45 protein-coding genes, 1 other RNA gene, 2 pseudogenes and 1 CRISPR repeat array (1 of these 49 running past the window's edge) are annotated in these 57,671 nt (G+C 54.3%); of the genes and pseudogenes, 9 read left to right on the forward strand and 39 right to left on the reverse strand.

Going from position 1 to position 57,671, the window contains the following annotated elements; genetic code table 11:
• Positions 1-255: 255 nt before the first annotated feature.
• From ssrA to rpoN, 9 genes are all read right to left on the reverse strand, one after another.
• Positions 256-633, reverse strand: a transfer-messenger RNA (tmRNA) gene (ssrA, locus tag M4I36_RS01505).
• Positions 634-798: 165 nt separating this feature from the next.
• Positions 799-1,269: an SsrA-binding protein SmpB gene (gene smpB, locus M4I36_RS01510; protein ID WP_258109879.1), complete on the reverse strand. Its 471-nt coding sequence runs from the start codon at positions 1,267-1,269 to the stop codon at positions 799-801.
• A 125-nt stretch (positions 1,270-1,394) separates the two neighbouring features.
• On the reverse strand, positions 1,395-4,007 hold the full coding sequence (rnr, locus tag M4I36_RS01515; protein ID WP_258109880.1) for a ribonuclease R: 2,613 nt from the start codon (positions 4,005-4,007) through the stop codon (positions 1,395-1,397).
• 193 nt (positions 4,008-4,200) lie between these two features.
• Positions 4,201-4,443: a preprotein translocase subunit SecG gene (secG, locus tag M4I36_RS01520; protein ID WP_258109881.1), complete on the reverse strand. Its 243-nt coding sequence runs from the start codon at positions 4,441-4,443 to the stop codon at positions 4,201-4,203.
• A gap of 64 nt (positions 4,444-4,507) precedes the next feature.
• Positions 4,508-5,791, reverse strand: a complete 1,284-nt coding sequence (eno, locus tag M4I36_RS01525) for a phosphopyruvate hydratase (protein WP_258109882.1) — start codon at positions 5,789-5,791, stop codon at positions 4,508-4,510.
• An 82-nt stretch (positions 5,792-5,873) separates the two neighbouring features.
• On the reverse strand, positions 5,874-7,448 hold the full coding sequence (gpmI, locus tag M4I36_RS01530; RefSeq protein WP_258109883.1) for a 2,3-bisphosphoglycerate-independent phosphoglycerate mutase: 1,575 nt from the start codon (positions 7,446-7,448) through the stop codon (positions 5,874-5,876).
• Complete coding sequence (gene tpiA, locus M4I36_RS01535; protein ID WP_258109885.1) at positions 7,445-8,218, reverse strand: triose-phosphate isomerase; 774 nt, start codon at positions 8,216-8,218, stop codon at positions 7,445-7,447. The genes gpmI and tpiA overlap by 4 nt, the downstream gene beginning before the upstream one ends.
• A gap of 99 nt (positions 8,219-8,317) precedes the next feature.
• Positions 8,318-9,508, reverse strand: a complete 1,191-nt coding sequence (locus M4I36_RS01540; protein ID WP_258109886.1) for a phosphoglycerate kinase — start codon at positions 9,506-9,508, stop codon at positions 8,318-8,320.
• 108 nt (positions 9,509-9,616) lie between these two features.
• On the reverse strand, positions 9,617-11,032 hold the full coding sequence (rpoN, locus tag M4I36_RS01545) for an RNA polymerase factor sigma-54 (RefSeq protein ID WP_258109887.1): 1,416 nt from the start codon (positions 11,030-11,032) through the stop codon (positions 9,617-9,619).
• Positions 11,033-11,212: 180 nt separating this feature from the next.
• Here rpoN and M4I36_RS01550 point away from each other — a divergent pair, with 180 nt between their 5' ends.
• The 3 genes from M4I36_RS01550 to M4I36_RS01560 all read left to right on the forward strand — a co-directional run bounded on the left by M4I36_RS01550 (position 11,213) and on the right by M4I36_RS01560 (position 13,929).
• On the forward strand, positions 11,213-12,022 hold the full coding sequence (locus M4I36_RS01550; protein ID WP_258109889.1) for a pyrroline-5-carboxylate reductase dimerization domain-containing protein: 810 nt from the start codon (positions 11,213-11,215) through the stop codon (positions 12,020-12,022).
• A gap of 130 nt (positions 12,023-12,152) precedes the next feature.
• Positions 12,153-12,407, forward strand: a complete 255-nt coding sequence (locus tag M4I36_RS01555; protein WP_258109890.1) for a hypothetical protein — start codon at positions 12,153-12,155, stop codon at positions 12,405-12,407.
• Positions 12,364-13,929 carry an ATP-binding protein gene (locus tag M4I36_RS01560; protein ID WP_258109891.1) on the forward strand — a complete coding sequence of 522 codons (1,566 nt, stop codon included), beginning with the start codon at positions 12,364-12,366 and terminating at the stop codon, positions 13,927-13,929. The genes M4I36_RS01555 and M4I36_RS01560 overlap by 44 nt, the downstream gene beginning before the upstream one ends.
• Before the next feature lie 136 nt (positions 13,930-14,065).
• Here the strand turns inward: M4I36_RS01560 and pepF are convergent, their stop codons facing one another.
• Together pepF and M4I36_RS01570 are read right to left on the reverse strand one after the other, a co-directional pair.
• Entirely contained in the window at positions 14,066-15,955 is a 1,890-nt protein-coding gene (gene pepF, locus M4I36_RS01565; protein WP_258109893.1) for an oligoendopeptidase F, read from the reverse strand.
• Positions 15,956-15,971: 16 nt separating this feature from the next.
• Positions 15,972-17,732: a pyrimidine-nucleoside phosphorylase gene (locus tag M4I36_RS01570; RefSeq protein WP_258109895.1), complete on the reverse strand. Its 1,761-nt coding sequence runs from the start codon at positions 17,730-17,732 to the stop codon at positions 15,972-15,974.
• A gap of 242 nt (positions 17,733-17,974) precedes the next feature.
• On the opposite strand from M4I36_RS01570, the gene M4I36_RS01575 reads away from it, so the two are divergent.
• Positions 17,975-19,315, forward strand: coding sequence for a lipopolysaccharide biosynthesis protein (locus M4I36_RS01575; RefSeq protein WP_258109897.1), 1,341 nt, complete (start codon positions 17,975-17,977; stop codon positions 19,313-19,315).
• Positions 19,316-19,451: 136 nt separating this feature from the next.
• Here M4I36_RS01575 and M4I36_RS01580 read toward each other — a convergent pair whose 3' ends face one another.
• Complete coding sequence (locus M4I36_RS01580; protein ID WP_258109898.1) at positions 19,452-19,715, reverse strand: hypothetical protein; 264 nt, start codon at positions 19,713-19,715, stop codon at positions 19,452-19,454.
• 341 nt (positions 19,716-20,056) lie between these two features.
• On the opposite strand from M4I36_RS01580, the gene M4I36_RS01585 reads away from it, so the two are divergent.
• Both M4I36_RS01585 and M4I36_RS01590 read left to right on the forward strand, forming a co-directional pair.
• A complete protein-coding gene (locus M4I36_RS01585; RefSeq protein ID WP_258109899.1) occupies positions 20,057-22,561 on the forward strand; it encodes a penicillin acylase family protein in 2,505 nt (834 codons plus the stop codon).
• Between the two features lie 5 nt (positions 22,562-22,566).
• On the forward strand, positions 22,567-22,938 hold the full coding sequence (locus M4I36_RS01590; protein ID WP_258109900.1) for a hypothetical protein: 372 nt from the start codon (positions 22,567-22,569) through the stop codon (positions 22,936-22,938).
• A gap of 126 nt (positions 22,939-23,064) precedes the next feature.
• On the opposite strand, the gene M4I36_RS01595 is transcribed toward M4I36_RS01590, so the two are convergent.
• Positions 23,065-24,585 carry a fumarate hydratase gene (locus tag M4I36_RS01595; protein ID WP_258109901.1) on the reverse strand — a complete coding sequence of 507 codons (1,521 nt, stop codon included), beginning with the start codon at positions 24,583-24,585 and terminating at the stop codon, positions 23,065-23,067.
• A 51-nt stretch (positions 24,586-24,636) separates the two neighbouring features.
• Positions 24,637-25,566: a DMT family transporter gene (locus tag M4I36_RS01600; protein ID WP_258109902.1), complete on the reverse strand. Its 930-nt coding sequence runs from the start codon at positions 25,564-25,566 to the stop codon at positions 24,637-24,639.
• A 245-nt stretch (positions 25,567-25,811) separates the two neighbouring features.
• Here M4I36_RS01600 and M4I36_RS01605 point away from each other — a divergent pair, with 245 nt between their 5' ends.
• Complete coding sequence (locus tag M4I36_RS01605; protein WP_258109903.1) at positions 25,812-25,994, forward strand: hypothetical protein; 183 nt, start codon at positions 25,812-25,814, stop codon at positions 25,992-25,994.
• Between the two features lie 67 nt (positions 25,995-26,061).
• Here the strand turns inward: M4I36_RS01605 and M4I36_RS01610 are convergent, their stop codons facing one another.
• From M4I36_RS01610 to M4I36_RS01685, 16 genes and pseudogenes are all read right to left on the reverse strand, one after another.
• Complete coding sequence (locus M4I36_RS01610) at positions 26,062-26,355, reverse strand: hypothetical protein (RefSeq protein ID WP_258109904.1); 294 nt, start codon at positions 26,353-26,355, stop codon at positions 26,062-26,064.
• A gap of 119 nt (positions 26,356-26,474) precedes the next feature.
• Entirely contained in the window at positions 26,475-27,803 is a 1,329-nt protein-coding gene (gene lysA / locus M4I36_RS01615; protein WP_258109905.1) for a diaminopimelate decarboxylase, read from the reverse strand.
• Between the two features lie 159 nt (positions 27,804-27,962).
• Positions 27,963-28,316: a spore coat protein gene (locus M4I36_RS01620; RefSeq protein WP_258109906.1), complete on the reverse strand. Its 354-nt coding sequence runs from the start codon at positions 28,314-28,316 to the stop codon at positions 27,963-27,965.
• A 14-nt stretch (positions 28,317-28,330) separates the two neighbouring features.
• On the reverse strand, positions 28,331-28,648 hold the full coding sequence (locus tag M4I36_RS01625) for a hypothetical protein (protein ID WP_258109907.1): 318 nt from the start codon (positions 28,646-28,648) through the stop codon (positions 28,331-28,333).
• A gap of 123 nt (positions 28,649-28,771) precedes the next feature.
• The gene (locus tag M4I36_RS01630; RefSeq protein ID WP_258109908.1) at positions 28,772-30,124 is read right to left on the reverse strand and encodes an ABC transporter substrate-binding protein; all 1,353 of its coding nucleotides are present in this window, start codon (positions 30,122-30,124) and stop codon (positions 28,772-28,774) included.
• 72 nt (positions 30,125-30,196) lie between these two features.
• Positions 30,197-31,084: a carbohydrate ABC transporter permease gene (locus M4I36_RS01635; RefSeq protein ID WP_258109909.1), complete on the reverse strand. Its 888-nt coding sequence runs from the start codon at positions 31,082-31,084 to the stop codon at positions 30,197-30,199.
• Positions 31,063-31,992 carry a carbohydrate ABC transporter permease gene (locus M4I36_RS01640; protein WP_258109910.1) on the reverse strand — a complete coding sequence of 310 codons (930 nt, stop codon included), beginning with the start codon at positions 31,990-31,992 and terminating at the stop codon, positions 31,063-31,065. Before M4I36_RS01640 ends, M4I36_RS01635 begins: the two co-directional genes overlap by 22 nt.
• A 120-nt stretch (positions 31,993-32,112) precedes the next feature.
• Complete coding sequence (locus M4I36_RS01645; RefSeq protein WP_258109911.1) at positions 32,113-32,982, reverse strand: HAD family hydrolase; 870 nt, start codon at positions 32,980-32,982, stop codon at positions 32,113-32,115.
• A 387-nt stretch (positions 32,983-33,369) separates the two neighbouring features.
• The gene (locus M4I36_RS01650) at positions 33,370-33,501 is read right to left on the reverse strand and encodes a hypothetical protein (protein ID WP_258109912.1); all 132 of its coding nucleotides are present in this window, start codon (positions 33,499-33,501) and stop codon (positions 33,370-33,372) included.
• Between the two features lie 32 nt (positions 33,502-33,533).
• On the reverse strand, positions 33,534-34,517 hold the full coding sequence (locus M4I36_RS01655) for a LysR family transcriptional regulator (protein WP_258109913.1): 984 nt from the start codon (positions 34,515-34,517) through the stop codon (positions 33,534-33,536).
• Positions 34,518-34,635: 118 nt separating this feature from the next.
• Entirely contained in the window at positions 34,636-34,932 is a 297-nt protein-coding gene (gene cas2 / locus M4I36_RS01660; protein ID WP_258109914.1) for a CRISPR-associated endonuclease Cas2, read from the reverse strand.
• Positions 34,933-34,939: 7 nt separating this feature from the next.
• Positions 34,940-35,977 (reverse strand): type I-C CRISPR-associated endonuclease Cas1c, encoded by a 1,038-nt coding sequence (gene cas1c, locus M4I36_RS01665; RefSeq protein ID WP_258109915.1) that lies wholly within the window; start codon positions 35,975-35,977, stop codon positions 34,940-34,942.
• Positions 35,968-36,621, reverse strand: coding sequence for a CRISPR-associated protein Cas4 (cas4, locus tag M4I36_RS01670; RefSeq protein WP_258109947.1), 654 nt, complete (start codon positions 36,619-36,621; stop codon positions 35,968-35,970). The genes cas1c and cas4 overlap by 10 nt, the downstream gene beginning before the upstream one ends.
• 832 nt (positions 36,622-37,453) lie before the next feature.
• Entirely contained in the window at positions 37,454-38,716 is a 1,263-nt protein-coding gene (locus tag M4I36_RS01675) for an IS110 family RNA-guided transposase (RefSeq protein ID WP_258109948.1), read from the reverse strand.
• Between the two features lie 170 nt (positions 38,717-38,886).
• Entirely contained in the window at positions 38,887-39,825 is a 939-nt protein-coding gene (locus tag M4I36_RS01680; RefSeq protein WP_258109916.1) for a CPBP family intramembrane glutamic endopeptidase, read from the reverse strand.
• 487 nt (positions 39,826-40,312) lie between these two features.
• Positions 40,313-41,419: pseudogene (locus M4I36_RS01685) on the reverse strand (IS3 family transposase); the annotation flags it as partial.
• Between the two features lie 136 nt (positions 41,420-41,555).
• Here M4I36_RS01685 and M4I36_RS01690 point away from each other — a divergent pair.
• Positions 41,556-42,215 (forward strand): hypothetical protein, encoded by a 660-nt coding sequence (locus M4I36_RS01690; protein WP_258109918.1) that lies wholly within the window; start codon positions 41,556-41,558, stop codon positions 42,213-42,215.
• A gap of 396 nt (positions 42,216-42,611) precedes the next feature.
• Positions 42,612-42,761, forward strand: a pseudogene (locus M4I36_RS16760) (IS1380 family transposase); the annotation flags it as partial.
• Between the two features lie 3 nt (positions 42,762-42,764).
• Positions 42,765-45,226: direct repeats of the CRISPR family, unit length 37 nt; unit sequence GCTTCAATGGGGCCGCAGGTCGAACCTGCGGAGTGAC.
• 8 nt (positions 45,227-45,234) lie between these two features.
• Here the strand turns inward: M4I36_RS16760 and M4I36_RS01695 are convergent.
• The 9 genes from M4I36_RS01695 to M4I36_RS01735 all read right to left on the reverse strand — a co-directional run.
• A complete protein-coding gene (locus M4I36_RS01695) occupies positions 45,235-45,408 on the reverse strand; it encodes a hypothetical protein (RefSeq protein WP_258109919.1) in 174 nt (57 codons plus the stop codon).
• A 249-nt stretch (positions 45,409-45,657) separates the two neighbouring features.
• Positions 45,658-47,346 carry a type I-G CRISPR-associated protein Csb2 gene (gene csb2, locus M4I36_RS01700; protein ID WP_258109920.1) on the reverse strand — a complete coding sequence of 563 codons (1,689 nt, stop codon included), beginning with the start codon at positions 47,344-47,346 and terminating at the stop codon, positions 45,658-45,660.
• Positions 47,347-47,357: 11 nt separating this feature from the next.
• Entirely contained in the window at positions 47,358-48,308 is a 951-nt protein-coding gene (cas7g, locus tag M4I36_RS01705; protein ID WP_258109921.1) for a type I-G CRISPR-associated RAMP protein Csb1/Cas7g, read from the reverse strand.
• Between the two features lie 3 nt (positions 48,309-48,311).
• Positions 48,312-50,570, reverse strand: coding sequence for a type I-G CRISPR-associated protein Cas8g1/Csx17 (gene cas8g1, locus M4I36_RS01710; protein WP_258109922.1), 2,259 nt, complete (start codon positions 50,568-50,570; stop codon positions 48,312-48,314).
• Positions 50,567-53,290, reverse strand: a complete 2,724-nt coding sequence (gene cas3g / locus M4I36_RS01715) for a type I-G CRISPR-associated helicase/endonuclease Cas3g (protein ID WP_258109923.1) — start codon at positions 53,288-53,290, stop codon at positions 50,567-50,569. The genes cas8g1 and cas3g overlap by 4 nt, the downstream gene beginning before the upstream one ends.
• 265 nt (positions 53,291-53,555) lie before the next feature.
• Positions 53,556-54,173 carry a DedA family protein gene (locus tag M4I36_RS01720; RefSeq protein ID WP_258109924.1) on the reverse strand — a complete coding sequence of 206 codons (618 nt, stop codon included), beginning with the start codon at positions 54,171-54,173 and terminating at the stop codon, positions 53,556-53,558.
• Between the two features lie 214 nt (positions 54,174-54,387).
• Positions 54,388-55,008 carry an FMN-binding negative transcriptional regulator gene (locus tag M4I36_RS01725; protein ID WP_258109925.1) on the reverse strand — a complete coding sequence of 207 codons (621 nt, stop codon included), beginning with the start codon at positions 55,006-55,008 and terminating at the stop codon, positions 54,388-54,390.
• A 160-nt stretch (positions 55,009-55,168) separates the two neighbouring features.
• Positions 55,169-56,914 carry a malate dehydrogenase (quinone) gene (mqo, locus tag M4I36_RS01730; protein ID WP_258109926.1) on the reverse strand — a complete coding sequence of 582 codons (1,746 nt, stop codon included), beginning with the start codon at positions 56,912-56,914 and terminating at the stop codon, positions 55,169-55,171.
• Between the two features lie 155 nt (positions 56,915-57,069).
• Positions 57,070-57,671, reverse strand: partial view of a hypothetical protein gene (locus M4I36_RS01735; RefSeq protein WP_258109928.1) — the 3' portion only. It continues 379 nt past the right edge of the window; 602 of the gene's 981 nt are visible here — the last part of the coding sequence; its start codon lies off the right edge, out of view; it ends in the stop codon at positions 57,070-57,072.

Here is a 57,671-nt window from a genome sequence, read left to right on the forward strand (position 1 = left end):
ATGGAAGCTTGAAGAGAATCGGGATCGACTAGAGAAAACCATGGACCAAAACAAGATTTCCATGTAGCGTTGTCCATGCGAATGGTTCCTTCTCGTGGATTTGGACAGTGCTACCTGTCCTCCATGATAAGGGACTTTTTAATTGTCGTGGGACACATATCACCGAATCCTATGAACATTATGGAAACATTAATGCAACGCTCGTGATTATATAGGTAAAAACCACGAACCTGTTAATCGGTTCGTGGTTTTGCATGGTGGAGGCGACGGGAGTCGAACCCGCGTCCGAAGACCTCGCTACATGAACTTCTACGGGTGTAGTGAAACCTTTAAATGTCCCCAGGATGCGCGGTTTCACACGCTCATCGAAGGGTGAGTTCGCTCAATTTCGCCAATGAGCCGCGAACGCTGGACACTGGCTAGCTCGCTAAGTTGACATCGCTAAGTCAGCACGAGCGACTCACGAAGCGATGGCCTGGGTGCGATTAGGCAGCCAGGGCGAGATTGCTGTTTGAGGTGAAACGGTTTTTAGCTTTGCCAGTTATTCTTAGGTCCGCGTTTTTAACGTGGCCTCGCGGCCCCACGACCCGCCGTGCATGCTCGAACTGTCCCCGTCGAATCCAAAACGCCCCCATGTGGATCGCGCTCGACGAGCGGCGTAATTACATCTTACGCCAGAAGCATGCGTTCTGCAATCGGAACTCAAAGGAGAAACTGGAACAGCGTGGCCCCATCGGGCCATCTAAGCAGTGTGCCGGTTCCGTGTCCATCTGTCCAACCTGTCGTCGCAAGAGGACGTCAGTTCCTCTGTCGCTCCCGCAACGCGCGAGCAATTTCGCGATTGGCGTCCCGTTGTTTGACGGATTCACGCTTGTCGTGAAGTTTCTTGCCCTTAGCGAGCCCCAGTTCCACCTTGGCAAATCCGTTTCGCAAGTAGAGGCGCGTGGGCACAAGGGTGTAGCCTCGCTCCCGAACCGCGCCCACCAGCTTGCGAATTTCCTCGCGGTGGAGAAGGCATTTGCGGGTCCGTAGCGGATCGTGATTGAACCGATTCGCCTGCTCATACGGCCCAATATGCATGTTGTGAATAAAGACCTCGCCGTTTTCCACGCGGGCGTATGCGTCCCGCAGATGGGCGGAGCCTTTGCGAACCGATTTTATTTCCGATCCGGTAAGGACCAACCCGGCCTCATACGTTTCCTCGATGAAGTAGTCGTGGTAGGCTTTGCGGTTTTGTGCGAGATATTTGTCTTCGGCTCGATGCGCCATACTGATTTCACCTCAACCGTGGCCGCACGTGCATGTGCATGCGGCCCTGCAACGTAAGCTCCACTCTAGCACAGCCACCCCGCTGCCACAAGTCACCCTCTGCTGCAGACTGCGGAGCCTCCGGTTCACCGGGGCCCCCTGGGTGCCCCCTTGCTACCTCCAGCCCCACGTCGCTTCCGTCCACCCCCACCGGCGCTGCTCCGGCCGCCCGCTGGGCCGCCGGATGGCTTGGTGCGGGTTCCCGTCGCTTTTCCTCTCCTCCTCCCGCCAGCGCCCGCTCCGCGCGGCGCGCTGGCGTCCGCCCACGCCGGTCCGGCGTATCCGCCGTACCGGCTACCTCCCTCCTCCTCATCCCCGCGCTCGCGCCGCTCACCTGCCTGCCGGCCGCGCGTGCCACCGACAAATCCTGCACGTTCCCGTTCCCTGCCTCGTGCTTCATACGCAGCCGCCCGCTCAGCGCGCTCCGTTTCAGCACGCGCGCGGTCGCGCCGAGACAAATCTTCGTCATAGACAATTTCCCCATTGGCGCGGCCACCCACGAACGTCGCTTCTCGGTAGTGCGACACCAGTTGAAAGTCAATCGTCAACGTCTCCTTGTTGGCAGAGGCAACTTCGACGCGGACCGGATCGCCCAAACGAAAGACGCGCCGAGTCCGCTCTCCCACAAGGGCCATCTGACGCTCATTCAGCGCGTAGTAGTCATCCGTCAAATAGGAAACGTGTATCAAGCCTTCTACGCCATTTTGCAGTTGGATGAACAAACCAAACTGAGTGACGCCGGAAATCAACCCGTCAAACTCCTCACCCACATGCGCCTGCATGTATTCGACCATCTTGAGTTGATCGCACTCGCGTTCAGCATCCTGTGCCACGCGCTCCCGCTCGCTCGACTGAAGAGCCGCTGCGGCGACCAGCGCGCGCAACTGCTCTTCTCGCGCTCCGGCAAGAGGGCCTTCGAGACTTTCGCGAATAATGCGGTGAATCATCAAGTCCGGGTAGCGGCGAATAGGCGATGTGAAGTGCGTGTAATGCTCCGCGGCTAGACCAAAGTGGCCGAGATTGTCTGGCGAATAGCGCGCTTGACGCATCGAGCGAAGCATCAGCGAGGAGAGCATACGCGCCTCACGCGTGCCTTGGATTTCATTCAACACGTCTTGTAAGGCGCGAGGGTGCACTTTGTTGCCAACACCTTTAAGCGCATATCCAAAGTTGTGAAGGAACAAATTGAGGTCGAGCATTTTTCCCATATCCGGGTCTTCATGAACGCGATACACGAACGGCGCTCCCAGCCAGTAAAAGTGCTCCGCGACGGTCTCATTCGCCACAAGCATAAATTCCTCGATGATTCGCTCCGCAATCGAACGCTGGCGCGTGGTGATGTCTGTCGGCCGTCCAATGTTGTCCACATTCACCTTAATTTCATCAAAATTGAAATCGACCGCTCCCCGACGCATGCGCCGGTCGCGCAAAATCAAAGCGACCCGCTCCATCCTCTGGAAGTCGGGAACCAAAGCGGCATAGCGTTCACGCACGCTCTCGTCTTCGTCGAGGAGAATGTTCCGTACATGCGTATACGTCATGCGCTCGGTTGTGCGGATGACACTGGGGGTAATCTCATGAGAGAGCACCGCGCCGCTTTCGTCGATTTCCATGATGCATGACAGCGTGAGCCTGTCCACCTGTGGATTGAGCGAACAGATGTTGTTCGATAAACGTTGCGGCAACATGGGGATGACCCTGTCTGTCAGGTAGACGCTGGTTCCGCGCCGATATGCCTCTTTGTCAATCACACTGCCTTCCCGCACGTAGTGCCCTACATCGGCAATGTGCACCCCGAGTTCAAAGTGCCCGTTGGCGAGTTCTTTGACATGCACCGCGTCATCCAAATCCTTGGCGTCTTCTCCATCGATGGTGACAATCGTCTCACCTCTCAAATCGCGCCGGCCGACCAAATCGTCGTCTGTGAGGTCGAGCGGTATTTGCTCTGCAGCGTGCAAAACGGCATCTGGAAATTGCTCTGGTAAATTGTACTTCCGCACGACGGTGAGAATGTCAATACCCGGCTCGTCCGGATGGCCGAGCACTTCCACAATATGCCCCTCGGGACCGCGCGTACCCGTCGGATAACTGGTGATTTCGACAACCACGACGTATCCGTCATGCGCATCAGCTGTGTGGCCCGACGGGACGAGAATGTCTTGTACCATGCGCTTATCGGCTGGCGTAACAAAACCGTAGTCGTGATGGCGAGTAAATCGTCCCACGAGCAAGTTGGCGCTGCGTTCGAGCACACGAATGATTTTTCCCTCACGGTGCTTCCCCGCCGATGCGCTCGCCCCCGCTCCTTGACCCGACGCAAACGGCGACCCACGCAAGTTCCCGTTGCCTTCTATGCGCGCCATCACCTTGTCCCCGCTCATCGCGCCGCCCATCTCACCAACCGGGATATAGACATCTGCTTCGCCATCGTCGGTCAGCACAAAACCATAACCGCGCGCTTTCATCTGCAGGCGCCCTACCACTAAGTTCATTTTGTCGGGTAACGCATATCGATCCGTTCTCGTTCGCACCACTTCGCCCGTGCTCTCTAATTCTGCGAGCAGTTTGACAAATGCTCGAAAGTCGTCACTGCCGACAATCTCGAAGGCGTCGGTCAGTTCGCGCACCGTAAGCGGTTTGTCCGCCTGTTTCTCCAAATAATCAAGCAGTTGTGTCCGCAATTCCTCTGATTCCGTCACAAAATCCCTCCAGAGAGTCCTTCCATGTCTCATGCTCAGTATGGCCTACCTGCAAAAAAAGAGCCACCAAAAAGGCAGCTCCAGTTTGCAAATTCGTCGTCATCCTGGCGACCAGACGCTGTTCCCACAATTCGCTCAGCCAACGCACGCATCTCAGTCAGCGAATGCTGGACGGTCAACGCACGCATCTCGGTCAATGCACAGGATGGGCACTTAAGTACGCCATGGCCAGTGTCAACAAAAAGAAGAGCACCGCAAGCACGACCGTCACCCGCGAAAGCAGCGGGTCCATACCTTTCGGCTTGCGCGAGCTCGACTGGTCCGAGCCACCCGTAATAACGCCGGACAACCCAGCGCTTCGCCCGGATTGAAGGAGAATGACGACAACGAGCAACACGCAGAGAACCACCAACACAATTTTTGCGGCTGCCAACATTTCTGTCACCTCCTGTCCGGGACACACCCGTTACATGGTTATTCCGAAAAATAGTCTAGCATACTTAACCTCTGCGGACAAACACGGATTTCCCAGCATAAGACCCTGCTGAACCAAGTTCTTCCTCGATGCGAAGCAGGCGGTTGTACTTCGCGACCCGGTCGGTGCGGCTCGGTGCTCCCGTCTTGATTTGCCCCGCATTCGTCGCAACCGCAATATCAGCGATGGTCGTGTCTTCCGTCTCACCGGATCGATGAGAGATAATCGACGTATAGCTGGCGCGCTTCGCCATGTCAATGCAGGCAAACGTCTCCGTCAAAGTGCCAATTTGATTGACCTTGACGAGAATGCTGTTGCCAACCGCCGTCTCAATGCCGCGTCTGAGGCGCTCGGTGTTCGTGACGAACAGGTCATCTCCGACCAATTGAACCTTGCTGCCAAGCGCCTTTGTCAAGTGCGCCCAGCCATCCCAATCGTCCTCAGCCAGTCCGTCTTCAATCGAAACAATCGGATAGCTCTGCAACAGTTTCTCATAATATCCAATCAGGTCACTGGCATCGCGAGTGACTCCTTCGCCTTTGAACTCGTACTTGCCACCAGCAAACAGCTCCGTCGACGCGACATCGATGGCAATCGACGCATCTTCCCCAGGGCGATAACCAGCCTTTTCGATGGCGCGAACAATCATCTTGATAGCATCTTCGTTGGTTTTCAGATTCGGAGCGAAGCCACCTTCGTCACCAACCGTGGTCGCCAGTCCCTCCGCACTGAGCACGCCTTTCAGGGCATGAAACACCTCGGCACCCATGCGCAGCGCTTCGCGAAACGTGGGCGCACCATGTGGGACGACCATGAACTCCTGAATGTCGACGGTGTTGTCGGCGTGCTTGCCACCATTCAAAATGTTCATCATCGGTGTGGGTAGCAGGTGCGCGTGAAATCCACCAAGATAGCGGTAGAGCGGCAATCCTGCTTCGTGCGCGGACGCCATAGCGATGGCCATGGACACGCCGAGAATGGCATTGGCACCGAGTTTGCCTTTGTTTGGGGTACCATCCAGTTCACAGAGCAGACGGTCGATGTCCACCAGATTGTCGGCATCTTCACCGACGAGCTCGGGGGTGATGATTTCGAGCACGTTGGCGACTGCGTGCATGACGCCTTTGCCACCATAGCGCGCTTTGTCCCCATCCCGCAGTTCGACGGCTTCATGGGCGCCTGTGGACGCCCCGGATGGCACGATAGCCCGCCCCATGGCACCACTCTCCAAAGCCACTTCGACCTCGACGGTGGGATTGCCACGCGAATCCAACACTTCTCGCGCATGAATATCGAATATCTCTGACATACTGTCATCCTCCTCAATGTATGGTTTCTTTAACGTATGGTTCCTTTAACGACTCATCGCCGCCGCAACCCCGTACAGCCATTTAACGAGCGGTTTGTTCGACAATTAGGGACTTCCCTTCCATCTCTGAGGGCTGCGCAATGCCGAGCAAGCTGAGCATCGTGGGCGCCAAATCCGCCAACACCCCGTGCTCCAGTACCAACCCGTGGCGCGTCACAATCAGCGGCACCGGATTGGTTGTATGAGTGGTGCACGGCCCGCCCGTCTGCGGGTCAATCATGATGTCTGCATTCCCGTGGTCGGCCGTGACCAACGCCACACCACCCCGCCGAAAAATGGCGTCTAACACGGTCTGCAGGCACTCATCGACCGCCTCAATGGCCCGGATGGCCGCTTGCAGGTCACCCGTATGGCCGACCATGTCCGGGTTGGCAAAGTTGAGAATCATCACGTCAATGTCGCCCGAATCGATGCGATCCGCTGCCCGTTTCGCCACCTCGTAAGCACTCATCTCGGGCTGGAGGTCGTACGTCGCCACTTTTGGCGACGGTACGAGGACTCGCTCTTCACCGGGAAACGGCGTCTCTTGTCCACCCGAGAAAAAGAACGTCACATGAGGGTACTTTTCCGTCTCCGCAATGCGCAACTGCGTAAGTCCTGCTGCCGATACGACCTCGCCAAACGTCTGGTGCAATTCACGCGGCGGATAGGCAATCTCGGACGCGATGGCGTCACTGTATTTCGTCAGCGACACAAAGAGCGGGAAGGGCGGGGAACTACCGCGATCGAACCCATCAAACTGCTTGTCCGTCAGTGCCGCCGACAATTGGATGGCGCGGTCTGGCCGGAAGTTGAAGAAGATGACGGAGTCCTCGTCTCTGACGGTGGCAAGCGGCTCAGACGACGCATTCACATGGACGAGTTGCGGCATGAATTCGTCCGTCACGCCAGCATCATATTGTGCTTGTACAGCAGACTTCAAGTCTTCTACAGCTGTCCCTTCGCCGTGCACGATGGCTTGGTAAGCGCGGCCCGTGCGGTCCCATCGCTTGTCGCGGTCCATCGCGAAGTACCGGCCTTGGACGGTCGCAACAACGGTGTTTCCAGCGATAGCGGCAGCCTCTTCGATGCGCTTCAAAAAGCCGAGCCCTGTGGTCGGCGGAGTGTCGCGCCCATCCAGGAAGACGTGCACCGCCACGCGCGGCACGTCGAGCAGTGCCGTCATTCGCAACAAGGCTTGCAGATGGTCGATGTGACTGTGTACGCCGCCATCGGACACGAGGCCGAGCAGATGCAGCGTACTTTTGTGACGAGTGGCGTGATTCATAGCCCGCTTGAGAACGGGGTTTTCAAACAGCGTACCGTTCTGAATGTCGAGCGCAATGCGGGTCAAGTCTTGGTAAAGAATTCGCCCGGCGCCAATGTTCGAATGTCCGACCTCAGAATTGCCAAACTGTCCCTCCGGTAAACCGACGGCTGGACCGCTCGCCTGCAAAGTGGTATGTGGGTAGGTGTTGTGAAGAGCATCGAAATTCGGCTTCTTGGCAAGCGCCACGGCGTTGCCGGTCACTTCACTTCGAAGCCCAAAGCCGTCGAGAATGATTAAGGCGACCGGACCACTACCTGAGGGAATGGTCTTGCGCACAAACTCACTCATGCACTGCACCCCCCCGCAGCTTCTGCCATGTCTGCAAAGGAGTTGGCTTCAAGACTAGCGCCGCCGACCAACGCGCCGTCGATATCTGCGTGCTCGAGGAACGACGCAATGTTCCCCGGTTTAACGCTACCACCGTAGAGAATGCGAAGATTCGCGGCAAATTCGGCCGAGCGGATTGTAGCAAGGTGAGTGCGGATGGCGCTCGCCACCTCGCCTGCATCGTTCACCGTTGCGGTCTTGCCAGAACCAATCGCCCACACGGGTTCATAAGCCACGACAAAATCGGCGATGTCGGCATCCGCTAACGCGTCAAAAACGGCATCCAATTGACTGAGGACGACCGCCAAGGTCTCGCCGCGCTCGCGCTCCGCTAAAGACTCTCCGACACAAACGACGGGCACCATGCCGTGGCGGAGTACAGCCGCCGCCTTTTTCGCGACCATCGCATTAGACTCGCCAAACAGCGATCTGCGTTCCGAATGTCCCACTAGGACAAAATGTGTCCCGAAATCCGCAAGCATTGGTGCGGAAATTTCTCCAGTAAATGCCCCTTCCGTTTCGTAATAGACATCTTGGGCACCTATCCGCACCTGGGCAGGTAACATCACGCGCAGTAGATGAAGGCTGGTAAACGGGGCACAGATGCCATAGTCTATCGCCATGCAAAGACGCGTGGACTGCTGACCAAGTTCTTGCGCAAAAGACCGCGCCTCTGCGAGCGTTTTGTACATTTTCCAGTTCCCTATTAACAAGGGACGCCGCTCTGTCAAAGCGTTCACACCCTTTCTGTTTCCATCTGTCTTGACGTCATCCCCACGACAAGCGGGATCTTCTAGTAGTAGCTGGAGAAGGTCTTGTCTGGACCTCTCTCAGTCTCGATTTTCTATGACCGCCACACCAGGCAACTCGTTCCCTTCCAAAAACTCAAGCGATGCTCCACCACCTGTTGACACGTGAGACATTTTTCCGGCAACTCCGGCACGTTCGACCGCTGCTACCGAATCGCCGCCGCCGACAATGGTCATGCCGTCCACCTCGGCCAGCGCCTTGGCTACCGCGACCGTTCCGACCGCAAACGCTGGCATTTCAAAAACACCCATGGGGCCATTCCAAAGTACCGTTTTCGCGTGGGCAATGACTCTGCAATACGCCTCTACCGACTGCGGGCCAATATCGAGCGCCATCTCATCTTCCTGAATGTCGGACACCTCGGCCACGCGATGGCTCGCATTGGCATCAAACTGCTTGGCCACCACGACATCGACCGGAAGGTGAATGGTTTTGCCGAGGTCCTGTGCTTCGCGCATCAACGCTTCTGCCGTGCCGTATGCATCGGTTTCAACGAGCGACTTGCCGAGCGCATGACCTTGAACCGCCAAAAATGTGTTCGCCATCCCACCGCCAATCAGAATGGCATCGACTTTAGGCAGCAAACTGTGCAGAACTTTCACTTTGTCGGAGACCTTGGCCCCGCCAATAATCGCTAAAAATGGCCGTTCAGGGTGTTCCAATGCATCGCCGAGCATGCGCACTTCGCGCTCCATCAACAAGCCTGCGACAGTTGGCAGAAAGCGCGCCACCCCCGCCGTCGATGCGTGAGCGCGATGCGCTGAACCAAACGCGTCGTGCACGAAAACATCCCCCAACAGGGCCATTTTCCGAGCTAGCGTGGCGTCGTTTTTTTCTTCGCCGGCATGAAATCGAACATTTTCCAAGAGCAGTATGTCGCCGTCGTGCATTTCTTGTACCGCTTGCTCCGCCACTTCTCCAACACAGTCCGAGACGAAGCGAACGGGCTTGCCGTCCAATAAGGACTGCAAGTAGTCAGCCACGGGTCTCAGACTGAATTCGTCTTTGTGCTCGCCCTTCGGGCGACCCAAGTGGCTCATCAAGACGACGCGCGCGCCGTGTTCTGTGAGGTACCGAAGGGTCGGGAGCGATGCTTTGACGCGCGTGCCATCGGTTATCGTCTGATGACCATCCATGGGCACGTTGAAATCGACGCGAACCAAGGCCCGCTTACCTTGCCAATTGACATCTTCGATGGACTTTTTGGCCAAATTGTCGCCTCCCAGCGCTGAGGTCATACGTGGATAGCCGCAACGTATTTTGCAGTCTTCTCCATTGTACCAAACAAGCGCACGGAGGCAACGCGCCGAGCCGCAGACTTACGGGCGCCGATTGTGGCTGGCCCCAGAAGTCGTCTGTACAGCCCGCTCCCAGGAACTACCCACGCCCATCTCTTCTCGATATTTGGCTACGGTTCGGCGGGCCACGACGATGCCCATACGCGCTAGTTCGCGGCAGAGCGCAGCATCGGACAGTGGTCGCGTCTTCGACTCCTCAGCAAACATTTCCCGCAAGCGCTCCCGAAGCGCATGAGCAGACACTTTCGCTGAGTCCTCATCGTCTCGAGTCGAGGACTGCTGCAGAACGGGCCAAGACTGCCGCTGCATCGAGGAGTGCGAACTCTGTTGAACATCGCGCGACAACAGCGCCTGAAAGGGCAAGACACCACGCGGCGTCAGCATCCACTTGTTTTGCAACGCCCGACAGACCGTTGATGCGTGCAATGAGAGCCGCTTGGCTAGTTCCTTGCCGGTAAGAGGGGCAAGTGGACTCTCTCCTAGAAGGTACTCACGCTGCACACGTACCACTTCGCTCACCACTCGTAAAATGGTTTGCTGGCGGCTGTCGACCGCTCGCTGGACCATACGCGCCTGGCGATGGTGCAGTCGCCAAAATTGATGCGCATCCGCAGCCTGAGCAAAAGAGTCCGTCACTGGATTCTCCAAAAAACGGATGGTTGGGAACATCTCCTCATTCAAACGGACGTAAAGCCCCTCATCCCTCTCCTCGACGAGCACGTCTGGCACAACCGTGACGGCGCTTGTCGAGTGAAACAAACTTCCTGGCGTGGGATTCAGTTGACGTAGACATTGTATGGCGTTTTCAATACGCCACAGTGGTTCATCAAGTTCGGCGGCAATCCGTTCCTGCTCGTCGTCGGCCACGTGCTGCAAGTGCCGTCGGACAATTCGCTCGACCACCGAACGGATGTCTGTCGGGAGGAACTCGGCTTGAATCAACAGGCACTGTTCGAGCGACGTTGCCCCAATGCCAGGCGGGTCGCACCGCTGCACGAGCGCGATGGCCTCTTCGGCCACATCGGTGCTGACCGTCGCCAACGCCGCTATTCCGGCCACTGTCTCTACCAAATAACCCCGTTCGTCCAAACATCCAATGACCTGTTCGGCAGCCATCACCACGTCTTCTCGACGGCAAGCCATGCGCACTTGTGAAAGCAGGACATCCGCCATGGACGGCTCTGCCCGCAAAGAGTCCCATGGAGGTGTGTAAGCGCCTTCATAACGTCCCCTTAAACCTCTTGGCCCGGTAGCGGCATGAGCGACCATGAGCGGTGGCGGATCGACCAAAACCGTCACATTCTCCGCCAGGCTCTCCATCACGTGCGCGACCAGTTCCGTGGCGGAACACTGGAGAAAATGCAGAGACTGGTCCATTCGCGGAGAGAACGACCAGCGAAGTTCTTGGCGGGGTTCCAGCGTATACCTCGCTTCCATCTCGCACCCCTCCTCGCCGTCCGACCGTATTGAGCACTCTACTGTCTCTATCATACACAGGTACATGCTCGGAAATCCATCCCACATGTTTCCTTCAGCAAGAAGACAAGCTAGCTCGAATAGACTGGTTGTAACCCGTGGTGATGCTGCATGCACGTCACGCCAGTGGAGGTGTGGACAATGAACATCGGAATTGTCGGAACTGGTAACATGGGCGGCATGCTCGCGAAAGCTTTTGCGGAAGTTCCGGACCATCAGGTCTTCGTATACAACCGTCATCCGGAAAAGTCTCTTCATCTGGCACAGTCCTGTCCGTCCATCTCGGTCTTGCCTTCCGCAGAGGCGGTCGCGCAGAGTGCGGAAGTTCTCTTTCTCTGTACCCGCCACGACGACACCGTAGAGGTCATGGCAACACTATTGCCCCATCTGTCCGCGCATCAATGGGTCGGTACCACGTGTAGTTCCATTCCACTGCACGAGTGGAGTGACGAGTCCCCCGCGACATTTTTCAAATGCATTCCCAGCTTGACTCAGACGGTTCGCAGCGGATCGATACTCTTCACGATGGAACCAGACGCCCCCGCGTCTGAATCTTGTCGACTGGCGAACATACTTGGCGGCATTGGCATGCCCGTCCGCATTCGCGAGGACCAACTCCGCATCTACTCAGACCTGACGTCCTGCGGCCCGGCCTTTCTCAGCCAAGTGCTGCTTCGATGGGCGGAGGCGGCCGGCGATACGCGCCACATCACACCGAAAGTGGCGGAAGACATGCTCGTCCGCACGCTCATCGGCACCGCCCGCCTGCTCGAAGCGGGCATGAGTTTGGAAGACATTGTGGGGCACATTGCGGTACCTGGGGGAGTGACGGCGCGCGGACTGGAGAGTATTGGCGACGCGTCTCTCCAGCTCTTCCGACGCCTTCATGAGACAACCATGGCCCATCAACAGAAGGCGGCAACGCTGTCCGTGTCCGAACCTAACGCGTAACCTCTCCTCGGTCAGCGCCGACCATCGGATGCATCCACTGCGATAACAGGAGCTCATGGAAAAAGATTTGTACAAAAAAAGCGAAACGTGAGATTGTTTGTCGAAACCCTCCGGAAGAGGGTTTTTTTCCTTGTCAATACGCTTGAATATACCGATAATAAATCTGCAGCAAGATGAGCGGATGGAGTTTGAGCCAGTAAAAATCCAGCCTATTCCACGACAACAGCATGAAGCGGACAAAGAGGGCGCTTCAGAAGCGGTTCGTGGACACGTTCCGGCCAATACGCTTCACCATTTCGCGCAATCGTCCCAATTCACAACCGCTAAAGGTGGCCAACATCGTGAATACATCACCCATGTACCCGCAGCCCAACCGGTTTCCTGAATTACCGCTGTCGCAAGTCTTCCCGAGCAGAGAAGCCGAACTGGTACTGCGTGTGCCAAAATCGGAGTCAGAAACAAGTCCGTCGCTCTCGCCCAGCAGCATCAAGGTGAACGATTATCTGGTAGAGTCGTTCCGCAAAGTGATACATGCCATTCATCCCGCAACGTTCCCTGCGAACACCACGTTTTGTTGTGTTTCTGAGCAGGGTCTCGTACTCGACCTAGAGTCCGCCGCTCCTGAACAAAACCTTTTGAGTTCCAACGGGATTGAGCGTGGAGATAAGCTGATACGCCGAACGCTGGTGGACATTCTCCACAGCGAATCGAAAACCGCACTGTTCTCGAACACTGCACCTCCTTTCCTGCTTGCCGTTCACGACATCACTGCGAACGAGCCTACTCCGTTTCCACTCGGCTATCTCGTGGCCGTCGCTCCGCCCACGAGCGCCAAAGACCATCTCGCCTTGCTGACCAACTTACTCGCAACCAGCGTCGCACTGGGCATTCGCCGTCACTTGCCCGACTGCATCATGACCTCGTGGATTCCAAGCCTACTGTCGCATTTTCACATCCACGCCGTTCTCACCACGATGGACGGCACCATCCTCTTCGAGCATCATCCGGACCCCATCTCTGGACTCGCTTTGTCAGGGATGCGATCCCGCTCGTCCCGCACCAACATTGCTGAATCGATTTTCTCGGTGGAAGAGGACACCTTCCGGTTTGACCGACTCACGCTACCTGATTTGGAAAATGGAACTTCCATACAACTCAACCTGTTTGCGAAAATTAGCCCGGAAGACGAAGTGAATTTGCGGCTGCGGGATGTGGAGAAGCTGCGCACGTTGAACTCTCTGGCCGCAGGCATTGCCCATGACATCCGCAACCCTTTGACGACCGCGCGCGGCTTTTTGCAACTGTTCATGAAGCAAATTCAGTCGGACCGAGACATGCAATTTCTGCGCCTCATTATCGACGAACTCGACCGTATCCAGGGATTGCTCAGTCACTTCATGAGCATCGCCAAGCCGCCACTGCCGAAATACACGCGCACGAATATGGTGCAAGTGCTTCGCGAGGTTTGCGATTTTCTCGCTCCGGAAGCGACCTTGCGGGATGTAGAACTGAGCCTGGAAGTTCCCAGCGAGCCTCTGCCCGCTTATGCTGACCCAGCACAGATGAAACAAGTACTGCTGAACGTCGTGCAAAATGCGCTCCACGCGTGTCAAAACAAGGGGCGCGTTCACCTGTCCTTACACGCCACTTACTCAACCATCGTTCTGTCTGTCGTCGATAATGGCTGCGGTATTGCCGACATCAGCAAACTCTACCGCGGATTTTATACCACCAAGGAGACGGGAACGGGGCTTGGTGTGTTGGTCAGTCGGCGCATTGTCGAGGAGCATCGGGGCTGCCTCGACATCTCGTCCAAGCCCGGAATTGGCACAACCGTTCGAGTGGTCTTGCCACGCATGGCCGAAGACGCACCCGTGGGTGCAAAGACGAGCAGCGTCGCCGAATAAAAACGACTCCCCGCCCCGGGAAGTCGTTTTTATTCGGCACTCGCCTGTATCTTTCTCTTCCAACGACACCCGTGGGGTCAGATTCTGACCCCACAGTGCTGTGACCGTGAGTTTCTCCACAAATCCCGCGCAGTGCTTAGGCCTCGGCAGACACTCCAAGCAGTTCGGCCAATTCATCGACCAACGCGTCAAACATCTGCAGCGTGGCTTCGACTGGTTTTGGTGTGGACATATCCACTCCAGCCTTCTGTAACAGCGGAATGGGGTGGTCGGACCCGCCGCTCTTCAAGAAGGTCAAGTACGGTTGCAATGCCGCGTCCCCCTCTGCCAAAATGCGCTCGGACAGTGCCGTCGCAGCAGACAGCCCTGTTGCGTACTTGTAGACATAGAAGGCCCGATAAAAATGCGGAATGCGCGACCACTCCCAAGCAATTTTGTCATCCATCACGCAGACTGCACCAAAATACGCGTCAATGAGCTTACGGTAGGTGTCCGCTAGCCACTCGGGCGTCAGTGCTTCCCCCGCCTCAACGTGGGCGTGGGTCAGCTTTTCGAATTCGGCGAACATCGTCTGCCGAATGACCGTACCGCGTATTGTCTCCAAATGGTGATTGATGAGTGACGCGCGCACAGACTTGTCCTCGGTCGTCTGTAACAGATGCCGGAACAAGAGCGACTCATTGCTTGTGGACGCCACTTCAGCCACAAAGATGGTGTAATTGGCATAAACGTGCGGCTGCTCGCGGTGCGAGTAGTAGGAGTGCATCGCATGACCTAATTCGTGGGCCAAAGTGAACATGTGATTGAGGGAGTTGTTGTAATTCAGCAGAATGTATGGGTGAACTCCGTACGCCCCCCACGAATATGCGCCACTCGTTTTGCCGCGCGTCTCTTGAACGTCTACCCAACCTTCTTCCAGCAATCCGCGACGCGCGGCTTGTAGATAATCAGGGCCGAGCGGATGAAGCGCCTCGAGCACAGTGTCGACCGCTTTGCGATACGGAATCTTTTCATCGACTTCCGCAACGAGCGGCGTGTAGAGGTCGTAGAAGTGCAGTTCATCGACCTTCAAGACGCGCTTACGGAGTCGCAGGTATTTGTGCAACGCAGGCAGTGACGAGTGTACCGCGTCAATCAAATGATCATAGACCGAAATCGGCACGTCGTCCGGACTCAGTGCCGCTTCTCGCGCGGACGGATAGTTGCGGATTCTTGCATAGAAGCAGTCTTTTTTGACACTCGCCCCATACGTGGCCGCGAGCATATTCTGATGCTTTCCATAGGTCGAGTAAACCGCGTCAAATGCCTGCTTGCGCACCTCTCGATTGCGGCTTTCCAAAAATGTCATGTAGCGCCCATGCGTCACTTCTACTTTCTTACCCTCTTCATCGGTGATGGAGGGAAAGGTCAAATCGGCATCGTTAAACATGGAAAAAATATTTTGTGGCGCCGACGCAATCTCTTCCGTCTGGGCGAGAATGGACTCGGCGTCCGTCGAAAGCACGTGTGGCTTTTCTCGGAGGACTTCTTCTACCGCAAATTTATACAAACCTAGGGGTTCGAATTCGTGGAAAAATTGACGGATGGTCTCTGTCGGAATGGACAGAATCTCCGGCACCAAAAACGCACTCGCACTCTGCAACTGCACCATCAGCATCATCGCTTTGTCCGCGAGCGCCTGGAACTTGGCATTGCGATTGTCTTCATCCCGACGCATCCGCGCGTACGCAAACAGTCTTGACCCAATTTCATCCAACTCATCTTGAAGTTTTAATGCAGCATAGAACGACTCTGCAGAATTGCCCAAGGTGCCGGACATCGCCGCCAATTCCGCCAAGCGACCCGTCAACTGTGCCGCATCTTTCTGCCAATCTTCGTCGGACGCATAGAGGTCTTCGAGACGCCACTTGTCTTCTGCCGCAACGTCCTTTCGCTCGGGTAACTCATGAGTCGTCTCTGCGCTCGTCTCCGCCGACGTCAAGTGTTCCAACATCTGCTGACTTTTCATGGACATGAAGATACTCATTGTCTTAACTCCCCTTTCAAAAATGGAGAAACGCATGCGGCAATAACGCACCGACCGTCGTCTCTGCAATCTGTCCGCGCACATTCGTCAGGAAGACAGGAACGTCAGCACGGCAGAATTCCATGAGGACTTGACGGCAGGCGCCACACGGCGATACTGGCCCTTCCGTGTCAGCGGCCACAGCAACGGCTACAACATCCATTCCCGCCACACCATATTCCGAGATGGCGCGAAAAATGGCGGATCGCTCCGCACAATTCGTCAGTCCAAACGACGCATTCTCCACATTGCAGCCCGTCACCATCCGACCATCGCGCAACTGCAATGCGGCGCCTACCGGAAAATTTGAATATGGGACGTACGCGTGGTCGCGCGCGGCAAGTGCGGCCGCGATGACACTAGCACCTGGTGCGGCAGATTCGGGAGTGGCTGCGAGGCTTCGCCCCGCTTCTGTTTCTGCCTGCAGTTCTGCTGCATCCACACGGCCAACGACGATGGGAAGCGCCACCGTGGCGCTGTTCGCCCATGTGAACAACTGCTCCGCTTCAGGAACTGCAGCTGCTGCCGCTTCCGAGGTGGCCGCGTGAATTTCCACAAGGACCTCACCACGGCGCACAAAGTCACCCGTTTTCTTGCGGAACACCAAACCGCTCCGCAAGTCGATTCGGTCCTCTTTGGTCGCTCTTCCCGCGCCCAAACGCATCGCCAGCCTGCCTGTAGCTTCGGCGTGAATGCTGGCCACATAACCGTCCAGATGGGCCCTGACCAACTCGACGACTGGAGCGCGAGGCAAAATACTGGTATCTTCGGCGACGAGCGGTGAACCGCCTTGAGCTTTCACAAACTCAGCAAACTTAGCTAACGCGCGGCCACTCTGAACTGCCTCACGCATTTTCTCGCGCGCTTCTTCGAGCGAATCCGCCACCCCGGCCAAGACCGCCGTTTCGGCGCCAAGCGCCAAACACAGTTCTGTAAAGTCAGGTGGGCCGTCGCCGCGGAGTGTGTCAATCGCTTCTTTCACTTCCAAGGCATTTCCCACCGCATAGCCGATAGGCTCTTCCATGTGAGAGAGAATGGCCACGGTTTTGCGTCCTCGCAACTCACCGATGCGCACCATCCGACTCGCCAATTCGCGCGCTTCTGCCGCAGTTTTCATAAAAGCTCCATCGCCGACTTTCACGTCGAGCACAATCGCGTCCGCCCCACTGGCGAGCTTCTTGCTCATAATCGATGCGGCGATGAGCGGAATACTCGAGACCGTGCCCGTCACGTCCCGGAGCGCATAGAGCGACTTGTCTGCTGGAGCGAGTTCGCCCGTCTGACCGGCTACGGCCACGCCAATCTCCTTGACTTGACGCAAAAATTCGCTCGCCGACAAATTCGTTCGAAAGCCTGGAATAGACTCTAATTTATCCACGGTTCCGCCTGTGTGTCCGAGACCACGGCCAGACATCTTGGCCATAGTGACGCCGATGGAAGCCAACCATGGTGCCAAGGCAATCGTCGTCTTGTCCCCCACGCCCCCGGTGCTGTGTTTGTCGACCACAGGGCGCGGCACGCCAGGCAATTCGAGTACATCTCCAGAGTCGGCCATGGCCTGTGTCAAGGCCGACGTCTCTTCGTCATCCATCCCTTGAAAGACCACGGCCATACAGAAAGCGCTCATTTGATAGTCTGGAACTTCACCAGATATGTACCCTTGAATCAGTTGCGTCATTTCTTCATCCGTCAATTTTCCGCCTTGCCGTTTGCGCTCAATCCACTCCACCACGCGCATCTTACCGCCCCCTTTCGCGTGTCAAGCGGTCGTCTCATGTCAAGCGTACCACAGTCCACTTTCTGGTGCGAATTCGAAAATTATGTCGCTGGACACGTCCTAGAAAACCCGCCCATGTGCTACACTGAAACGCGGAATCATCCCCCAAGGATGTTCCCTAGTGTCCGGCCGAGAGGCCCTCACCGTACATCGTCGTCGTCCCCTTGCAAGCATGCACCACGAATTTCTGGAGTGACGGTTCCTTGAACGACCGAAAAACAACGTTTTTCTCCTTCATCTACCGAGGACTGTCTTCTGTCCTTGGATTTCTGAACGCGATTGTCGTTCGCCGCTTCTTGACAGTAGAAGATGTCGGTCAACTTCAATATAGCCAAGTTCTTCTCAACGGAGGCCAAAATTTTCTCGCTGGCTATACCAACTGGTACGGATATGCCATTCCCAAGCGGCCCACCGAGACCACCCGGATTGCACAAATGGGCAACCTCGTCGTCTTTGGGGCGTGTCTTTTGCTGTGGGCCATCGCCTTGCCCGTGACTTTAGTTCTCGTGCATCGCGCGGGACTGCCCGCTGCCTGGGCGTGGACGATGCTCAGCCTGCCGCTCGCCCTTCTTTTCAACTATGGCACCCGCGTGCTTAACGCCCTACACGACATTCGCTGGCTGAATCGGGCCAACATAGCACAGCCCTTGTCTTTTCTCGTATTTTATTTGTCTCTCTTTCTCATCCACTCTCCTAAATTGGAGCAGCGTCTGACCATCAGTTACATCCTTTGGACATCGTCTTGGATTCTCGCCGTGTTGATTGCCCTCGTGGCAGCGTATCGCCGCTTAAACACGCGCGCGCGTAAAGGAGAGAATGTGCTCCGTTGGCGCTTTTCCGCCGTCGACTGGCGCGGCACGTTTGCCTACGGAAGTTGGTCTTCCGTCTCCAACGTCGTCCACTATCTCAACTACCGTGTAGACTACTTTTACGTGGCTGCCGTGCTCGGACCCCGCACTATGTCTATTTATGGAACGGCAGTCGCCGTGGCCGAGGTCTTGAACACGCTGTCGCAATCGATTGTTTCCGTGGTCTTTGCGCGCATGACCGGGGCCAACCGAGAAGATGCCATTGCCGTCACGACCATGGCGTCACGCCAGACTATCATCACATCGACCTTAGCGGCCACGGGCATGGCTATCGTCTTCCCGTTTCTCTTCCCGCTGTTCGGACACCACGACGTCTATTTAGAAGCGGTCGTCCCATTCCTCATTCTCTTGCCAGGTCTCATCTTTAAAGCGGCCAGCAATATTTTGCTCCAGTATGCTACGAATTCACTCGGACAACCAAAGACGGCCATCTGGATGAACGGTCTGGCCGTCCTTCTCAATCTAGCCGTCTGTGTGGTCTTGGTTCAACACTTTGGCATGCGAGGGGCGGCGGCTGCCTCCACCATCGCATATATCCTCGGTTTTGCGATTTACTGTGTTTGGTTCGGCCGCGTCTCAAAATCGCCCGCACGAGCCCTTTGGCTTCTTCGGCGCAGTGATTTCGTGCCTTACTTCGACATCATGCGCCGCATCTTACATCGTAGGCGCCCTTAACGGACGAACGCGCTGATAAGCCGCCTTCATCTGCTCGCGTCACTATCGCACAACGCGAACGCACAAGGGGCTAGCGCGTTCGATCCCAGACTGCCTCAAAACGCCGCCTCAAAAGACAGGTCTCAATTCCAGGACCTCAGTCTCCTTGATGATGTTCTTTGCGCCCTGCTTCGCCAATGAAGGCGACGCCAAACCAAATCCAGACCATCAAGGTAATACAGGTCCAGAGGTTGACCCAAAAATTGAAATCCGTGGAGTCGTGGTCAAACCAAAAGAGCGGAAATACATAGAAGGGATTCGACGGATCCACATTAAATTGAGCTCTCGCCGAAAACAAGTAAACCAAATAGATAAGACAAAACCCCGAGAAAAACAGAGCGGACCGCGCGTGCCGACTCATCTCTACGACTCACCTCGCTCGATGTGTATGTACATCTTGTTTGCTCATGACTATCTTACAATCATTCGAGTCACTAAACAAATAGGTCGCGACTGCCCTCTTCGTTCAAGTTTTGGCAGCCTAAAAGGAGGAATTTTCAGCCCAATGTGGAATTCGTGGAGGAGGCATCCGGACATCATGAGTTGATGACGCGATGTGACCAATTCCCCCAGTCAACGAGATTGCCTCGTGGTTTTATGGCGGCAAATGTGACATTTCGTCATTTATAGAGCAAGAGAACACATCGGCAGTTTTCGTCCGCCTTCACCACCCCATTCTTATGCGCGAGTAGAGGTGACTTCATGCCCCGGCACATGGCTGGAAAAATCGTCAACACTGCCTGCGCTCTTCTCTGCGGCACAGGCATCACGTACGCATCTCTACACGGACTGCCTGGCATTCCACCACTTGGACCGAGTCTCTCCCCAGCCACTGGTGTCTGGACGCTCACCCAGACGCAGTCTCTGCTGCCCCACACCGAGACGCTCAAGATACCTGGACTAGAACGCACCGCCTCTGTTCATTTTGGTCCTCATGGTACCGCTTACATTCACGCTACCGATGACCGCGACTTGTTTTTCGCCATGGGATACACTCAGGCTACCTTTCGCCTGTTTCAGATGGACCTCGAGCGGCGCCAAGGCGAAGGCTTATTGTCCCAGATTGTAGGCAAGGAGGCGCTATCCTCCGACGAGTTTGAAGATGAACTCGGGCTGACGCGCACTGCGACGAAAGAGTGGCTCGCAATGAAAGCAGACCACCAGGCTCGCGCCGTACTTGAGGCTTTCAGCGCCGGAGTCAATGCGCGCATTGCCCATGATGAGGCGACTCACCACCTTCCGCTCATGTTCAAGTTGCTTCATTACAAGCCCGCCACCTGGACTCCCATTGACACACTGGTGATTCAGGGCATCATGACGCAGACGTTGGATTATACAGACACTCCGGCCCAATACGCGATTCTCGCACACAGTCTAGGGTATGCCCGAACCATGGAGTTTTTCCCTATTCTCCCAAAAGATAAGCAAAGTCCGTACGATCCCGGTCCATACGCAAAACCAACCGTCAGCGCGGTGCGGGCTGGTGCGAGCTCGCGCGTCAATGCAAGTGAATACCAGGCGATGCTCTCGTTCGCTCACCAAATGGCGCAAGTGCAGGGCATTTTACACACCTATTCGGACAGCAACAACTGGGCAGTCTCTGGTTCTCGCACGGCATCTGGAAGCGCTTTGATGGCGGGAGACCCGCACTTAAACCAAACCCTCCCGTCGATTTGGTACCAAGTGGACGCCTCTGCACCGGGATATCACTTCAGTGGCGTTGCCGTTCCTGGGCTCCCCGTCATCCTCATCGGGCACAATCGTCATATCAGTTGGAGTTTGACGGATGTGCAGAATCAGTCGACGCTTCTGTACAAGGAAGAGACGAGCCGTGCCCATCCGGGCGACTACTTCTATAAAGGGGCTTGGCGCCCCTTTCAACGAATTGTCTATGACATCCCTGTCAAAGGCGGAAAGACCGTACACTTACCCGTATCGATTGCCGCACAAGGCCCGGTCATGACTCAACACGGCCAGGCGCTTGCTGTCGACTGGATGGGAAACATCCCATCCCCCGACTTGTCCGTCATGTTGCACATCTTACAAGCGCATAATTTTGCAGAATTTCGCAGCGCACTGTCCAAGTGGTATGCTCCAACGCAAAACTTCGTCTATGCAGACCGTAAAGGAAATATCGGCATGATATCCGCTGGATATTATCCCCTCGTTGCAGGCGGCAAACCGTGGCTGCCCTTGTCGGGTACCGGCCCAGACAACGTGGTCGGAAGCATTCCCTACAGCGCCATCCCGCAGGTGTACGACCCTCCTAGCGGCTATGTGTTTTCGGCGAATCAGCGGGAGGTGGGTGATAACTATCCGTACTACATCGGAACGACCTACGATTTCTTTGCGAATGGATACCGGGCGGACGAGATTGCCCACGTGCTCGGAGCGAGTCACCATCTCACGGTCGCCGATATGGAACGTCTGCAGACGACCGTCCGCGACTACCTCGCAACGAAAATCGTCCCGGTCTTGTTGCAGGATGAGGCGCATGCGTCGCTCACGCCAAAGGAGCGAGAGGTGGTTCAACTGCTCGCCGACTGGCACGACCGCATGCGTGCGTCCTCACCTGCGGCCACCGTCTGGTGGACCTTTTGGACGCAATACGTGGCCGACACATTTGGCCCTTGGTGGTCTGCGGACCACGTTCCCGTCCAGTCCGACCCAACGCTCGCTCCCACTCCGGCGCTCGCGCCTCTCGATGAAGATTTGCAAGCATGGACGCTGACGGATTCGACGAATCCAGCTTTTACCCCTCCGCTCGGCGCGCCGCGTACCGCTCAGCAAGTGATGCGACTGGCATTTTCGCAGACGGTCGCGGCTTTGACCAAACAGCTTGGACCCAATCCATCCACGTGGAAGTGGAAGCGCGTGCACAGTCGCGAATTTCCGTCGCTCGCCAACATCAATGGACTCGGGTACGGCCCTCGTGGCAGTAGTGGCGATGAGTGGACCGTCAACGCCGCCGATGGATTTCCGATTTCCGAGGCGGGACCGAGTTGGCGGTTTGTCATGAACTGGGCCACTGGCCGAGGATATGGTATCTACCCGGGTGGGCAGAGCGAAAACCCGGCTTCGCCTTGGTATGAAGACCAAGTCCCCACGTGGTGGGATGGGCGATATCATCCGATGTTGACGCAAGCAGAGGCACGCGCGTACCGCGCAGGCGCTGTTTGGACACTCAAACCTGCGGGGAAAGGATGAAGCAAATGCAAAAAATGTGGATTGGCTGGTTGGCTGCTGTCGTTTTCGTTGCCGCCGCCGGATGGGCGGGCAGCCAATACGGAGCGTGGTACGCCGCGGCATTGGCTGCAGTCATCGTGGGTGCCGTCACTCGGCGAGGCTTCTCGATTGTGGCGGGCGGGCTCGGTGGACTGTTAAGCTGGGGCCTGATGCTCGCCTGGATGGCGCTTCGAGAACCCGTGGGGAAAGCGGCCGGGGACGTAGCGGCGGCGATTGGTGTTGGCATTGGCAGTGGCGCGGTGGTCGTTGTCGCCACGCTCGCTGTCGCGGCAGTTCTCAGTCTGTGTGGCGCTTGGCTTGGCATGGCACTGGGCCAGTGGGTGAAAGTTCCCACCTGAGTATTCGCTCCCCCCGTTGCGCTCACCCATGCAAGTCATCGAAAACACCCCGGCGCTTCCGATGAGCACCGGGGTGTTGTATGGTGAAACCTTTTGGAGCCTTTTGGAACTTTTTGCGCAACGAGATTAGACGAAGACGGGTTCTTTCAGGTCTTCCAACTGCACCAACGACGCTTCCTCTACGTCCTTGTGCAGAGAGTTGCCGTGCGCATCCATCGTCACAATCGCCGGGAATGCCTCCACCTCCAGATGCCACATGGCTTCCGGCACTCCAAACTCCTCCAAGAAATCAACGCCACGCACGGACTTCACGCACCGCGCGTAGAATTGCGCCGCTCCGCCAATGGCGTTTAAATACACGGCGCCTGTTTTCTCCAGTCCAGCGGACGTCTTCGCGCCCATGCCACCTTTTCCAATGACGGCGCGCAACTTAAATTTGTCTAAGATATCCGCCTGATAAGGCTCTTCTCTGGAGGATGTGGTCGGCCCTGCGGCCGTCACCTTCCACTCGCCGTCTTCCGTCTTCATCATGACTGGACCGCAATGATAGATGATGCCTCCTGCTAAGGCGACAGGCGAGTCATGCGTCAGTAGATACTTGTGCAGTTCATCCCGGCCCGTGTGCATGGCTCCGCGAATCAGGACCACATCGCCCACGTGCAACGAGCGAATCTGCTCTTCCGAAATGGGCGCTTCCAAAACGACAGCATCTTTGACCGAGAAAGCTTCCTGCGGCCTGGTCATCTCCTCTGGCGCGTCGCGATAGAGCCATGATACCAACTCGCCATCGGTGGTGAGAACCACACCCAGGCGACGAAACGCCCAGCAGTTGTATGCGACGGAAACGTAGAAACTCGCGGGTATGCGATTCATAATGCCGATTTTACAACCGAGCAAGGTCACTTTTCCGCCAAATCCCATCGTGCCAATTTCCAAGTGATTCGCGGTCTTCATGATGTACTCTTCCAGCTCGGCGAGCGTCTCGTCAGGATTGACGTCTTCAAGCGGGCGAAACAGCTGCTCTTTTGCCAACTCATAGCCCGTCGTGCGGTCACCGCCAATGCCGACTCCGAGAAATCCCGCACTGCAACCTTGTCCCTGCGCTTGATAGATGGCATGCAGAATGCACTTACGGATGCCCTCTAAATCACGACCCGCGCGACCGAGGCCAGGCAATTCCGTCGGCAGGGCATATTGAATGTTTTTGTTTTCGCAGCCGCCGCCTTTGAGAATGAGTCGCACTTCAACATCCTCACGTTCCCATTGATGATAGTGAATCACCGGAGTTCCCAGACCGAGATTGTCCCCGGAATTTTTTCCAGTCAACGGATGCACCGAGTTGGGGCGCAACTTCCCCTGCTTAGTGGCTTCAACGACGGCGGCATGAATGTCTTTCGTCATCTCCAATTGATTGAAACCAACCGGGCAGTGAACGATGAACGTCGGCATGCCAGTGTCTTGACAGATGGGCTGTACGTCTTCTTCAGCAGACACAATGTTGTCGACAATCGTGTTCAGCGCGAGACTCGCCCGTGTGCCCATTTCCTCTTGAATTTGCGCTCTCTTTATGGCACGCCGAACGTCGGGCGGCAAGTTTGTCGAGGTTTCCGTAATCAACTGAAGGAGACTCTCCTGCATGGGTTTCATCGCCAACTCATCCTCTCGATTCAGGTTCCATGATGTACTAGACTCCTTTGATTATACCACCTTTGCGTCACTGTTCACGTGCGCCGCCGCGCTCGAGCGCCGATGCTCGGCAAGTCGCAATACCGCCGTGCCGCCAAGAATGAACAGACCTGCGATGGCTAACGTCACAGTCGGTCGAATGCCGAGCCATAGCCACTGGAGCAGAGCACCGAACAGAGCTTGTGGATAAAATGTGAGCGCCGCCGCAATGCCGCTCGGCAAGCGCCGCAATCCAAATCCATACAGCACATAAGCTACCGTCGACACAATGACGACAACGTAGGCAAACTCAAGCCAACCGCCCATCGTGAGACTGGTCAGTTGCGTCCACATCTTATGCGGAGAGACGAGGAACGGAACGATGAAAAAGAGCATGACGGACCCGAGTACCGAAGTGCCCACGAGCACATCGAACAGTCCCGCATGGGCGAACAAAGGTCGAGACAAGACGGTGTACGTCGCAAAAGCGACCGTCCCGATGAGCACAAAGACAATGCCATGCGCCGACAAATGGCCAGCCCATTCGCTGGCCACGAGAACCAATACCCCACAAAACGAGATCAGCATGCCAACATAGCCGAGTAGCCCAATGCGCTCTTTATAGAGCACCCGCGAAAGAATCGCCGCGATGAGCGGAGCCGTGTTGACAAACAAGAGCGATGCAACAGGACTCAGAGTACGCAAAGCAGAGTAGTAAAATAGGGGATAGATGACCGATGAACAGAGAGCCGCTCCGACCAGTTGCAGTTTCAGGCGCCCTGACCACTTCCAGAGATTGCGAAATCTGCCCCACCACGGCGCATAACAGAGTGCTCCGAAGAAAAACCTCCAAAACGTGAGAACTGTGGGAGACATTTGTGCTTCGACCGCTTTGCCGACGACCGCATGCCCTCCCCACATCATTGCCACCAATAACAGTGCCAGCACAGGCCATGTTCGCACCCGTTCACACTCCTCACACAAAGTCCAGCCAGCCAAGGTGTCGCTTCGCTGTGCAGGTACATTATAATAGGGCAAACAAGCGCCCTCGCAGATGGTCAACAGAAAGGAGAGATGCCTACATGGACGCACCAAACTGGACGGTCACGGAGCCCGCAGCCGCCTATCTTCGCGACATCCTCGCTGAAGAGCCAAGCTGCCGCCTGCGCATTCTGATGTCCGCTGGCTGAAGCGGTCCCAGCTATAAGATGGCTCTGGATGAGTCCGTCAACGCGCTCGATATGCAAGTCGAAGAACAAGGCGTGCCATTCGTCTTTCCGGAACATCTCGTCCCCTATTTGAATGGCATTACGATAGATTTGGTCGATCACGGTTACGGCCCGGGCATCTCCATCCGCAGACCTGGACCCGTGGAGAAGCCCTCCTGTTGAGGAGGGCTTCTCTCTCTTCATCTCCACCAGAGCGCCAGGCAGCCAATCCACCTGGGAGCCCCATGCGTCAAAACCCGTGCCGGGAGTCGTTGACAAGACTCACCTCTGCGCACTGTGGGCAGACAAACACGTGTAAAGCGGTACTCCGCTCCATCGCCGTGTCAAGGAACTCTTCGTCTCGGCCACCGAGCAACATATCCGTCACCAAGCCTGCACCGCGACTCAGACCGCCCGTGCGGATGGCATGCGCGCCGCGATACTCCATCGGACTCTGACACCGCAGGCAATCCCTTTGCGTGGCTTGCATCTGGGAATGTCCCGTGCCTTCCGCCATGTGTTTCAATTCTCCAAAAAGCCCCATTGTTTTCTCCACCTCTCCAGCCAGGCGAGACTGCAGAGCGCCCGGCACAGTCCTTCATCGCACTATCGTTTTTATTGTAGTGCATCAGGAGGAAAAATGGGATGCCGAAATGTGGGGCTTCAGCAATCCATTCGCAACAAATCCTGCCAGGTTTCGCGAGCGACCACAAGGCGACTTTGTCCACCTTGCACAAAGACCACGGCAGGTTTCGGAATGCGATTATAATGACTAGCCATACTATAATTGTAAGCTCCGGTTGTGAACACCGCGAGAATATCCCCCACCTGCGGCTCCGGCAGCCACACATCTTTGGCAATCATATCGCCACTTTCACAGCATTTACCAGCGACCGACCACTGCTCCGTCCCCAACTCGTTTGCGCGATTGGCAAGCATCACCTCATACTTCGCGCCGTAGAGCGCAAATCGCGGATTGTCGGTCATACCTCCGTCGATGGCGACAAAATTCCGCACCCCATTCACTCGCTTGCGCGCGCCAACTCGGTAGAGTGTGGTCCCAGCATCTGCCACGATGCTCCGTCCCGGCTCCATTTCGAGAGTCGGCAACGGCAAGTCGTGGAGCGCAAATTCTCGCCTAACCGCTGTCGTCACACCGTCAATCAACGTCTCGAGAGGCAGAGGCGTGTCCTCATCGGTGTAGCGAACACCAAAGCCGCCACCCAAGTTGAGCGTGTCTACGGGCAAGCCCAAACGAAAGGCATGCGCATAGACGCGAGCCAGCCGTGCGACCGCAATGTGGAAGCCGGATGCGTCAAATATTTGCGATCCGATATGGCCATGCACCCCACGTAACTCAAGCGCGTCACACGCGGCCACGGCGGCGACCGCCGCATCCGCCTGGCCGCTTTCCCAGTCAAATCCAAACTTGCTGTCCTGCTGTCCGGTGGAGATGTACTCATGCGTGTGCGCCTCCACGCCAGGAGCCACCCGCAGCAAGATGCGAACGACCTGCCCGCGCGCCTTGGCCAAGCGGTTGAGGCGCTCAATCTCATCCATGTTGTCCACAATAATGGCTCCAATGCGATGCTCCAGTGCCAATTCAAGTTCTGCTTCGGTCTTGTTATTGCCGTGAAAATGAATGGCCTCTGGCGGTGCGAGAGCCGCCAGTGCCGTCATCAATTCCCCGCCCGAGACCACGTCCAGATGGCACCCCTCGGCGAGTGCCAAGTGACACATAGCAACCGTACAAAATGCCTTCGTCGCATAAATGAGGCAATAGGGCATTGCCGCTTGACGAAGGGCACGGTGAAAACTCTGAATTTGGCGCCGCAAGAGCGCCTCGTCATACACGTAGAGCGGTGTTCCATACTGACTTGCCAAATCGACCACATCGCAGTCTGCGATAGTCAAGTGGCCATGCGCACCGACCGCGTGCCCCACACGCAGACGGTCTTCCACAACGACGGGCTGGCTTTGCACCTTGGTCATCCTGCGCCGACTCCTTCGCTCCGAGACAACCGCCTCGATGTTTGCATAAATATACTATAAGTCGGATGGATACGCCATGAACAATCTACCAAAGCGCAAACTTATTTTCTTCCAGACTCCACCCAAAGTACTTTTGTCCAGAGCGGAGCCGAAAACGTGTCATTGCACTTGCTGCCCGTAAGGCAACTGAGCAGACATCTGACGGAACTCCTCAATCGCTTGATTCACCTTCGCACTTTCGGCAGCTTCCGTCTTGTACCAACCGCGCTGATACATCGCGTTAAAAATCGTACGCGCCGCCTGATGCGTCTCGGTGAGAATGGTCAATACATCTCTATGCAGGTCATCATGACTTGCTTCCCTCGCCGCCACATTCAATGAGTCCGTTAGATACTTCTGAGTCGCCAAAATGTCAGTGAGTCGATCTCGGTCGGTCATCTGCCCACTGGCCGACTGCTGGTTCATGCGCGTGGTGGCCGTTGGTGTCACTCCGTTTCGGTCCTGTCCCATCATTTTTTGTTTCCCTCCTAGTGGCGTGGTGCGGTCATCTGCGGCGCATTGGGGCTCATCGACTTCGGTGCAGAGTTCGAGGCATCCTCTTGCAAGTGGCGGAACAATAGGTTGTAATGGCGCTGATGCATTTGTCCAATGTCGCAAATCAGCGATCGTACGGCGGCATCCTGACATTCTTCTTCGTAGTGGGCGCACTTTTTAGCCGCCGTGATGAGCCACGACAACTCGTCTTTTAGATAGCTCAAATCTTTCGTTCCAATCTGCTCCGAGGGACTGCTGCCAACGCCCGGCGTTGGCGTAGACATGGGGCGAGTGGATGGCTGCATCTGCATGGAATGAACTCCTCTCTTGACAAAAAAGGTCACTTCGCCCGTAGTATGGACGGGCTCGTGACCTTTCATGCTCCAATCGTATCAAGTTGTCTGCAAACAACTTTGTTCTTACCAGTCGACCTATTACTGGCTGATGGCTTGGTTGGCTTTCTGAACGTTCGTCTTCAAAGCTTGCATGACGGACTCATGCTTGACCAAAACGTCGTCCACTGCATTTTGCTCATAGTGCTGCAACTCCAAGTACAGAGGAGTCGGCGGGGCTTGTTCCGCATACTTCAATTCCTGCACAGGAACATACGCATTGGGATGCTGCTGATAGTACGTCTGCATGGTGCTGGAGGTAATCGCAGACTGCAGGACTGGCATGTAGCCCGTGTTCATACTCCAATATTCGGTCTGAGCAGGTGCCGTCATCCATTCCATGAACTCCCAAGCGGCTTTCTTCGCTGCAGCAGGTGCCTGGGACATAATGGCCATATCCGCACCGCCGGAGGTCACCACGGGCTGAGTCACGTAGGGCATAGGTGCCGCTTTGAAAGCAAGCTTCGTTTCGCGGATTTGACCCATATCGGCGGCGGATCCACAATACATGGCGGTTCTGCCGTCTCCGAAGTCTGCAATCGTCTCATCCCAGCCATTGGCGGACGAATGGCACGTCATGGTTCCTTGCTTTTCCATTTTGGCCATGATTTGTAGCGCGGCTGCTGCTTGTGGTGTATCAAAAGTGGCTTTCGTCATGCTCGAATTCATGAGCGTACCGCCAGCTGACAACACGTTTTGCTCAAACGTCCACCAACCGCCTGCTGGCTCAAAACCAAACACCTCATGCCCAGGCTTGCTCAGTTTCGCATGGATGATGGCGGCGTCTTTCTCGACATCTGCCCACGTCTTCGGCGGACCCGAAATGCCAGCTTCCTGGAACATTTTTGGATTGTAATAGAAGGTCTGCACGCTGCGGTTGAACGGCAGTCCGTAAACGACATTATTGTAGGTCGTGTTATAGAGAATACCTGGAACAAAATCCGACTTTTGGTCGTGGCTCGAACTAGCCATATAGCTTGTCAGATTTTCAAACGCGCCATTGGCTGCGTAAGTGGGCAATGAGTGAACTTCCACCTGAACCATGTCCGGAACTTTGCCGGATGCAATGGCGGCAAGCAACTTTTGCTGGAGCGTGCTACTCGGGTCCGCATAGCTACCTTCATAAATTGCGTCCACGTGAACGCCTTTGTGGGTGGCGTTAAACTTCGTCACTAAGTGTTGAAGGACTCCACCGAGTTGTCCAGACATGCCTTCCCAGAAGGTGACTTTGACCGGAGCAGCCGTAGTGGTGCTGGTTGAACTCGTGGTCGCAGAGTTCCCTGCAGCATTGCTGGTGTTCGAGGTGTTGTTGGACGTTCCGCAACCGGAGACCAAGACCGTCATGCCCATACCTACTGCCAACGCTACAGATGCCTTCTTACCCAACTTCTTCACAAAATATCCCCCTTCGCGTCTCTGCGCAAATGTACTGCTTCGTTTTTTCGCAACCCTTTTCGGTGTTGCCATTTAATCTTTCAGTCCAGTGGTTGAGGTACCTTGGACGAAAAACCGTTGCCCGAGCAAGAATAAGATGAGCGTGGGAATGATGGCTATCAGCGAACTGGCCATCAAGATGTTCCAGAGAGTGCCACTGCCATCACTCGCCACCAGATAAGACAAACCCACAGGAATAGTCCGCATCGAATTGGTCTGGGTGACAATCAACGGCCAGAAGAAATCGTTATAGTGGAACACTAAGTTCAAGAAAGCCACAGAGATGAGTGCCGGTTTGCAGAGCGGGATGACCACTCTCCACAACACCCACAGATGCCCTGCGCCATCCATCTGTGCCGCATCCAAAATGACTTGCGGCACTTGGCGAAAAGACTGTACCAGCCAGAACGTTGCAAAAGCGGATCCGATAAATGGAACAATCAGCGCCTGATACGTGTCTATCCAGTTCAACTGCTTCATCAGCAGGAAAACCGGGATGAACGTGACTTGGCCTGGAATCATCAACGTAGCAAGAATCAACCAGTAGACGAATCGTCTGCCCGTAAACCGGACCCGCGCCACGGAGTAAGCGGCCAAGGACGACGTGATGAGCTGCCCAATGACAATAGCCACGGAGACGAAAATCGAGTTAAACATGTACCGCGGAAAGTCGGGCTGAGACCACGCTTTCGCAAAATCTTGCCACTGCGGATGCGTTGGAAAGAGATGCGGTGGATAGTCAAAAACCTGATTGTTCGGCAATAAGGAGGTGACAATCATCCACCAGAATGGCATCAGAAAGACCACACCAAGAGGAACAAGAATCAACAAGCGCCACGACCAACGCCTCTGCTTCTTTGGTTTTCCCGCATCATCCACCTGGTCCCACGGAGCGGCAATTACATCTGATGGTGCACCCATTTGCTCTCCCCCCGGAATTGTAGATATGTCAAGGTCAACAAAAGCAGCAACAAGACAATGGACATGGCTGAAGCCAATCCAATGTGGAAGAATTGGAATCCTTGTTCAAAGAGATAGTAGATGAGGGTGGTGGTGCTGTTCGCAGGCCCACCTTCCGTTAAGACGTAAATCTGGTCGAAAGAGAGGAAGGAGAAAATGAGCGAGACCGTCAAGACAAAGAACGTGGTCGGCGAAATCATCGGCAGCGTAATCCGCCAAAACTTCTGCCACGCAGACGCTCCATCGACATCTGCAGCCTCGTAGAGGTGCTGTGGGACACCTTGTAGCCCGTTGACGAAGAGAACCACAAAGTAACCGGTGAACTGCCAGACATAAAGCAGAATGATGACAAACAATGCCTCGCTGAAGCTGTTCAGAAACGGCTGTGGCGGGAGTCCGAGCCAGCGAAAGACAACATTCACAAAGCCGAAGTTCGAATTGAACAACCACGACCACGTGACCGCACTCGCTACGGTTGGCACCACATAGGGCACGAAGAACACGGTTCTAAAGAGGCGAGCTCCGTGAAACTTTTTGGCAATCAGAACCGCAATGAAAAGCGCGAGTGGAACCGTGATACCCGTCGTACCGAGCAAATACAACATCGTTCGCAGGAATGCATGCAAAAATCCAGAGTCGTGCAACAGTTCCACGTAATTTCGAAGACCGACGAACTTTCGAATGGGACTAATTAAGTTCCATTGCAACAAGGATAGATAGAGCACGTACAAAATGGCACCAATGCCGAACACGCCGACCAGAATCAACGTTGGCAAAACGAACAGCCATCCAGCCATCTCATTCTTTGCTCGGAAACTGAAGACCGGCTTTCGCTTGCTTGCCACCGTGCCTGGTTTTGCCAATGACACCGACCCTTGCCCCCCTTGTTCCTCCGCCCGCGAACACGACGGTCGTGTTCGCTGCGTGGCACGCGATGGACACTGACTTTGTGTCATCCATCGCTTCGAGGACAGTTTATCCGGCAATGATTAAGCTTTTACGGAATTTCGGTAAAGAGTTTCTAAAGTTTTTGTAAATCCCCTGGAATGAGTTTCCGAAACATAGCGGCGCAACACATGAGCAACTCCGCCCTCATCATTCGACAAAGTTCGAGCCGGATGGTGCTCGAGCAGATAGGAATCCGAGTTCTCCATAGCAAAACCGGCGCCAGCTCGAAAAATCATTTCGCGGTCGTTTTCCCCGTTGCCAATCGCCACCACGTTCTCAAGACGTACGCGCAGTCTCGGCAGCAGCCGATAGATGCCACTGAATTTAGACACTCCATGAGCATTGAGATTCAATTGTAAATTTTCGACTCTCGAAATGCTCCAGTCCGACGATGCATTCCATTCCTCATACAGAGACTGAAAGATGGCCTTGTCTGGACATTGAACGACCAATTTGAGCACAGGCTCTTCCGGTCTCTGCAAGTACTCGAGCAGAGACGGCACATGCACATGAGGAATGGACCCAGGCACTGCGAGCAACCCGGCGTCTTGCGGATTCGACCGCGTGTCTACGACTTGTTGATGCCCGTGAAATTGGCAGGGAATTTGCATGTCCTCCAGTTGTGCCGTCACGCGCCGCAGCGCTTCCAGCGACAACCCGGATTGGTGGATTGACTCTCCCGTCTGCAAATCCACAATATCCGCTCCATTCAAGGCAACCAGCGGAGCGTTCGTCTTCAAAAAGCGCGCCCACCGAAGTGCCGACGGAGCCATCCGTCCCGTCGCCAGACAGACGTAGTGACCACTCTGCATCGCATCTTGAATCGCTGTCCACGTACGCTCGTCAATCGTGCGTCGCGAGTTCAGCAAAGTACCGTCAATGTCGATAGCAAACAGAATCGGATTTTGCATGATAGAACCTCCTCCACCATTCTTCCCTCACTATAGCGGCTGGTTATAAAGAATGTTTAAATTGGATGTGAAGATTGTGTAAATTGCGCACAAACTGTGCATTTCTTCGCACTTGCCCCGTTCTCGCGCAGTACGTCACTCCGTTGTCCACGGCAAACGCACGAGGCTTTCGGTCGTCTCGAACGGCGAAGTGTTCGTCTGCGACCACAAGTACTCTGGTTAAACGTGCGCGACTCTCGTTTGTTTCAAACCCCTACACCGAGGAACGGATTGGGGACGGATTGGCTTGTCCACGCGCAAAACGAAAGCCGTTCGGAGGTGCTCCGAACAGATGGCACCCCCGAACGACCTACGCTTTATCCGCAAACAAACCGACCGCCACAGTTCTTAATACATTGGTGCCGCCGGTGCTGCACTCGTGCTGGTGACTGCCCCGATACCTGGAACCAACAGGAAGAAGAGCACGAAGATAATCAGAAATACTACTGCCCACTGCGTATATCCTCCGAAAACACCCATGCCAATGACCTCCTTTCAAAGTCTGCTTTATCTTACGAAGGTGGATGCATGGATGGCACGGATGGATGCCCATCGCCCACCTTCCCCAGAAACTCAGCAAACTTTCTGGTCGCCATCGTGGCAAAGTTGGATTTCGGCCGAATCATCGTAAAGTGGCGTCGGCGCGGCAATTTGGGATGGATTATCGACTTGACCAGCCCCCACTGCAACTCATTGCGGACCGCCCACTCCGACAACAGCGTGATGCCGAGCCCAGCCATCACTGACTCTTTGATGGCTTGCGTGCTGCTCACTGCCATCAAGTGAGTGGGAACAATACCCTCTTCGGCGAAAAACGCATCCGTCATGTCGCGCGTCCCAGACCCTTTCTCGCGCACAATCCAGACGTGCTGTGACAGATTGGCGAGAGAGTCCGGCGCAAGCACCGAAGTCTCTGGAAGTGTGATGGCGTCGGCCAGGTCTTGCTCGTCCGACGACACATGCCGACGAGCGACGAGAGGATGCATGAGTCCCGTGATAACCACCATCTCATCAGCAAACAAAGGAGTTGGCACCACCACTTCCGAGTGCACTTCGCCTTCGACCACGCCAATGTCCAAGCGGCCATCCTCCACCCGCTCGACGATATCCGTCGTGTTAGAAATGCGAATGCTCGGCTCCACTCCCGGATATTCCCTCAGAAATTCAGCCAACTGGGCCGGCAACACGTACTCTCCGTACGTGTAGCTTGCTCCAATAGAAATAGGCCCGCTCGGCGATCCAAGCAGGTCGTGTATACCCTGTTGCATACCTTCATAAAGGCGACGGATGGCTACACCATGTTCGTAGACGAGATCTCCCGCCTTGGTGAGCCGAAACGACTTACTCGTTCGCTCAAGCAGCGTGACACCTAAGTCCCGCTCAAACTTCTGAATCTGTTGACTCACGGCCGGCTGACTGATGTGCAGTACTTCCGCTGCCCGTGAAAATCCTCGATTCTCCACAACCGCCAAAAAAACCTCCAGAGCTTGGTCCATCGACACTCCCTCACTCCCAAATACCACACTCTATGCCATTCAGTGTATCGCATTGGAGGGCGTAAGCGCATGGGCGGAAAAATCCATCGACCAAAGTCCGTGAAGAATCGGAGAGCGGCTAGAGAATGAGCGGATCGTCCAAGTCGAATCCAACATCTTTCCCCAGACTTACCACCCCGGAGCCGTGTAGGCGGTGAACGTGGTAAATGCGCACACTGTCCTCCGTCGGATGAATGAGTTCTCCCATCCGGCGTACAAACTCCGCGTAGCCCAATTCGTCAAGGCGACACTCGAACACAGACTTTTGCACCCGCTGACCATAATTGAGGCACATCTGGGAGACGCGTCGCAACCGCTTCACTCCGTCAGGAGATTCTGTCGAAATATCGTAAGTGACCACATATTCCATCGTCATCCTTCAGTCACGCCTTGAAGTAAAAAGGGATATACGACAGGTGATCGCGCCGCACCGCCCGAGCCAAAAGTCTCGCTTGAACCGGGAGTACGTCACCTAGCGCAAGCCGCTGCTCGAGCAACGGGTGCTGAAATTCTTCCCGCTTCCGCATCTGATAGGCGGACAAGACCGTCTTCCTCCCGCTCTCCGAAAGCGATACTGCGCCTCCTGGAAGAAACTCGAAGTCATCCGTTTGGATTTGGCGACGATTTATTAAAGTGATTGCAAGGCGATCCGCCAGCACTGAACGTACCTCCTCCATCAAATCGAGGGCAAGTGACGCGCGGCCGGGCCGAAGCGTGTGGAGAAAGCCAATTTGCGGGTCCAATCCAACACTCTCAATGGCGGACATCGCATCGTGGTGAAGGAGCGCATATAGAAAAGACAGCAGGCAGTTGACCGGGTCTCGAGGAGGCCGGCGAGATCGTCCATGAAATCTTGTCACCGGACTATCCCATTGGGTGAACTGATGTTCAAATACTGAGAAGTAGCGCTTGGCGTTAATTCCTTCGACTCCGCGAAGAGCGTTTAAGTCGGTGACGTATGGAAGTCTTCGCAAATCTCGGGCAATATCATCAGCCACGTCCCGCAGCCGCTCTTTAGACTCTTCTCGACGCGAGTCGCGTGCAGAACGGAGTAACGTCTGCCGTGTATTGTGCAATTTTCCAGAAAGTATGGACTGAACCAGCGGCACCAACTTTTCGGGATGAGAGACCGCTTGGAATTGTGCAATACGAAGCAACACATTGCCTGAGCGCGGGCCTTCTAATCGATATAGAAAACGCCCTTGACCATTCATCCGAACAACCGATTTCCCATCCTTTGCGCATCGTTCCAGCAACGGGCTGGTTATGGAGACCCGGCCTATCGCGACGATTGATTGCACATGTTGAAGGGGAATTTGCAGCAAAGTCTGTTTCTCCATAGTCGCCAACACCGTGTCGTGTTGCAGGCGAAGGGTTGTCCCATCAGTCTGTGCGTAGAGCGTCTGCATAGCTACACGCAAGATTCATTCGCCTCCATTCCCTCCAAAACCTGGACCCAAGTGCGACGCTGTTTACCGTCCGTCTGCTCAGGCATACAGACCGAGCGTAGCGAACATAGAGTACAGCGTGCGTCATTGACCGCCGCCGGGAGCTCTTCCCTCTCTAGCAATTCGCGCACCGCCTGCACCGCCTGCACGACCATGTCCCGCAGTTCCGTCGTGAAGCTCACTTCGCGACGATGCTTTGACGAGATATGATAAATGGCGCCTGAAGTAACAGGAACACCAAACATCTCTTCGAGACAAATCGCCTCCGCACACAGTTGAATATCATCCCATCGATGTGCTTCGCGCCGCCCACGCTTATATTCGACCGGATACGGCACACCCGCATGAAGCTCTACCACGTCGCACCTTCCCACCAATCCGTGCACATCGGACCACACGGGCAGCGCGCGCAACACCTGTACACCGTGCTCACAGGCCACCGCTTCGACATCTACCCGTTCGTGTGCCCAACGACCCGTTGCGGTGTACACATTCTCCAAGAACACTTGCTCCACATGAATTAATGCGCATTGACGCGGACAATAGGTATAATGCTGCAACGCCGACAACTGCACCGAGCTAGGAGATTCGTCCGATGCAACCCGCCCCGCCTCCATCACGAATATATCCCCCTTTCAATTCTTATGCTTCGGCTTCCTCTTCGTTGGCTGATTGTGGCGCACGCAATAGAACGTCTCGCATGCGGCTGACGAACAGACAGCAAGGATGCTATTTCCCATCTTCGTCTGACCAACCGATAATTAAACGAATTTACACACAAAACTGCACCAAAGCAGGATGAGGGATGTACGTGTACGGATTGGAGGCATGTGACACGAGTTGAGACTTATCCCCAAGCGATGTGTCTTTCGCGATTCACGCAACACAAGAACATCACCAGCATGGGCGAGCAGTCCAGCAGGGAGTCACCGGGTGGTGGTGGATTGCAGGTTGCGGGTTGCAAGCACCGACCGCGGGTTCAAAACCTCCACGGCGACAAGAGACACTGGTCGAACCTGCGGAGTGACCAAACCCAACGTGTACTCCCCCACTAAGAATTAATGTTTTCTTCTATTTACTCTCTCATTCTCACGATTTCACACCTTGACAATTTGGGAGGTATTCCAGAATGCTCGATGTGTCAATTTTCAAACGGTTACTCAGTTGCAGGAACAGAGATTGGCGTTATTTGACCAATACGTGGAACAAAAATATGTTCGCACCTTTGGATGTCCACACGTTCCCTTGCGGTTTACCCTCCCATGTCACATTGGGTCTATGCCCTCACATTCCTTCGTACTACCTCTCAAGGGGTGGATGCCGTTTCTTGCTCCTTTACTGGGGCGTTGCCCTTACGGTGTAGATACTACGGCTTATCCGCGCTTCTGTTTGTCTTGGTGTTTCATCGTCAGTAAGCGAGTCAATCGAATTTACGAGTTTGAGCCAGTTTCAAGCAGCCATCTGTAGTTGAGACTTCCGAAGGGGTCCCAGTAAATCGTCTGCGTTGTTTTGAACTTGCTTTGTCCCCAATGTGTGCAGGACACGAATCAGTTTCCCGCATAGTGCAATTAACGACTGCTTCTTCTTCAAGGGATTGCACGGTCGTGTCGTGTAATCATGGTGCCATGCCTTGAACTCTGGGTTCATAGCGACCATCGGTAGTATCGCCCGGAAGAGTAATGCCCTGAGCCTGGAGCGTCCTCGTTTGGAGATGCCAGTTTTCCCTTTTCTCTTGCCGGAACTGTTCTCTTTCAGATTCAGTCCAGCAAGTCGAATGATTTGTTGTCCATGGTCGTATCCCTTTAGGTCGCCTACTTCAGCCAAGAACCCTGCCAGCGTCGTCACACCCATCCCTGGCACACTCAGCATGTCTTGAGTGCCTGGAATCCGGCCAAGCAATTGTTCCACTTGCACCATGATTTCATCACGCTGCCGGGTGAATAGCTCATACTGTTCTAGCAAAGCCGTCAGTTCCAAGCGAGCAGCCGTGAGCCCCTCTTTCAGACCAATCGACCTTTCAGCGATTCTGACAAGCCGTTGGGCTCGTTTCATGCCGACAGCACGCTTTATTCCACCACTTTTCCACTGACTCACAATCCCACTGGCACCTAGTGAGACAAGCTCCTGTGGAAAAGGACACTGACGCAGCGTAATGAGAGATGCTTTGCCTTCCCAGTCCTTGAACACCTCTGTGTATTCCGGAAAGAACCGGTCCAGCCAGTTCTGAATCCGCCGCTGTACCTGGCCTAGGTTCACCATGACCTTTTCTCTCAGGTTCATGAGGATTCGTAAATCCGCATAAACACCGGTTGGGAGTTTGGGTTCGGTGTACTTGCCGTCTTTCACCAAGCTCGCAATGACCTTGGCATCCTTGTAATCGTTCTTCGTGGGAGAGTTATCCTCCAACTCTTTGCTCTTGTTGACGTGGTGCGGATTCACCAGTACAAATCGCACGTTCAACTCTTGGATGAAGGCGCCTAACGGGAACCAGTAGGGTCCAGTCGGCTCAAAGCCAAAGACGATATCCGTCTTGCCGTGCAGCCGTTGTAACTCCTTCATCCACGTTTCGAGTTTCGCCAGACCCTCATCATCGTTAGCAAAAACGCATTCCTTACCGAGTTCAATCCCACGAAAATCAATCGCTCTCGCTACGTGCGTTTGCTTTGCAATGTCAGCTCCAACAACCAGCGTACAATCGGTAATTTCTTGAATTCGTTGATTCTGTTTCTGTTACATCTTATACTTCATATTGAGCGTCCTCCTCATTTAGGGAATGAATGTCCTGCATTCGGAACCCAGCATACAGGAGGCGCTCTTTTTATTTCAAACCCCAAATTAATTCATTACAGGAATGGCTTCTTTCCGGATGGAACTGCTTCCGTTCAACGCATATAGAAAAGGAAGGCATCTGCCCAGTTCGTAATATACGTGTGGAACAAGGCCCCAGGCAGCACAGAACGCGTACGATAGTAAATAGCCCAGAATAGCCACCCAGTAGGCATATACGGAAACATACAACATAACAACCATTGCCACCAAGAAAGCACGACATGGGCAGCAACGATGCTTTGAGGAATGTGAAAAGCATCAAAGAAAACTATCATGATCCATGCAGCCAAATATGGATTTCGAACCCACGCCAACAGTTGAGGAAACATATAACCTCTAAAATAAGTTTCTTCGAATAAGCCGTTGATAAAAAACTGTGACGCAAAAATAACCAGCGCATCGACAAGGTTACCATTCGGAACCGCTAAGCTTTTGACTGAAAACAAACGATCTTGAACGATGACTAAGAGCGTACTCACCAACACAAGTACCAGGGGCAACAATCCAGTGGCCCACGATAGAGAGAAGGATTGACGTCGCCAACCCTTTAGTTTCCATACGGCAATACTCACAAAAATCGCCGCCACTACTATCCCGAGCAGAGCATTTATGAATTTCGCATTCGCAGCGAGAGACAACATAGGGAAAATCTTGGACTGCATCAGAGATTCTATGTAAGACACCATATGAAACCATACTACGTATACCACTCCAAATAGTAAAACCATCGACCCAAGCAACGTTCCAAAGTTTTGCCACGTTGCTCGTAACTTCGGTACTTCTCGATTGGGAGTTAAGTTACGAAAGAGGAACAGGACGCCCACCAGTATGACAAACGCAGCATAGTTCCATAGAACGCCGATGTCCGTCATTCCGGATGGTAATAGAATCGTGTGAAGTGGGCCATGATATAGCCACAACGTGACTCCGACGTAAATCAGGAAACCGGTGACGAGAAGCAACCGGGTCCAACCTCTTTTTTGTATCGGCATAAACCGTTCACCCTTTCATACAATTTAGGACTCCTTCACCTCATCCAGACTCCATCGATTCCCACCGTCTCGCTATCTATGTCCCAGATGCACACTGTGGCGAGTCTGATTTCTGAACAAGTTCACGATGAAGGGGCACAACATGTGACTGTGCCCACAAGAGATGTTTTGGGGCGTCCCATATGAGTGACCCGTTCTCTAACACCATTACGCGATCAGGGTTCCATACATGGGGGGTATGGATATGGTGACCCCATTTGTCAAGATAGCATTTTCGAATCTCTAAGCTATAGTCTTGTTTTCCCTTTCCCTACGCCTTTTTTAGGAGGAGTGGGAGGGGTGAATGGCCGTCGGCCAGAGGGGATGAGCGAAGCGGCTTCCCCTGCTTTTGCCTTGTCGTTAGTTGTCCCTAAGCAATCTCCCTTGCTGTATATGTGTTTTGCCGAGAGCAGGTAGGAATCGGATCTTCCGGTTTCATTCCCATCAGGTAGATCTCTGCCGGCGTGTGATATCGAAGCGATTGGTGCGGTCGTTCGTGATTGTACTTGTGTATGAATTTTGTGATTTCATTTCTCGCCTCCCTGGGCGTAGCGTACTCTTTTGTGTACACTGCTTGGTACTTTAGTGTGCGCCAGAACCGCTCGATGTAGATGTTATCCACAGCTCGGTTCTTTCCATCCATACTGATCTTGACGCCAGCCTCTTTGAGAATGCCTGTGTACTGTGGACTCGTAAAATGACTGCCTTGGTCACTGTTCCATATCTCTGGTTTCGCCTGGCTTAGGGCGGTTTTGCCCGCTTTCAGGACAAAGTCAATCTCGAGTGTCTGGTCAAGCTCCCAACTGACGATGTAGCGGGAGTACCCGTCCATCACGGCCACCCAATACATCCATCCATGCTGAAGGCGGATGTATGTGATGTCCACAGACCAGACGTGATTCGGACGACTGGCATTCACGCCTCGGAGCAGGTACGGATAAATCTTGTGTGCCAAGTTACGTTTGCTGAGATTCGGTCCAGGACTAACGCCTGCTATCCCCATGGTACGCATGCACCGCACGACACGCTTGCGGTTGATATTCCAACCTTCTCGCCGCAAAATGGCTGTAAGGTAACGGCTGCCTGAAACGGGTCGTTCCGTGTATATCTCATCGATGCGCCGTTGGAGACGGATCTCGTCGTCAGATACGCCCACGGGCTCGTAGTAGAGACTTGAGCGATTCAGACTGAGCAGCTCAGCCTGGCGGGAAACGGTGAGCTTCTCGCTGTGAAAATCGACCATGGCAACCCGTTCTGCTCTAGTCCGGTTTGATGCCAGATTTTTTTTGAGCCACTCAACCTCAGTGGTTAAGCGACCGATTTTTGAATAGAGTTCCGAAGTTTCCTTTTCATGTTCCTTCTTGAGGGCAGCGGCGGTTTTCTTGCCTTCATCCTCGAAAACGCTGGACAGGTTCTCCACAGCCGTGTTCTTCCAGCGATGAAGCATTGTGAAATGAACACCGTACTCCGATGAAATCTGGGCGATTGTCTTCTCTTCTTTGAGAAGTTCCAAGACGACTTGTGCTTTGAATGATGCCGTGTAATGTTTTCTCATACCCATGATTGTAGCTTAACCGGTCCCTTCTCTGTTGTTTAAATCCCTGGGACCACTATATTCCCGAGTGGCTCCGTCTAAGAAGACGGAAGGATGATGGGCGCTAGTCTACAAGAACCTACGAGGAGTGGTCACGATGCAAAAACGACTGTGGGGAGTTAGCGCAGCTGCGCTGGCGTTGACGGGCTTGACCGTGACGGGGTGTGGGACTGCCCCAGGCGACACTTCATCCTCATGGGCCAAAGTATCTCTAAAATACATTACCAGTTGCACTTCAGAGAAAAAAACGCGACCGCACAGTATACAAAAGAACGTAGGTAGTCTGCAATTGAATTCAAGGGTAGTTGCAAAAGACTTTCCCACTAGAGGGAAGGCACTTCATTACATGAGTAGTATTTTCGAAAAAACATACTTAGGAAATATTATGGACAACAGATTCTTCAGAGAAAAGTTCCCTGAATTTAACCTTGGATATGGCATAAGGGCACAGTCAGGTGGTGGCCTTGGACATAGTGGGTATATGTGGAAGTACCAGACATGGGGATTTGAGATAAATGCTTTGAAAGGGGATACGGGAAATCTTACACTGGCTAAGAAATTAGTAAAATATTGCGAACAGCATTATACACATCGCAAAGAAACGACAGGCTTATTCCTCGTCAATGACCATGACAACCCACACAGCAAATATGTTTATCAAGATATAATTGTATGGGTCATGAATACAACATGTTACGAATATATATCTCATGATACTCCACTGAATGTTTTAAAAGCAGCCAAAGGGATTATTTAACATTAATTAGCAAAAATTAATTATTCCCTGAATCCGTGACATAAGTATTTGAAATCTCTCGAAAGCAATAGAATGATGAAGTAAAATGAGAGATCGGGAGATATTCCGGATTATCCGAATTCACCAATGAGGTGATCTCTTGCGCTTCATCATCGAACAGTCTGATGAGACCATTTCTACACATTCCGACCTGTCCCTTGTGGGACTGCTGTTGGATAAAACCAATTCAGTAAGAAGATTGAACGAAACTACCATACCTGGGATCGGTGCTCCCGACATTTCCAACCGTGACGTCGCCTAATCATACCTAGGTTTACTCTGCCAAGACAAAAGTGACTTTGACCACATTGTGCCTTTCCGCGCAGACGAATTCTCCTTCGCTGCGTTGCTAATTGACACGCTCCTATTTTTGCTTACCTTGGCCTTGAGGGCTATGGCGTACACGTCCATCTTCGAGAAGGAAGCACGCATTGCCAAAAGGGTACAGCTGAGTTTCTGGCCGAAAGTATTCGCTATGCCCAAAGCATCACCTCCTTTGGAATCTTGGATGCTTCAATGGGGCCGCAGGTCGAACCTGCGGAGTGACGGAGTGACCTACGCCATCTACACACCCGACAGAGACCTTCAATGGGGCCGCAGGTCGAACCTGCGGAGTGACAAATGCGCCGTAAAACCGCTGCCTTTAGGCATGGGGAGCTTCAATGGGTCCGCAGGTCGAACCTGCGGAGTGACAAACGCCGAGATCGGCATCAAACCCATCGCTAAAGCGCTTCAATGGGGCCGCAGGTCGAACCTGCGGAGTGACGGCGTAGCGGATGCTGCCAAGCGTCGAAGGCTGCTGCTTCAATGGGGCCGCAGGTCGAACCTGCGGAGTGACCATGCAGTGAAAAGAACACTAATGTTTTACAATTCCATGCTTCAATGGGGCCGCAGGTCGAACCTGCGGAGTGACCGTACGTCGACACGATGGCGGAGTCGGCGATGGCTGCGCTTCAATGGGGCCGCAGGTCGAACCTGCGGAGTGACCCATTATGTACATAACATATCCAATTATCCCTAGGATGCTTCAATGGGGCCGCAGGTCGAACCTGCGGAGTGACCCGCACAGCAGTATAGAGTTATGCTGGTGCATCTGCGGGCTTCAATGGGGCCGCAGGTCGAACCTGCGGAGTGACGACACAAAACGTGCGGAGTGGTGCGAATGGAGGAGCTTCAATGGGGCCGCAGGTCGAACCTGCGGAGTGACTATAAACGCCAAGTTTGGCATGTCAAGTAGTCTGGAGGCTTCAATGGGGCCGCAGGTCGAACCTGCGGAGTGACTCTGGTCTCGATAGCGTTTATTTTTTGGCTTATCACACGCTTCAATGGGGCCGCAGGTCGAACCTGCGGAGTGACAGCCGAGTGCATTTTTAAGGGGGGATCGTCGTGTTGCTTCAATGGGGCCGCAGGTCGAACCTGCGGAGTGACTTAGAGCGCTTCTTCGCGCCGCAGCTCCAGGCGCAGCTTCAATGGGGCCGCAGGTCGAACCTGCGGAGTGACCGGTCGGCAGGGGGTTTTTGTGAGGTTGGTCTCTAAGCTTCAATGGGGCCGCAGGTCGAACCTGCGGAGTGACTTCGCGCTGAATGGCGCGGACGACGATACAATCGACGCTTCAATGGGGCCGCAGGTCGAACCTGCGGAGTGACGTCCTCAATGCGCTGGAGTCTGCGATCCATCTCGGGCTTCAATGGGGCCGCAGGTCGAACCTGCGGAGTGACAGCATTGCAGCCGCGATATCTCCCATTTCCTCCGGTGCTTCAATGGGGCCGCAGGTCGAACCTGCGGAGTGACGCGGCGTGATGCCGTTGGCCGTGGTCACGGACCTCGCGTTGCTTCAATGGGGCCGCAGGTCGAACCTGCGGAGTGACTGGTTTGGATGAGCTCGGTTGCCGCTGCTAAATCGGCTTCAATGGGGCCGCAGGTCGAACCTGCGGAGTGACCCTTAAGCCAATCCTCGTAGGTAGCGTACCCCTTTGAAGCTTCAATGGGGCCGCAGGTCGAACCTGCGGAGTGACTGCACGCCTTGACCTCTACCGTTACACTCGCTGGGCCTTGCTTCAATGGGGCCGCAGGTCGAACCTGCGGAGTGACTACTGATGGGTGATCGCGCCTACGGTTGGCTGGGCGCTTCAATGGGGCCGCAGGTCGAACCTGCGGAGTGACAACAGGCCAAGCACCGGATCGAGTAGTCTTCCTGAACGCTTCAATGGGGCCGCAGGTCGAACCTGCGGAGTGACGGCCTCCCTATCGATCTTGCAGCACATATACCGCATGCTTCAATGGGGCCGCAGGTCGAACCTGCGGAGTGACTAGGCACGTAAACTATCTCCCCTCTTGCAATAAGGCTTCAATGGGGCCGCAGGTCGAACCTGCGGAGTGACCCCCACAAGATTATCACTCCCAAGAGTCATTATCCGCTTCAATGGGGCCGCAGGTCGAACCTGCGGAGTGACGAAAATGCCACCCCGAAAAGGCGACCATTACGTAGTGCTTCAATGGGGCCGCAGGTCGAACCTGCGGAGTGACGGAAAACGAGTATCTTGTGGTGAGCGGACAATTAACGCTTCAATGGGGCCGCAGGTCGAACCTGCGGAGTGACGATATCGAAGTTTGGGAAGCTTTGGATCAGATCGAGGGCTTCAATGGGGCCGCAGGTCGAACCTGCGGAGTGACTGGGGTGCTGTACGTCACGCAGCGCACGCAGCGCATCCCGCTTCAATGGGGCCGCAGGTCGAACCTGCGGAGTGACACAGGCTGCCATTGTTCGGCATCGTGCCGGTCTGAGTCGCTTCAATGGGGCCGCAGGTCGAACCTGCGGAGTGACTCCTGATTAGTTGTTCGGTGGTTTTTGTTTCTATACTGCTTCAATGGGGCCGCAGGTCGAACCTGCGGAGTGACTTTACCATGGGGATACGATGGCGGACGTGGTGACGGCGCTTCAATGGGGCCGCAGGTCGAACCTGCGGAGTGACGGCTCGCGCTACACGCCGCCAGTGGCGCTCTGCTTCAGGCCAAAAACGCGAACCACTCGTCCAATTGCAAATCCGGCAAAGCGACTCCATGTCTCGATCCCGGTGGACGCCTGGCCTACCTGGGATTTCTGGAATCGCGAAACCCCCGTATTTATGCTATCACTTGTGGTTCGCGTTGTCATGGCACGGTTCTCCTCTATCAACAAATTCTTTCGACCAACGGCACACGCAGAAGTTTGAGCTGTATTCGCACGAACTAACTTTCTCATCAGTACTACCGTTTCGTCTTATGAGGTTTCATTTAACCGAAATAACCTGTTGGCCCCTTGATGACAGCATCACGATGAATCGTACCTGCACAAACACGTTCTTAGCAACTCCAAATGCACCCTGTTGCTCAAGAAAACGGGTCCACGACTCGGACGAATCATTCACATAGAATCGGCGGCTGTGGCATGGTCTGTCTGTCCGGCAGGGACAAAGAGTCCGAGACCAAAGTGGCAGTGCGACCCAAGAGCAAGTGGCCCTTGGACCATCTCCGAAAACTCCAATTCCCAAAAAGTACCACGTGTGTCGGGCAACTGCTGCCTCTTCGACCGCCTCTCTCTTCGAAATTCGCTAACCTCATAGCGACGGCCGCGAATGTCCACAGACGGTTTCAATTCCATGTGTATCGGTCGCGGAAGCCCCCGCAGCATGAGTTCGCGGACAATTTGTTCGTCTGCTGAAAATTTCCCATTCCTTTTCTTATGCCAAGGGTGTAGATATGGCGTTTGAGACACCCATCGTCGGCTACGTGCGAGCAGGGGAATTTCGCCTTGCGAAAACACAGAAGAAGCTTTTTCAAGACTGCCTCTCTCACCGTGAACAAACAAACCTTCAAGAAAGAGGTTCCATCGTTTTACCTGGCCCGGCCACCATGCAGGAGACCAGAGTTCTGACATTCCGCGAATCGCTTTCTCCAACACGGGCGTAAAAACATCGACAGAAGAAATGACGATATGGTCAATTTTCCCATCACAATCTGCGTCTTCCGGTAAAATGAACAGATGTTGGTGCCCCCGCAAACTGAGAGATCCATCCTCTTCCCGCCCCGACACTACCGTCGGCGCTCCTTCACCGCAGCGGCTGAGCAGTGCAAGATGGCAGATGTCCGCTACATCGACGGTTTCGGTAATCGATGGCGCCACTACGCCATGCAATGCAAAGCGTGCCACATTGTAGGAAGTCCGTCTTGCAGACGTTTTTTGTGCGAGTTGTGCTGTACGCACGGCTTCCGTCCTCTCCTCTAGTTGTGGCCTCACATACATAGCCCATTTCGATCCCGGTGGTTCCAACCGCTGTTGCTGTCCTAAATCGTTGGTCTCAATGCAGAGCGCTCCGAACAAATCTGTAGGCAACTCCGTCGCTGCATTGCGATGGCGTGCTGATGACCTACCTCGCCCTCGATTCCCCTCGGCTGACGCTTCCTGCTCTCGCTTTGTATCCTCAGCGTTCTTCCACTCTTGATATTGATTGACCGTCATCGGTGTTAGAACCTTGGTCAATTCCCCTTCGGTGAGTCCGAAGCCAGACGGTCCGTAGCCCTCCGCACCGCGTAGTCCTTGTTCCGTTCCGCTAACCATAAAAAGCGGTGCACAATTGATGTCTAGTTGCTCGCTAGGCAATTCCTGCAACAACTTTGCTATGACTGTGCTCTCTGCGCGTCCTAAATAAGTGAGCCGGTCGAGCAGATAGTCGAGTAACTTCCGATGCTCTTCCGTCAGGCTGAGGTTTGGCCAATGTACCAGAATTGCGCTGTCTTTCGACATTTTTAAAAACCCATCGTAAACCAAAGTGGTCTTACCAATCTCACCGACTGGCATGTAATGCCGCTTATTACTGTGTACGGCGGCTGGCAGCGAATAGACGGGAGGTTCTTCAGACAGCGAGTGCATCAAAGCACGAAAATCGGATTCTGCAAAGTGGTCGTAACCCGCCTTACGATACCAAACGGCAATCAATGAGCGAAGAATTCGCCATGGGGAGGGCGGCCACTCCACGTCAGCCTCATTCACATGCCGCTGCCACGGTGTAGCATGGTACATTCCATTCACGAAACGGAATTCTATCGTCAGCATGACGGATCACCTCACTTTTTGCTGTAGCGGACCACCAGTGGTTCAGCAAATTTACCCTGGCTCTTCAAGGAGTCAATATATTGAGGGATGAGGTTCTCCAATTCCTCAAGACTTGGCAATTGGAGGCCAGACGGTTGCGTGACCTGCAAAGGACTCGAAGAAAAATCACAAGCCGTTCTGAGTCTGAGTCCGTCTTGAAGGAAACGCCGGATTTTGAAAAGAGAAAAGAGCACAAGAAATTCTTCTGCAGTTTCTCCCAGTCCGAAGGAACAAATTTGTGCCAAATCGAGGTTGAAGTAAGCTACCACGCGCTCCGCCGTATAATCCTCACGATGGAAAGGTACGTTGCCGAACCCCTTCGAAGTGTCACCGCTCGGGTTTACTGTGTCATTCTTGACTCCACCGTGCTGAACTACTTTGACATCTTCCGCCTCAATGAAAGAAGACAGTACGCGCGGCAGTCTCAAGCGCCCGCCTGCAAGTTCTTTTTTTGCCAAAAAGAGACCATGCAACAACGCATTCGTGTCATGGCGAAAGACAACACTGGCAAACTTCCGCAGATCCACCGGGCCTTGTTCAAAATCGACCAATTCCCTCTTCAACAAATCGAAGACACTGCGGTCCGCGCCTTCTAAAATGTACGGAGAATTGAGACGGTGCGCTTCCAAGACGGAATTTGTCAGAGGACCGCCGTCTTCACTGACGACTTTCACGAGTGGTAATCCGCGCAGTGGGGCGACCCAATTGTTCTCATTCAAATCCCAACACACATTTTCGAGACGATTAGCCATACTCTGGGCGGATTCGACGAGCAGCATGCGCCGTCCACCATCGGGACTATCGTACTCAGCTGCTCCTAAATCAGGAAATCCAGTGGGTTGAAAGCGAGTGCCCTGCACTGGTTTCAATTCCGCCTCCATCAGTAATCTTGACGCGCCTCTCCAAGCAGTATAGGAATTCATGTATCATCTCTCCTCGGTCGTATTTTGTCTTTCCATCAAACGGCGGTACAGTGAGCCTAAGTCGTGCATAGCCAGCGGAAAAACCAGTGCTGCTCCGCATCGACGTCCCGAAACGAATGGAGATTGCACCTGCCCATGTTTTGGCACCAGTCCGCTAATCACGAGCCGTCTTGTAGCCAATTGAGCAGCACGCTCTACCCCTGCAGAACGGTCAGTCGCCAGGAGAAAAAGAATTTGCTTTGGAAATTGGACCGGCACGTCTTCAGAGCGCTCTGCCAAGGCGTTGAGCATACCATTCGGTACACTCGTGAGCCGTGTCACCGCGTACACATATGGCAACACAGTAGAACCATCTCGTGAATGACTCTGTAAAGAGACTCGCTGTGCGGAATCATCACGTCTTCGCAAGACACCTCCGGCGGACAGCGGCAGCGCGCCCCACAAAAAGTCTGCCAGACGCTCTTCGTTTACTTTCCCTTCCAAAAAGGCTTGCACGGCAGGAAGGCTTGCGGTCTGGGCTCCCCAAAAGGGTTTGGCAACGTAGTCGGACAGTTTTCGAGAAAATCTGCCGTCCCTGCCGCGCTCTTTATCATCTTCTCCGGCCCATGTCCCATCGGGTGATTCTCTGTCCTTTAATTTCGACTCGGCATCCATCATACGTCTCTCCATCAGGCGCAATAGGTTCCGAGAGACGTCTCCTGACTTCCATATCAATCGAGGACCAGCAAATTTATCCCAACCCCGTGCTGAAGACGGATCGACTGGAGAGAAGTAAGCACGAAGTTGGGGCAGCCCTTCCGTGTACCACGATGCGACGGAAATAGCTAATTCCCATTCGTACGACCTGTCCGCCGCCTTGACCGTCCATTGCGGATTGCGTAGAGTTAGCGGTCGAATGATGTCTCGCGCTGCTGGAGAATGTGCGAGTAATCGCTCAATGCGCCCAATCATCACCAAGACATCTTGAACGCGCCTCGGCCCACCTGAGACACAGAGACGAAAAATAGCTTCTCGTAGAGCACGGTAAGCACTCTTAAACGACCCAATGTCCGTCCCACGAGAGAAGTCGGACAGTTGGTCGAGCCAACGAGACTGGTCCAGGTCATTGAGTAACTCCGCCTCTGGCTGCACTTTGACTTGAAGTCGATTCAGTGGCACCGCCAGATACATGTTCCCTGAGCGTTGAGCAAACGAGAAGCGTTGAAAGCTGTCGATACCTCTGTCCACCGCAAGCGTGGCGCACGCTCGCGCAAAGTCCACGCCGTCTCGCGCTGGCCTGTTCCCCACATGGACTCGTCCTTCTTGAAAGAGATATCCCAGTTCTCGGAACGTTGCGGGTTGCGACCAGAGCGGCATCCACATTTCCGCCCTTTGTTTCGACTCACTGATATCGGCGATGCTTCCAGACCCCACGCTCGATGGGTACACGGTAAACGGATAGCTGAGAACCGCTGTACGGCCCGTCTCTAAACGCTTGACAGCGGCCGCTGAAAAGGTGAGCGCACCTTCTAATGCCAACACATACTCCCACGGATTCGCGAAAAATGAGCCTTCAAAACCAGCCTTCGCGTTTGGTCCGCCACCGCCTCCTGGATGAAATTGACCCGGCGCAGACTTTAGCAGGTGTCCAGTTGACTCGCCGAACAACGCTCCGTTCAACCACTCCTGACTGTGGAGCGTCGGCTCCCCAGTGTTCGTATCCATCAATCGGACTACGTGTTGCATAAAATTGTTCGTGAATTCTAAGCGACCGTCATTTCCACCCGTCCCGAGAAGCGGGGGATATTTGGGACTGTTCGACGTCAGCACGACGGCTGCATCCAACCATTCCACCGCCTCATCCGGCCACCAACTGCGGCACAGTTCGAGCAGTTCGTCTTTGCGTTCTTTTGGTTGCTCAGTCAGGTGCAGACGAGACACAAATTCTAATGTTTTGAGAATGGTTTCACGGTAGGCTTGGAGCCTGCCTGCAGTCGAAGACAAGATTTCCTGCAACGCCTCTTGAGTATCCTTAGGATAAAAACCGCTGCCCCCGTTCCATGGAGCACAGACAGGCGTTGGCCGATACTTTTCAGTGAGGAACGACACCAAATCTTGGCGCGTCAACGTCGACTTCAGGTGGAACTCGTTGTTTACCCAATATCCTTGCGCCTCGGAGTCCATCTGTTCCGACACGAGACGAAGCACTGCCAAAGCCCGAAGATAACCGGAGAGCGGAGACGGATTGCATCCAGACAAACATAGGTCGATGGACGTCGTCACTTGGTTTCCCCTCCTTCTGCCGCCGAAGCTCTCCAATCGGCTACACGCAGAATCGTTTCTAACCACGCCAACCGAAATGGTCCTAAATCATGAAGAAGGGCCAGGACGCCTTCCAACCAACTCGGTTCATCCTCTACACTGCTCTCTCCGACAGCCTCCCCGCTTGGCCACACTCGTCCTAGTGTCATCCACCGCAGGGACAGTTCCACGGGGGCTAGAACCATATGACTGTCTGGAGAGAATTCGGGGAGAGTGTCCCCTTCCCACACTCCCCTCGCGAACAAGGGGGGACTCGCCATTCGTTCATCCTGAGGCAATCCTGTTGGCATTTTCGCAGTGGGCACCTCTTCGTTCGGCAGAGAACGTATGGTGACGCGAACTTTTCCGTGATGTGCTGCGATGAGGTAAGCGACCAAACGACGGTAACGCATGTCTGCTGCGGTGTTGGACGAAGTGGACACTAAATATGCGAGAGCCGACGCAAGTTCATGTCGAAAAGCACGCATTCTCTTTGGCGAAATCGTTCTTGATTCTGGAGGGAGCTCTGTGCCTCTATTGGGTGAGGTACCGGCAGACTGCCTTTTCCCTACTGAAACCCCACCCATAATCTGCGACAGTCTGTTGCCCGTGCTCCAGTCCCCGCTTTTGGCCAACAATACCGATTGCCAAGGGCTGGTTGCATCGAGCCCCGCTTTTAATTTCATCTGGAATGCTTCATGACTCTTGCCCCAGTCATGCAGGAGAGCCGCCTCCACCACCGCCTTCATGAGTGGCACGTCAGGGAAAGCTTTTTGTAGCAACTTAGCTTGGTCAACCACGTGCTTGGTATGGTCCGCGAGTTCCACGGGTACTCGCACATGCGATGCCATATTGTCTGATTCTCGCGACTCTGCGTCCATCTGTCCCAAATCTTCTTCGCCGGAGGGTGTTGGTACTGCATCCCAACTTTTTCCTACAAAACCCAATTCCGGTGTATATCCGCCCCAAAGCGCGTTGAGCAAGATGGTTTGACCAGGATAGGCTGTATCACCATTGACTTCCTGCCAAGACTCGGTCGCAAAATTCCACGTCCACGCCTTCCTAAGTTGACCTTTGTGCTTGTTCTTGAGGTACTCCCGAAACATACTTCGAGAGACTCTGCAAATTTCGCGACCTGATGGCCGCGGCATTTCCGGACTGGGTGAATCCTCTGAGAATAGCCGCCAGTAGACCTGTACATCAGCGTCCTCGGCGTCTCGTATATAGGGCGAAATGTCAATGTCCAACCCGGACAAATCAGGTGAAGTATCGAACAACTGGAGTAGGTCTTTGCGGCGTATGACTTTGGTCGCATCAGCACCCCCGTCCACTGGAGGTAAATCCACAATCCGAACATTCCGAAGATTGACCAGCTTGTTACGAGCTTCCTGAACATCCGCGACCTGATAAGGACTACAAGCATCCGCATGCAGTTCTACGTCAACAATGTGAACCGAAGGGTGACGACACTCCCCATAGCGATTACAGCGTCCGAACCGCTGCACCATCGAGGTCCATGGCGCCAATTCAGTAATCAGCGTTTCCGCAGACATGTCAATACCCGCTTCAACCGCCTGCGTCGCTACAACGATTACATCGCGCCCACTCAGGTCCCTCAAGACGGCATTCAAGCCGTCACGGTCCTCCATGCGAAATCGACTGTGAACAAGCACCATCTGTTCCTTAGGACGACCAGCCTTCTCCAGTGCGACGTACAAATCTTGAGCTCTCTGGACCCGATTGCATATGACCAAGGTCACGGTCTCTGGGCGGTGATTTACCAACACGAAATCCCGCAACCGTTCGACATAAGCAGCCAATCCTTTGCCTGATGCCTCACCGGCGGCCACCTTGATGGGCGCCATTGTGCAAGGTTTGTCAGCTTCCAACTTATCTCCTGCGCAAATTTTGTCCTCCGCGCTCAGCCGAAGAATAGTGGAGGAGGCGACCGTCTGTGCGTAGTCGACCGTCGCCAGCCATTCTTCGCGAAATGTAGCAGACATCCACAGAGTCTTGGCAGGTCCGTAAGTTCCAAACCCATCGCGAAAGGCTTGCAACTGAGCAGTGGTAGCTAGTCCTGTAGACATTAACTGCGGCTCGTCGACCACCCACAAGCAGTCATTGTTGACAAAAGCCGCATGCATGGGCCAGCGAGATCGGCTAAGCCCATACCCCCGAAACAGTGCCCTTGACAAAAGTTGATCTTGGGTTCCTACAAGAATGGCATCGTACTCTGGCTCGACGTCAAATTCTCCGGCAACATCTCCGCCGAGCAATCCATAAACAGGAATCCATGCTGACCGCAACTCCCGTCGCCCGTCCGACGCACCATCTGCAATCTCAAGATGTTTTTCCTCTACAGATGGCTCGTGACTCCTATCCAGCGTCTCGTTCCTTTGTGACCCGTGTGGGCCAAGCCCCACTTGTTGGAGCCAAGACTCGATATTTGCCATGGTCTGGCGCACTAAAGTCCGTTGCGGAAGGCAGTAGATGAGCCTTCTGGGTGTGTCCGCTCGACATTCTGGCGACGCAAAACGTCGGCGCCAAATCCACCCCAACACCACCGCGGCAGTCTTACCCATACCTGTCGGCACCTCCAGCACCAGTGGCCAATCTGCCCCTGAAACTAGAGCCTCTTGATAAGGGTATGGCGGATGACCCATTGCCATAGTAAAGAAATCCCCGAAGCTTTCGAAATCCAATATCAACCCCCCCTTTCCGATTTTTTGCGAAGCATTGTACGTGAAAGGAATGTTTGCCCAATATAGAGAATTACCAAACTGGGCGATGTACGAATCTTATCAGTAAGGCCCGTGCATGTCAAAAACAAATATACTGAACCTCAATTTCAAGCAAAACGTCCTTCGCCTGAAAGGGCCATCTCTCTGTATTCGTGTGATATAATGACGGCCTAAGTGACTGCGTGTCCCATTTGAAGAAGTATCTTTGTGGTGCTTTGAGTTGCGATTACACGTAGTCTTTTCCGCGCTTTGCGCGGCCCCATTTGACATTCCAACGCCACGCAACTATTACGCCTGCGGCCAGGACCAGTCCCACACCTGGCCACAGAAAAGGCCGAACATCTGCACCATACTGCTTCCATAAGACGTCCAAATAGCGCCCTTCCAGCAGATAGATGGCCGCAAACAAAAAAGCACTCGCCGCGTTGACGAGCGTAAACAGAGCAAAATTCATTTTGCTCACACCGGCGAGAAGTGGCACGGCAAGCCTCAGAATACTCACAAACTTGAATACAAACACGGCCAGTTTCCGCCGCTTTCCAAACGCGCGCTCCGCCTTGGCCATTCGTTCTTCCGTCAGGCGTACAAAACGCCCATAACGGTGGACAAGGCGGTAGCCTGGTCCACGTCCGAGCCCATAAGATAGGGTCGATCCGACGATATTCCCAACACTTCCCGCCAAGAACAGTGGTACGAACGAAAACGCGCCTTGTCCCCAGGCGAATCCACAAACCGTCAGAGTCGTCTCAGCCGGAAACGGCGCACCGAGCATCTCGGTGGCCATCATAAAAAAGAGACCGATGTATCCGTATCGGTGGACGAGCGGAAGGATGGCAATATGCATCAATTCGTCCTCCTGCTCTGATGAATATGAATACGCCGTGCTTCCCCTGAGAGCATGCGACGTTGCGGGTCGTTGCATCAGTGCGCACCATGCGGTCATGTCGCATCAGTCGTTACGACGCATCAGACTGTCACCACACATGAGGGCGCGTCTACTGACGACGAGCCTGTGCGAGACGCGGGTGGCAGACGCATCAGGAACCGACCCTGCGCACTTATGCTTGGGGTCTCTTCGTCTGTACGAACCGCTCAATGTTCTCCGCCACCCCGACAGACCCTGCATCCCCGACTTGCCGCAAATGCATGGCCACTCGTTCTTGAACGGCTATGGGCTTGTTCTGACTCAGTTTGGAAGCACCTTGAATATTGGTGATACGAATCTGAAATCCGACAATCTCTTTCATCATGTTGCGGTAGAATGTCTCGCCGGATTGGTCAGGCAATGCCGAATCCGGTTCATGAAAGCGCACTAACTTGTCCAGCATGTCCCGCATCCCATCGTCGTCGAGCACTAGACTACAGCGACCATAGACGTGAACAGCAACATAGTCCCACGTAGGTACGGACTTCGGAATTTGATACCAGGAGGGCGAGATATACGCATGAGGTCCTTGAAAAATAGCCAACACTTCTTGACTAGCGAGATTTTTCCACTGGGGATTGGCTTTCGCCATATGACCCAGTAGTGCCGACTCCGGAGCGTCGTAGTAAAACGGAAGGTGAGTTGCTAAGGGCCCTGATTCTCCTTGACTGACTAGAATCCCAAAATTGTTGGCGCGAATGAATGCAGAAATCTCATCGGGTTGGCTCATTTCGAAAGGCTTCGGCACATACATCCACGTCACTCCTCAGCGGTAGCTGATGATAAGTGCAAAAAAGAACCTCAAGCTCCCGCATAAGCGCAAACCGGAAACTAGAAGTCTTTGGGCGTCCACCAGAGAGAGGTGCGCGTTTGGCACGCACCCCAAGTTATCCATCCTGCGGCAGGACGAGGTCTCACTTGTTCGACGTCATCTCCGTCTCTACTTCCTGGTCGGCCGCTGGTGCGCGTGCGCCGTCTGCCTCGCCATCCACTTCTTGAGCGCTGTCGCCGGCTACTTCCTGGTCGGCCGCCGGTGCGGCCTCGCCCTCTGCCTCGCCATCCCCTTCTTGAGCGCTTTCGCGGTCTATGCTCTCATCCAATTCGCCAGGAGCCTCAATCGCAGTCTGCTCGTCACTTGGCGTGGAAACTTGAATTACTTCATGCTGCACCTGCTCTACGCGAGTCAGTCCAAGTGTCTCCGAGGTCGACCTTTGAATCTCTCGATACAAATCCGGGTTATCCGCCAAGGAGACTCCATAAGACGGAATCATCTCTTTGATTTTCGGTTCCCATTCTGCCATCTGTTGCGGGAAACACCGCTGTAACACATCCAACATGACGTGAACCGCTACGGAAGCGCCTGGTGAAGCACCGAGCAACGCCGCTACGGACCCATCGGCAGCCGTGACCACCTCCGTACCAAACTGCAACGTACCTTTGCCGTGCTCTTCTGTATCCTTAATCACTTGAACGCGTTGACCTGCTACAACCGTGTCCCAATCCTCCATTTGAGCCGTGGGTACAAATTCACGCAACTCTTGGAGACGCGCTTCATCCGACAGCATCACCTGCTGAATGAGATACTTGGTGAGCGACATTTCTTTGACCCCAGCCGCCAGCATGGTCAGCACATTGTTCGGTTTCACCGACTCAATGAGGTCAAGTTTCGATCCGGTCTTAAGAAACTTCGGCGAGAACCCGGCAAATGGGCCAAACAGTAGGGACTGCTGTTTGTCGATGTAGCGTGTATCCAGGTGCGGCACAGACATTGGGGGTGCGCCGACTTTTGCCTTTCCATACACTTTCGCGTTATGACGCTTGACCACTTCCGGATTTTTGCAAATCATGAACAGTCCACTGACAGGGAACCCACCATAGTGTTTCGATTCGGGAATCCCTGTTTTTTGAAGCAGCAGTAAACTTCCTCCACCTGCGCCAATGAAGATAAATTGGGCGGCGTGATATTCTGCTACGCCCGTCTTTAAATTTCGCAATTTCAGTTCCCACATGCCGTCACTGGTCCGGTGGATATCCTCCACACTCGAATTATAATGGAGTTCCACGCCTTGCTGCGCCAAGTTGTCAAACAGCATGCGCGTCAAGGCACCAAAGTTAATATCGGTGCCCGTCTCAATTCTGGTGGCCGCTATTGGCTCAGATGAAGTACGACCGTCCATAATCAGCGGGATCCACTCCATGAGCCTTTCCGGGTTGTCGGAAAATTCCATGCCCTGAAACATAGGGTTATCTTTGAGGGCTTCGTAGCGCCGTCTCAAGAAATCGACATCTTTCTCCCCCTGCACCAAGCTCATATGGGGTAACGGCATAATGAAGTCCTCGGGATTCTGAATCCGACGCGTTTTTACGAGGTATGACCAAAACTGTTTGGACAGTTGGAATTGTGCATTGATATTGATAGCCTTGCTGATATCAATCGATTTGTCCGGTCTTTCCGTGGTGTAATTTAACTCGCAAAGAGCGGAATGTCCTGTGCCCGCATTGTTGAGTTCGTGCGAGCTCTCCTCTCCCGAGCTTGCGAGACGTTCGAACACCTTGATTTCCAAGTGAGGTGCCAGTTCTTTGAGCATCGACCCTAAGGTTGCGCTCATGATACCAGCGCCAATGAGAATAACGTCCGTTTTGGTTGTTGTATGGCTCATTTTTAACCTTCCTCATCGCCCATATTCGATGACGCACTTGTTCTGTACCATCCTCCAGTATACCTTTCAACTGTGCAGATTCCCAGTCGCCGCATCTCGCTCCTCCAAACAAACTCCGAACTTCCCGCAACGGAGTTAAACGGGCAATCACCCGCTCAAGGGCGCCTTTGGCCGCTCGGATAGACGCGCATCGCCACCGCCATCTGCACCGCCTGCAACCCACTATGAAAGCTCGATACCGAGTAATCCGTGTTGCCGTAGGCCCACATGGCAGAAGCGTGATCGCCATCGCCAGCAATGTTTTCGCCGAACACACCATAAGTCTCCGGCAACAGGTGACGATTGAGATAAGCCACAATTTTTTTCGCGTGTTGAACTTCTATCGAAACGGAAGCATCATACACTTCCAACGTCCAGTCGCCTTCGTGCCAGACAACCATCGGGGAATATGGATTCGCAGCGGAAGAATGCTCCTCATAGGCTGCTCCGACCATTCCATGTCCCAAATTGACGGATTGCGACACAGATGGCGGCGGCGTCAGATACGCCGAAGCCATCGAACCCTCCTGATTCGCATAAAGTTCGGATTTCGCAATGGCGGGGGTACTGAAACGGGTCGCACCAAACGAGCCCACAAGGTCCATCTCCGGTAGAGAAGAAAGGTTTGAGCTGTTGAGCGGCACGCTGCTCTCCGTAGCATACAGCACCACACCGTAATTCATCCCGTCACTGGATACCGTCGCCTCCACACCCATGT

The organism is Alicyclobacillus sp. SP_1 (assembly GCF_024706985.1).
Taxonomy (GTDB): Bacteria; Bacillota; Bacilli; order Alicyclobacillales; family Alicyclobacillaceae; genus Alicyclobacillus_I.

Excerpts from the sequence above, each read along its gene's own strand:
- smpB (WP_258109879.1), bottom strand. The coding sequence starts at position 1,269 with ATGGCGCATCGAGCCGAAGACAAATATCTCGCACAAAACCGCAAAGCC.
- secG (WP_258109881.1), bottom strand. The coding sequence starts at position 4,443 with ATGTTGGCAGCCGCAAAAATTGTGTTGGTGGTTCTCTGCGTGTTGCTC.
- eno (WP_258109882.1), bottom strand. The coding sequence starts at position 5,791 with ATGTCAGAGATATTCGATATTCATGCGCGAGAAGTGTTGGATTCGCGT.
- gpmI (WP_258109883.1), bottom strand. The coding sequence starts at position 7,448 with ATGAGTGAGTTTGTGCGCAAGACCATTCCCTCAGGTAGTGGTCCGGTC.
- rpoN (WP_258109887.1), bottom strand. The coding sequence starts at position 11,032 with ATGGAAGCGAGGTATACGCTGGAACCCCGCCAAGAACTTCGCTGGTCG.
- M4I36_RS01550 (WP_258109889.1), top strand. The coding sequence starts at position 11,213 with ATGAACATCGGAATTGTCGGAACTGGTAACATGGGCGGCATGCTCGCG.
- pepF (WP_258109893.1), bottom strand. The coding sequence starts at position 15,955 with ATGAGTATCTTCATGTCCATGAAAAGTCAGCAGATGTTGGAACACTTG.
- M4I36_RS01570 (WP_258109895.1), bottom strand. The coding sequence starts at position 17,732 with ATGCGCGTGGTGGAGTGGATTGAGCGCAAACGGCAAGGCGGAAAATTG.
- M4I36_RS01580 (WP_258109898.1), bottom strand. The coding sequence starts at position 19,715 with ATGAGTCGGCACGCGCGGTCCGCTCTGTTTTTCTCGGGGTTTTGTCTT.
- M4I36_RS01585 (WP_258109899.1), top strand. The coding sequence starts at position 20,057 with ATGCCCCGGCACATGGCTGGAAAAATCGTCAACACTGCCTGCGCTCTT.
- M4I36_RS01590 (WP_258109900.1), top strand. The coding sequence starts at position 22,567 with ATGCAAAAAATGTGGATTGGCTGGTTGGCTGCTGTCGTTTTCGTTGCC.
- M4I36_RS01595 (WP_258109901.1), bottom strand. The coding sequence starts at position 24,585 with ATGAAACCCATGCAGGAGAGTCTCCTTCAGTTGATTACGGAAACCTCG.
- M4I36_RS01605 (WP_258109903.1), top strand. The coding sequence starts at position 25,812 with ATGGCTCTGGATGAGTCCGTCAACGCGCTCGATATGCAAGTCGAAGAA.
- M4I36_RS01610 (WP_258109904.1), bottom strand. The coding sequence starts at position 26,355 with ATGGGGCTTTTTGGAGAATTGAAACACATGGCGGAAGGCACGGGACAT.
- lysA (WP_258109905.1), bottom strand. The coding sequence starts at position 27,803 with ATGACCAAGGTGCAAAGCCAGCCCGTCGTTGTGGAAGACCGTCTGCGT.
- M4I36_RS01620 (WP_258109906.1), bottom strand. The coding sequence starts at position 28,316 with ATGATGGGACAGGACCGAAACGGAGTGACACCAACGGCCACCACGCGC.
- M4I36_RS01625 (WP_258109907.1), bottom strand. The coding sequence starts at position 28,648 with ATGCAGATGCAGCCATCCACTCGCCCCATGTCTACGCCAACGCCGGGC.
- M4I36_RS01635 (WP_258109909.1), bottom strand. The coding sequence starts at position 31,084 with ATGGGTGCACCATCAGATGTAATTGCCGCTCCGTGGGACCAGGTGGAT.
- M4I36_RS01645 (WP_258109911.1), bottom strand. The coding sequence starts at position 32,982 with ATGCAAAATCCGATTCTGTTTGCTATCGACATTGACGGTACTTTGCTG.
- M4I36_RS01650 (WP_258109912.1), bottom strand. The coding sequence starts at position 33,501 with ATGGGTGTTTTCGGAGGATATACGCAGTGGGCAGTAGTATTTCTGATT.
- M4I36_RS01655 (WP_258109913.1), bottom strand. The coding sequence starts at position 34,517 with ATGGACCAAGCTCTGGAGGTTTTTTTGGCGGTTGTGGAGAATCGAGGA.
- cas2 (WP_258109914.1), bottom strand. The coding sequence starts at position 34,932 with ATGACGATGGAATATGTGGTCACTTACGATATTTCGACAGAATCTCCT.
- cas4 (WP_258109947.1), bottom strand. The coding sequence starts at position 36,621 with ATGGAGGCGGGGCGGGTTGCATCGGACGAATCTCCTAGCTCGGTGCAG.
- M4I36_RS01680 (WP_258109916.1), bottom strand. The coding sequence starts at position 39,825 with ATGCCGATACAAAAAAGAGGTTGGACCCGGTTGCTTCTCGTCACCGGT.
- M4I36_RS01690 (WP_258109918.1), top strand. The coding sequence starts at position 41,556 with ATGCAAAAACGACTGTGGGGAGTTAGCGCAGCTGCGCTGGCGTTGACG.
- M4I36_RS01695 (WP_258109919.1), bottom strand. The coding sequence starts at position 45,408 with ATGACAACGCGAACCACAAGTGATAGCATAAATACGGGGGTTTCGCGA.
- csb2 (WP_258109920.1), bottom strand. The coding sequence starts at position 47,346 with ATGCTGACGATAGAATTCCGTTTCGTGAATGGAATGTACCATGCTACA.
- cas7g (WP_258109921.1), bottom strand. The coding sequence starts at position 48,308 with ATGAATTCCTATACTGCTTGGAGAGGCGCGTCAAGATTACTGATGGAG.
- M4I36_RS01720 (WP_258109924.1), bottom strand. The coding sequence starts at position 54,173 with ATGCATATTGCCATCCTTCCGCTCGTCCACCGATACGGATACATCGGT.
- M4I36_RS01725 (WP_258109925.1), bottom strand. The coding sequence starts at position 55,008 with ATGTATGTGCCGAAGCCTTTCGAAATGAGCCAACCCGATGAGATTTCT.
- mqo (WP_258109926.1), bottom strand. The coding sequence starts at position 56,914 with ATGAGCCATACAACAACCAAAACGGACGTTATTCTCATTGGCGCTGGT.